54 protein-coding genes and 1 pseudogene (2 of these 55 cut by a window edge) are annotated in these 55716 nt (G+C 62.6%); 20 read left to right on the top strand and 35 right to left on the bottom strand.

Annotated elements, in window-relative coordinates:
• Together AC07SU_RS01605 and AC07SU_RS01600 are read right to left on the bottom strand one after the other, a co-directional pair.
• Positions 1 to 932, bottom strand: partial view of a GGDEF domain-containing protein gene (locus AC07SU_RS01605; RefSeq protein WP_494995997.1) — the 5' portion only. The gene continues 247 nt to the left of window position 1, outside the view; the window shows 932 of its 1179 coding nt (coding positions 1-932); its start codon is at positions 930 to 932; the stop codon falls past the left edge of the window.
• A 108-nt stretch (positions 933 to 1040) separates the two neighbouring features.
• Complete coding sequence (locus tag AC07SU_RS01600; RefSeq protein WP_176995847.1) at positions 1041 to 2252, bottom strand: MFS transporter; 1212 nt, start codon at positions 2250 to 2252, stop codon at positions 1041 to 1043.
• A 98-nt stretch (positions 2253 to 2350) separates the two neighbouring features.
• On the opposite strand from AC07SU_RS01600, the gene AC07SU_RS01595 reads away from it, so the two are divergent.
• A complete protein-coding gene (locus AC07SU_RS01595; protein ID WP_176995848.1) occupies positions 2351 to 3172 on the top strand; it encodes an AraC family transcriptional regulator in 822 nt (273 codons plus the stop codon).
• 3 nt (positions 3173 to 3175) lie between these two features.
• Here the strand turns inward: AC07SU_RS01595 and AC07SU_RS01590 are convergent, their stop codons facing one another.
• Positions 3176 to 3679 carry a GAF domain-containing protein gene (locus AC07SU_RS01590; RefSeq protein WP_494995996.1) on the bottom strand — a complete coding sequence of 168 codons (504 nt, stop codon included), beginning with the start codon at positions 3677 to 3679 and terminating at the stop codon, positions 3176 to 3178.
• 138 nt (positions 3680 to 3817) lie between these two features.
• Entirely contained in the window at positions 3818 to 5320 is a 1503-nt protein-coding gene (gene proP, locus AC07SU_RS01585; RefSeq protein WP_494995995.1) for a glycine betaine/L-proline transporter ProP, read from the bottom strand.
• Between the two features lie 277 nt (positions 5321 to 5597).
• Between proP and AC07SU_RS01580 the strand changes: the two genes are divergently transcribed.
• Positions 5598 to 6128 carry a GNAT family N-acetyltransferase gene (locus tag AC07SU_RS01580; RefSeq protein WP_494995994.1) on the top strand — a complete coding sequence of 177 codons (531 nt, stop codon included), beginning with the start codon at positions 5598 to 5600 and terminating at the stop codon, positions 6126 to 6128.
• 143 nt (positions 6129 to 6271) lie between these two features.
• Positions 6272 to 7675 carry an MFS transporter gene (locus tag AC07SU_RS01575; protein WP_176995852.1) on the top strand — a complete coding sequence of 468 codons (1404 nt, stop codon included), beginning with the start codon at positions 6272 to 6274 and terminating at the stop codon, positions 7673 to 7675.
• 37 nt (positions 7676 to 7712) lie between these two features.
• Here the strand turns inward: AC07SU_RS01575 and AC07SU_RS01570 are convergent, their stop codons facing one another.
• The 3 genes from AC07SU_RS01570 to AC07SU_RS01560 form a co-directional block, all read right to left on the bottom strand.
• Positions 7713 to 8633: a bifunctional helix-turn-helix transcriptional regulator/GNAT family N-acetyltransferase gene (locus tag AC07SU_RS01570; protein WP_494995993.1), complete on the bottom strand. Its 921-nt coding sequence runs from the start codon at positions 8631 to 8633 to the stop codon at positions 7713 to 7715.
• Positions 8634 to 8703: 70 nt separating this feature from the next.
• Positions 8704 to 9996 (bottom strand): PQQ-dependent sugar dehydrogenase, encoded by a 1293-nt coding sequence (locus tag AC07SU_RS01565; RefSeq protein WP_494995992.1) that lies wholly within the window; start codon positions 9994 to 9996, stop codon positions 8704 to 8706.
• Positions 9993 to 10412, bottom strand: coding sequence for a DUF2231 domain-containing protein (locus AC07SU_RS01560; RefSeq protein WP_494996019.1), 420 nt, complete (start codon positions 10410 to 10412; stop codon positions 9993 to 9995). The genes AC07SU_RS01565 and AC07SU_RS01560 overlap by 4 nt, the downstream gene beginning before the upstream one ends.
• A 167-nt stretch (positions 10413 to 10579) precedes the next feature.
• Here AC07SU_RS01560 and AC07SU_RS01555 point away from each other — a divergent pair, with 167 nt between their 5' ends.
• On the top strand, positions 10580 to 11608 hold the full coding sequence (locus AC07SU_RS01555; protein ID WP_494995991.1) for a UV damage endonuclease UvsE: 1029 nt from the start codon (positions 10580 to 10582) through the stop codon (positions 11606 to 11608).
• Positions 11609 to 11614: 6 nt separating this feature from the next.
• Here AC07SU_RS01555 and AC07SU_RS01550 read toward each other — a convergent pair whose 3' ends face one another.
• Complete coding sequence (locus tag AC07SU_RS01550) at positions 11615 to 12565, bottom strand: SphA family protein (protein WP_494995990.1); 951 nt, start codon at positions 12563 to 12565, stop codon at positions 11615 to 11617.
• Between the two features lie 146 nt (positions 12566 to 12711).
• Here AC07SU_RS01550 and AC07SU_RS01545 point away from each other — a divergent pair, with 146 nt between their 5' ends.
• The 5 genes from AC07SU_RS01545 to AC07SU_RS01525 all read left to right on the top strand — a co-directional run bounded on the left by AC07SU_RS01545 (position 12712) and on the right by AC07SU_RS01525 (position 17060).
• Complete coding sequence (locus tag AC07SU_RS01545) at positions 12712 to 13191, top strand: P-loop nucleotide/nucleoside kinase family protein (protein WP_494995989.1); 480 nt, start codon at positions 12712 to 12714, stop codon at positions 13189 to 13191.
• Positions 13188 to 13964: a nucleotidyltransferase domain-containing protein gene (locus AC07SU_RS01540; RefSeq protein ID WP_494995988.1), complete on the top strand. Its 777-nt coding sequence runs from the start codon at positions 13188 to 13190 to the stop codon at positions 13962 to 13964. The genes AC07SU_RS01545 and AC07SU_RS01540 overlap by 4 nt, the downstream gene beginning before the upstream one ends.
• 55 nt (positions 13965 to 14019) lie before the next feature.
• Complete coding sequence (locus AC07SU_RS01535) at positions 14020 to 14922, top strand: LysR family transcriptional regulator (RefSeq protein WP_494995987.1); 903 nt, start codon at positions 14020 to 14022, stop codon at positions 14920 to 14922.
• A 79-nt stretch (positions 14923 to 15001) separates the two neighbouring features.
• Positions 15002 to 15844, top strand: coding sequence for an alpha/beta fold hydrolase (locus AC07SU_RS01530; protein ID WP_494995986.1), 843 nt, complete (start codon positions 15002 to 15004; stop codon positions 15842 to 15844).
• Between the two features lie 28 nt (positions 15845 to 15872).
• Complete coding sequence (locus tag AC07SU_RS01525) at positions 15873 to 17060, top strand: sensor histidine kinase (protein ID WP_494995985.1); 1188 nt, start codon at positions 15873 to 15875, stop codon at positions 17058 to 17060.
• Between the two features lie 3 nt (positions 17061 to 17063).
• Here AC07SU_RS01525 and AC07SU_RS01520 read toward each other — a convergent pair whose 3' ends face one another.
• The 4 genes and pseudogenes from AC07SU_RS01520 to AC07SU_RS01505 all read right to left on the bottom strand — a co-directional run bounded on the left by AC07SU_RS01520 (position 17064) and on the right by AC07SU_RS01505 (position 20636).
• Positions 17064 to 17831, bottom strand: a complete 768-nt coding sequence (locus tag AC07SU_RS01520) for a methyl-accepting chemotaxis protein (RefSeq protein ID WP_371319343.1) — start codon at positions 17829 to 17831, stop codon at positions 17064 to 17066.
• Between the two features lie 87 nt (positions 17832 to 17918).
• A pseudogene (locus tag AC07SU_RS01515) lies at positions 17919 to 18923 on the bottom strand (cache domain-containing protein); the annotation flags it as partial.
• A 230-nt stretch (positions 18924 to 19153) separates the two neighbouring features.
• Positions 19154 to 20086, bottom strand: a complete 933-nt coding sequence (locus AC07SU_RS01510) for a DMT family transporter (protein WP_494995984.1) — start codon at positions 20084 to 20086, stop codon at positions 19154 to 19156.
• A 136-nt stretch (positions 20087 to 20222) separates the two neighbouring features.
• Positions 20223 to 20636, bottom strand: coding sequence for a MarR family winged helix-turn-helix transcriptional regulator (locus AC07SU_RS01505; protein WP_218172602.1), 414 nt, complete (start codon positions 20634 to 20636; stop codon positions 20223 to 20225).
• 133 nt (positions 20637 to 20769) lie between these two features.
• Here AC07SU_RS01505 and AC07SU_RS01500 point away from each other — a divergent pair, with 133 nt between their 5' ends.
• Positions 20770 to 22263, top strand: a complete 1494-nt coding sequence (locus AC07SU_RS01500) for an FAD-dependent oxidoreductase (RefSeq protein ID WP_494995983.1) — start codon at positions 20770 to 20772, stop codon at positions 22261 to 22263.
• Here AC07SU_RS01500 and AC07SU_RS01495 read toward each other — a convergent pair.
• From AC07SU_RS01495 to AC07SU_RS01440, 12 genes are all read right to left on the bottom strand, one after another.
• Positions 22254 to 22742, bottom strand: coding sequence for an Lrp/AsnC family transcriptional regulator (locus tag AC07SU_RS01495; protein ID WP_494995982.1), 489 nt, complete (start codon positions 22740 to 22742; stop codon positions 22254 to 22256). The genes AC07SU_RS01500 and AC07SU_RS01495 overlap by 10 nt on opposite strands.
• A gap of 160 nt (positions 22743 to 22902) precedes the next feature.
• Positions 22903 to 24288 (bottom strand): aspartate aminotransferase family protein, encoded by a 1386-nt coding sequence (locus AC07SU_RS01490; protein WP_494995981.1) that lies wholly within the window; start codon positions 24286 to 24288, stop codon positions 22903 to 22905.
• Complete coding sequence (locus tag AC07SU_RS01485; protein ID WP_494995980.1) at positions 24285 to 25772, bottom strand: NAD-dependent succinate-semialdehyde dehydrogenase; 1488 nt, start codon at positions 25770 to 25772, stop codon at positions 24285 to 24287. The genes AC07SU_RS01490 and AC07SU_RS01485 overlap by 4 nt, the downstream gene beginning before the upstream one ends.
• Before the next feature lie 234 nt (positions 25773 to 26006).
• A complete protein-coding gene (gene proX / locus AC07SU_RS01480) occupies positions 26007 to 27032 on the bottom strand; it encodes a glycine betaine/L-proline ABC transporter substrate-binding protein ProX (RefSeq protein WP_494995979.1) in 1026 nt (341 codons plus the stop codon).
• Positions 27033 to 27101: 69 nt separating this feature from the next.
• Positions 27102 to 27998 (bottom strand): ABC transporter permease, encoded by an 897-nt coding sequence (locus AC07SU_RS01475; RefSeq protein WP_176995868.1) that lies wholly within the window; start codon positions 27996 to 27998, stop codon positions 27102 to 27104.
• Positions 27991 to 29187 carry a quaternary amine ABC transporter ATP-binding protein gene (locus AC07SU_RS01470; RefSeq protein WP_494995978.1) on the bottom strand — a complete coding sequence of 399 codons (1197 nt, stop codon included), beginning with the start codon at positions 29185 to 29187 and terminating at the stop codon, positions 27991 to 27993. Before AC07SU_RS01470 ends, AC07SU_RS01475 begins: the two co-directional genes overlap by 8 nt.
• Before the next feature lie 176 nt (positions 29188 to 29363).
• A complete protein-coding gene (locus AC07SU_RS01465) occupies positions 29364 to 29759 on the bottom strand; it encodes a carboxymuconolactone decarboxylase family protein (protein WP_494995977.1) in 396 nt (131 codons plus the stop codon).
• Positions 29752 to 30564 carry an alpha/beta fold hydrolase gene (locus AC07SU_RS01460; RefSeq protein WP_494995976.1) on the bottom strand — a complete coding sequence of 271 codons (813 nt, stop codon included), beginning with the start codon at positions 30562 to 30564 and terminating at the stop codon, positions 29752 to 29754. Before AC07SU_RS01460 ends, AC07SU_RS01465 begins: the two co-directional genes overlap by 8 nt.
• A 3-nt stretch (positions 30565 to 30567) precedes the next feature.
• Positions 30568 to 31644, bottom strand: a complete 1077-nt coding sequence (locus AC07SU_RS01455; protein WP_494995975.1) for an LLM class flavin-dependent oxidoreductase — start codon at positions 31642 to 31644, stop codon at positions 30568 to 30570.
• Positions 31645 to 31662: 18 nt separating this feature from the next.
• Positions 31663 to 33174, bottom strand: a complete 1512-nt coding sequence (locus AC07SU_RS01450) for an aldehyde dehydrogenase (RefSeq protein WP_494995974.1) — start codon at positions 33172 to 33174, stop codon at positions 31663 to 31665.
• 22 nt (positions 33175 to 33196) lie between these two features.
• Complete coding sequence (locus AC07SU_RS01445) at positions 33197 to 34135, bottom strand: flavin reductase family protein (protein ID WP_494995973.1); 939 nt, start codon at positions 34133 to 34135, stop codon at positions 33197 to 33199.
• A gap of 113 nt (positions 34136 to 34248) precedes the next feature.
• Positions 34249 to 34848 carry an amino acid synthesis family protein gene (locus AC07SU_RS01440; protein ID WP_259171571.1) on the bottom strand — a complete coding sequence of 200 codons (600 nt, stop codon included), beginning with the start codon at positions 34846 to 34848 and terminating at the stop codon, positions 34249 to 34251.
• Positions 34849 to 35036: 188 nt separating this feature from the next.
• Between AC07SU_RS01440 and AC07SU_RS01435 the strand changes: the two genes are divergently transcribed.
• Positions 35037 to 36797 (top strand): helix-turn-helix domain-containing protein, encoded by a 1761-nt coding sequence (locus AC07SU_RS01435; protein WP_494995972.1) that lies wholly within the window; start codon positions 35037 to 35039, stop codon positions 36795 to 36797.
• On the opposite strand, the gene ggt is transcribed toward AC07SU_RS01435, so the two are convergent.
• Positions 36794 to 38455, bottom strand: a complete 1662-nt coding sequence (ggt, locus tag AC07SU_RS01430) for a gamma-glutamyltransferase (protein ID WP_494995971.1) — start codon at positions 38453 to 38455, stop codon at positions 36794 to 36796. The genes AC07SU_RS01435 and ggt overlap by 4 nt on opposite strands.
• A gap of 60 nt (positions 38456 to 38515) precedes the next feature.
• Entirely contained in the window at positions 38516 to 39418 is a 903-nt protein-coding gene (locus AC07SU_RS01425) for an NmrA family NAD(P)-binding protein (protein WP_494995970.1), read from the bottom strand.
• A gap of 108 nt (positions 39419 to 39526) precedes the next feature.
• On the opposite strand from AC07SU_RS01425, the gene AC07SU_RS01420 reads away from it, so the two are divergent.
• Complete coding sequence (locus AC07SU_RS01420; RefSeq protein WP_494995969.1) at positions 39527 to 40477, top strand: LysR family transcriptional regulator; 951 nt, start codon at positions 39527 to 39529, stop codon at positions 40475 to 40477.
• On the top strand, positions 40474 to 41265 hold the full coding sequence (locus AC07SU_RS01415) for an AraC family ligand binding domain-containing protein (RefSeq protein WP_494995968.1): 792 nt from the start codon (positions 40474 to 40476) through the stop codon (positions 41263 to 41265). Before AC07SU_RS01420 ends, AC07SU_RS01415 begins: the two co-directional genes overlap by 4 nt.
• Before the next feature lie 4 nt (positions 41266 to 41269).
• On the opposite strand, the gene AC07SU_RS01410 is transcribed toward AC07SU_RS01415, so the two are convergent.
• Positions 41270 to 41899: an aspartate/glutamate racemase family protein gene (locus tag AC07SU_RS01410; RefSeq protein WP_494995967.1), complete on the bottom strand. Its 630-nt coding sequence runs from the start codon at positions 41897 to 41899 to the stop codon at positions 41270 to 41272.
• A gap of 29 nt (positions 41900 to 41928) precedes the next feature.
• The gene (locus AC07SU_RS01405) at positions 41929 to 43281 is read right to left on the bottom strand and encodes a PBS lyase (protein WP_494995966.1); all 1353 of its coding nucleotides are present in this window, start codon (positions 43279 to 43281) and stop codon (positions 41929 to 41931) included.
• 122 nt (positions 43282 to 43403) lie between these two features.
• Here AC07SU_RS01405 and AC07SU_RS01400 point away from each other — a divergent pair, with 122 nt between their 5' ends.
• The gene (locus tag AC07SU_RS01400; protein ID WP_494995965.1) at positions 43404 to 43859 is read left to right on the top strand and encodes an HIT family protein; all 456 of its coding nucleotides are present in this window, start codon (positions 43404 to 43406) and stop codon (positions 43857 to 43859) included.
• The gene (locus tag AC07SU_RS01395; RefSeq protein WP_494995964.1) at positions 43856 to 44284 is read left to right on the top strand and encodes a bleomycin resistance protein; all 429 of its coding nucleotides are present in this window, start codon (positions 43856 to 43858) and stop codon (positions 44282 to 44284) included. Before AC07SU_RS01400 ends, AC07SU_RS01395 begins: the two co-directional genes overlap by 4 nt.
• 21 nt (positions 44285 to 44305) lie before the next feature.
• Here AC07SU_RS01395 and AC07SU_RS01390 read toward each other — a convergent pair whose 3' ends face one another.
• Together AC07SU_RS01390 and AC07SU_RS01385 are read right to left on the bottom strand one after the other, a co-directional pair.
• The gene (locus AC07SU_RS01390; protein WP_494995963.1) at positions 44306 to 45400 is read right to left on the bottom strand and encodes an NAD(P)/FAD-dependent oxidoreductase; all 1095 of its coding nucleotides are present in this window, start codon (positions 45398 to 45400) and stop codon (positions 44306 to 44308) included.
• Positions 45401 to 45414: 14 nt separating this feature from the next.
• The gene (locus AC07SU_RS01385; RefSeq protein WP_494995962.1) at positions 45415 to 45975 is read right to left on the bottom strand and encodes a cysteine hydrolase family protein; all 561 of its coding nucleotides are present in this window, start codon (positions 45973 to 45975) and stop codon (positions 45415 to 45417) included.
• Positions 45976 to 46103: 128 nt separating this feature from the next.
• Here AC07SU_RS01385 and AC07SU_RS01380 point away from each other — a divergent pair, with 128 nt between their 5' ends.
• Both AC07SU_RS01380 and AC07SU_RS01375 read left to right on the top strand, forming a co-directional pair.
• Entirely contained in the window at positions 46104 to 47498 is a 1395-nt protein-coding gene (locus tag AC07SU_RS01380; protein ID WP_494995961.1) for an XAC2610-related protein, read from the top strand.
• 11 nt (positions 47499 to 47509) lie between these two features.
• On the top strand, positions 47510 to 48046 hold the full coding sequence (locus tag AC07SU_RS01375; protein WP_494995960.1) for a GNAT family N-acetyltransferase: 537 nt from the start codon (positions 47510 to 47512) through the stop codon (positions 48044 to 48046).
• A gap of 23 nt (positions 48047 to 48069) precedes the next feature.
• Here AC07SU_RS01375 and AC07SU_RS01370 read toward each other — a convergent pair whose 3' ends face one another.
• The 4 genes from AC07SU_RS01370 to AC07SU_RS01355 form a co-directional block, all read right to left on the bottom strand.
• Complete coding sequence (locus AC07SU_RS01370) at positions 48070 to 48942, bottom strand: S1 family serine peptidase (protein ID WP_494995959.1); 873 nt, start codon at positions 48940 to 48942, stop codon at positions 48070 to 48072.
• A complete protein-coding gene (locus AC07SU_RS01365) occupies positions 48942 to 50387 on the bottom strand; it encodes a hypothetical protein (RefSeq protein ID WP_494995958.1) in 1446 nt (481 codons plus the stop codon). Before AC07SU_RS01365 ends, AC07SU_RS01370 begins: the two co-directional genes overlap by 1 nt.
• 129 nt (positions 50388 to 50516) lie before the next feature.
• Complete coding sequence (locus AC07SU_RS01360) at positions 50517 to 51818, bottom strand: NAD(P)/FAD-dependent oxidoreductase (RefSeq protein WP_494995957.1); 1302 nt, start codon at positions 51816 to 51818, stop codon at positions 50517 to 50519.
• A gap of 344 nt (positions 51819 to 52162) precedes the next feature.
• Positions 52163 to 52795, bottom strand: coding sequence for a TetR/AcrR family transcriptional regulator (locus AC07SU_RS01355; RefSeq protein WP_494995956.1), 633 nt, complete (start codon positions 52793 to 52795; stop codon positions 52163 to 52165).
• Between the two features lie 111 nt (positions 52796 to 52906).
• Here AC07SU_RS01355 and AC07SU_RS01350 point away from each other — a divergent pair, with 111 nt between their 5' ends.
• From AC07SU_RS01350 to AC07SU_RS01340, 3 genes are read left to right on the top strand one after another with little or no spacing between them, the layout of a single operon-like run.
• A complete protein-coding gene (locus AC07SU_RS01350) occupies positions 52907 to 53563 on the top strand; it encodes an O-methyltransferase (protein WP_494995955.1) in 657 nt (218 codons plus the stop codon).
• A gap of 15 nt (positions 53564 to 53578) precedes the next feature.
• Entirely contained in the window at positions 53579 to 54445 is an 867-nt protein-coding gene (locus AC07SU_RS01345) for an SDR family oxidoreductase (RefSeq protein ID WP_494995954.1), read from the top strand.
• Positions 54446 to 54458: 13 nt separating this feature from the next.
• On the top strand, positions 54459 to 55643 hold the full coding sequence (locus AC07SU_RS01340) for an arabinose transporter (protein ID WP_494995953.1): 1185 nt from the start codon (positions 54459 to 54461) through the stop codon (positions 55641 to 55643).
• On the opposite strand, the gene AC07SU_RS01335 is transcribed toward AC07SU_RS01340, so the two are convergent.
• Positions 55630 to 55716 carry the final stretch of a LysE family translocator gene (locus AC07SU_RS01335; RefSeq protein WP_494995952.1) on the bottom strand. Its footprint extends 534 nt past the window's final position, so 87 of the gene's 621 nt are visible here — the last part of the coding sequence; its start codon lies beyond the right edge, outside the window — the gene reads right to left on this strand; its stop codon occupies positions 55630 to 55632. The genes AC07SU_RS01340 and AC07SU_RS01335 overlap by 14 nt on opposite strands.

The following is a 55716-nucleotide window of genomic DNA, read 5'->3' as shown; positions in this document are numbered from 1 at the left end:
TGTGTCGACGCCTGGTGCAGCAGGATCACGAATTCATCGCCACCCAACCGGGCAGCCAATGAACCCTGAGGCACGACGGCGCGGATCATTTCGCTCAAGGCGATCAGCAGGCGGTCGCCGGCCACATGGCCGTAGAGGTCGTTGACCGACTTGAAGTTGTCGATATCGATCAACAGCAGCGCGCCCGGTTGTGCCGGCGCAACCTGGGCCAGCAGGGGCGGCGCATGCACGTCCAGGGCGCGACGGTTGTACAGCGCCGTGAGTGGGTCGCGGGCGGCGAGTTGAGCGATCTGCTGTTCGCGGCGGTAGCGTTCGGAGCCGGTCATCGACAGCGCGATCAGCATGATTGCCATCGCGCCTTCCACCAGGGAAATCTGGATGATCTCGCCCTTGAACGCGGCCAAATCAATCAAGGTGCCCGGGATCAGTACCGACAGCGCCTTGGCCACATAAAACGCGCCGTGAATCAGCAAGACGAAGCGCAACTGCACCGCGCCGATGCTCAGGGACTTGCCATGGGGGCGCAGCAGAAAACTGGCGCGCAGGGTGGGCAGCGCCACCAGCAGCGACTGCACCCCCAGCATGACCTTGGACCACGACGGGTCCGCCGGCAGCATCAGCATGCCCAGCCACACCGCCAGCATCAGCAGCCACAGGGGCGACAGGCGCGTCTGGGTAAAGCGCGCCACGCCAAGCAAGAACAGGAAGTGTGCGGTCACCAGCAAGCCGTTGGCGAACCAGATGCCAATCATCAGGTAGCCATTGAGGCGCAACAGGGCGAGGGTGGAGCCGATGGTGATGGTGGCGAACCCGGCGCTCCAGTAAAGCAACGAGGGTTCGCGCACGCTGCGCCATTCAACGGCCAGGTACAGCGCGGCCGCAGCGGCGAGGGCAACCGTAAGGGCCAAAATCGTAGGGGGGTCGAGCGTCATGTCTTGCCGGATCTGCCTGGTGTGCGTTTAAACCGGGATTGTAAGCGCACACGCAGGTTTTTCAGAGCAACTTTCGTGATGGCATACAGCCATCCGATAATCGGCCGGTCAGGCGCCCTTGGTCGAGGGCAGCAAGACCGTCAGGATGCCCACCAACGGCAGGAACGAGCACAGTTTATAGACGTACTCGATACCGTGGGTGTCGGCGAGCAAACCGAGCAGCGCGGCACCAATCCCGCTGAAGCCGAACATCAGGCCGAAGAAGATCCCGGCGATCATGCCCACGTTGCCCGGCACCAGTTCCTGGGCGTACACCACGATGGCCGAGAAGGCCGAGGCGATGATAAAGCCGATCACCACGCTCAATACGGCCGTCCAGAACAGGTCGACGTAGGGCAGGGCCAGGGTGAACGGCGCGGCGCCAAGGATCGAGAACCAGATGACTTTCTTGCGCCCGATCTTGTCGCCAATCGGGCCGCCCGCGAACGTGCCGACGGCCACGGCGCCGAGGAACAGGAACAGGTACATCTGCGAGCTGGCAACCGACAGCTGGAATTTCTCGATCAGGTAGAACGTGAAGTAGCTGGTGAGGCTGGTCATGTACCAGTACTTGGAGAACACCAGCACCGCCAGCACGATCAGGGCAAAGGTCACGCGGCCTTTGGACAGGCCGTGGGTCGCTTTACCGCCGGCCTTGAGCTTGAACAGGTTGAGGTGGTTGCGGTACCAGCGGCTCAGGCCGTACAGCACCAGGATCGCGAACACCGCAAACAAGCCGAACCAGGCGATGTGGCTTTGGCCGTAAGGGATGATGATCGCCGCTGCCAGCAACGGGCCAAAGGCACTGCCGGTGTTGCCGCCGACCTGGAACGTCGATTGCGCCAGGCCATAACGACCGCCAGACGCGAGGCGTGCGACACGCGAGGTTTCCGGGTGGAAGGTCGAGGAGCCGACGCCCACCAGGCCCGCTGCCAGCAAAATCGCCGGGAAGGTGCCGACAAACGCCAGCATCAGGATGCCAATCAGCGTGCAGACCATGCCCGCCGGCAACAGCCACGGCTTGGGATGGCGGTCGGTGTGGTAACCGATCCACGGTTGCAGCAGGGAGGCGGTCAGCTGGAAGGTCAGGGTGATCAGGCCCACCTGGGTGAATGTCAGGCCGTAGTTGGCCTTGAGCATCGGGTAGATCGACGGCAGCACCGCCTGGATCAGGTCATTGATCAAGTGCGCCAGGGCGCAGGCGCCGAGGATGCGCATGACCAAGGGGCTGGCTTGGGGTGTCGTGGTTGCGGCGGCGGGTGACGCAGTGAGGGTCGACATGCGGGCATTCCATACAAGGCAGCTAATCAAAGGCGGCGACTGCTTACGGTCGCCATCCGTTACAAAATGATTCGGCGTTCATGCTAGATTCGTCAGGAATGCCTGTCTCGCGTAATTCGGGCGACAACCATCGCAAAAAGGGCGAAATGATCAAACCACTCAACGAATTCCTCCAGGAAATCAACGAAGGCGATTGGGCTGTCATCAGTTCCGCCACGGACTACCCGGAAAACTGGGTGATCCCCGACCACAGCCATGAGAAGCACCAACTGCTCTACGCCATCGAAGGCGTGATGGTGGTGTACTCGGCGTTGAACCAGTGGACGGTGCCGCCCAACCGTGGCATCTGGATGCCGGCCGGGCAAGTGCATTCCCTGCGTTGCGTAGGCACGTTGAAGATGCGCAGCGTGTTTGTGCGCCCGGATCGCTTCCCGAATATGCCGGGCGAGCCGAAGACGGTAAGCATCTCGCCGCTGCTGAGCGAGCTGATCAAGGCCTCGGTGAGCTTGAAGCCGCCGTACGCCGAGGATTCGCGAGATGCACGGATCATGCACCTGATCCTCGACGAACTCGCCATGTTGCCGGCCTTGCCGCTGTCCTTGCCGCAACCGGCGGACCCGCGTCTGCAGCGTATCTGCGTGGCGTTGCAGGAAGAGCCGGGCGACGCCTCCACCGTGGCGCACTGGAGCGAGCGCCTGAACCTGGACCAGAAAACCATCCAGCGCCTGTTCCGCAAGGAAACCGGCATGACCTTTGGCCAATGGCGCCAACAGGCCAGGTTGCTGCTGGCACTGGAACGCATTGCGGTGGGGGAAAAGGTGATCGATATCGCCCTGGAGCTGGGCTACGAAAGCCCCAGCGCGTTTACCAGCATGTTCAAGAAACAGTTTGGCAAGACGCCGAGCCATTTCTTCCGCTAGCGCCTAGCGGCCGTCCGCCAGGTTGGCGAAGAAAATGCAGCCAACCAGCCGTGCGAACAGGCTCAGGGTTTCCGGCAGGTTGGGGTCGTCAAACAGCATCGCCCGCGAGTCCAGGGCGCACAGTGCGCCGTACAGTCGGCCATCGGGCAGGAAGATCGGCGCCCCGGCGTAGCTTTCGATTTCAAATTGCTTGACCACCGGGCGCGTGGCAAAGCGTCCGTTTTTGCTGATCTCGGGAATAAACAGCGCCTGGGGGTTGATGCAGAACTCACTGCACAGGGTGGTTTCCAGGTCGAGCACGTCGTGCACGTTGATGCCCATTTGCATCGGGTCGTAGACCGAGCACACCACCCATTCCAGGTCGGTGAACTTGGCGATCCCGGCAAAGCGCATCCCGGTCAGGCGGGTGACCAGGTGAAGAATATTGGTGGTGGCTTCGATTTCGGCGATGGCGGCGCGTTCGTCGGCGCTGAGTAACGCGTGTGCTGCGGTGACGCTTGGAACCATGCGGAATACTCCAGGGAGAACGGTCGGGCAACCTTTGTAATGAACGGGCTTGCCCCGCGCCGGCGTCAACGAGACCGTTAACTGCGGTGGCCGGGTTGGCGTGGGCGCGGGGCAAGCCCGCTCACTACAAGTTATGGGTCAGTTGATGCGGGGGTGCTGTTGCACCAGGTTTTGGCGCTTGGCTTCCAGCGCAGCAATTTCGGCATCGATGTCTTCGATCTTCTGCTCGATGTTGTCGTGGTGTTCCTGCAGCAACTCCTTGGCTTCTTCCATGTCCGAGGCGGCTGGTGCGGCGCCGCGCAGGGGGCGGTTGGCGGTTTCCTTCATGGTCAGGCCGGTGATCAGGCCGACCACCGCAAACACCATCAGGTAGTAGGCCGGCATGTACAGGTCATTGGTGCTTTCCACCAGCCAGGCCACGGCCGTGGGCGTCAGGCCGGCGATCAGCACCGAGACGTTGAACGCACTGGCCAGGGCGCTGTAGCGGATGTGGGTAGGGAACATCGCCGGCAGCGTCGAGGCCATCACGCCAATGAAGAAGTTCAACACCACGGCCAGGATCAGCAAACCTGCGAAGATCAGGCCGATCTTGCCACTGGTGATCAGCATGAACGCCGGAATGGACAGCACCAACAGGCCAATGCTGCCGCCGATGATGAAAGGCTTGCGGCCGATCTTGTCGCTGACAAACCCAATGAACGGCTGCACGAACAGCATGCCCACCATGATCGCGATGATGATCAGCACGCCGCTGTTTTCTTTGTAGTGCAGGTTGTGCGACAGGTAGCTCGGCATGTAGGTGAGCAGCATGTAGTACGTCACGTTGGTGGCCGCGACGATCCCGATGCAGGTCAGCAGGCTGCGCCAGTGCTTGGTGGCGACTTCCTTGAAGGACACTTTGGGGCCGTGAGTCAGGCCTTGGCGGTCGCCTGTTTCGAGCTTGTCCATGTGTTGCTGGAACGCCGGGGTTTCTTCCAGCGCGTGACGCAGGTACAGGCCGATGATGCCCAGGGGCAGGGCGAGGAAGAACGGCAGGCGCCAGCCCCAGGCTTCGAACTGCTGGTCGCCCAGCACGCTGGAGATCAACACCACCACGCCCGCGCCAAGCACGAAACCGGCGATGGAACCGAAGTCCAGCCAGCTGCCGAGGAAACCGCGCTTGCGGTCCGGGGCGTATTCGGCGACGAAGATCGACGCGCCGGTGTATTCGCCGCCCACCGAGAACCCCTGGGCCATTTTGCACAGCAGCAACAGGATCGGCGCCCAGATGCCGATGCTGTCATAGCCGGGGATCAGGCCGATGGCAAAGGTGCTCAGGGACATGATCACGATGGTGGCGGCGAGGACCTTTTGCCGCCCGTATTTATCGCCCAGGGCGCCGAAGAACAGGCCCCCCAGCGGGCGGATCAGGAAGGGCACGGAGAAGGTCGCCAGGGCGGCGATCATCTGTACGCTGGGCGATGCGTCCGGGAAGAACACCTTGCCCAGTACGTAGGCGACGAACCCGTAGACGCCGAAGTCGAACCATTCCATGGCGTTACCCAGCGCGGCGGCGGTGATCGCCTTGCGCACTTTGGTATCGTCGACAATCGTGATGTCTTTCAATCCGATGGGTTTGACGCTTTTCTTACGTAATTTCATGCGGGACACTCTAAAACAGAACAGGGGAGGTGCCATCGTGGCGATGGCACCGCTCTGTCAGTTCAGATACAAGCCGACACGAAAAAATTCACCGCTAATTTGTTTTTTTGCTTTCGGGCGCAAGGTTTGCCGCGGCTGGGGTGGATGGCCTACGAAGGTTTGTAGTGAGCGGGCTTGCCCCGCGCCAGCGTCAACCCGGCCACCGCAGTTAAGCGGGCAAATCGCGATTTCAGCGCCGCCGGCGCGGGGCAAGCCCGCTCACTACAGGAATATTCGTATGGCTACAGCTGTTGCACGACTGATCTACCGCCAGCCACAACCGAGTGACGTGCAGCGATTGTTCGCGATCTTCGGTGATCCGCGCACCAACCAGTTCAACCCCGCCGGACCGATGGCCAGCCTGGAAGTTGCACAACGCCTGCTCGATCACTGGCTCCAGCAGTGGGCCACCGAGGGCTATGGCTGGTGGGCGATTGCGCGCAGAGAAGCGCCGGATCACCTCATCGGCTTTGGGGGTGTCGCGCCACTCGATTACCTGACCGACCGACGTATCAACCTCGGGTACCGCTTTGCAGTGGAAGCCTGGGGGCAGGGCTACGCCACCGAGTTGGGCCGAGATGGGCTGGCGCTGGCATTTGAAACACTCGGCCTGCCTGAAGTCTTCGGCCTGGTGCGGCCAGACCACGCCGCGTCAATCCGCGTGCTGGAAAAGATCGGCATGCAGCCCTATGGCCTGCTCGACGACGTACCCGGCAAGGCGCCCAGCCGGGTTTTTCATATTTGTCGTCCTACAACTGATTTTGCCTGACATTTCACATCGCCGCGTAATACCTGAATAACAGCGATCTTTCAGATTGACAGCCTGTAGGAGGCCCGATATAAAAGTCACAGTTGTACGACGACATATGACGTTATGTATGTCTTACCTAACAAAAATAAAAAAGTGATGCCATGAACTTGAACGAGCCCATCAACGCCCAGCGCGTTGGCCAAGCTGTAGGCAACTATCGCTGGACCATCTGCGCGATGTTGTTCTTCGCGACCACCGTCAACTACCTCGACCGGCAGGTGCTCAGCCTGCTGGCACCGCAGTTGTCGACGCAATTTGGCTGGAGCAACACCGACTACGCCAACATCGCGGCGGTGTTCCAGTTTGTCTATGCCATCTCCATGCTGTTTGCCGGGCGCTTTGTCGACAAGATCGGCACCAAGGCGGCCTATATCGTGGCCATTGGTATCTGGTCCACGGGCGCCATCATGCATGCGTTCGCGGTGCCGATGGGCGAGGGCGTCGCGGCGATCAGCGGGGCCATCGGGCTGGCGGTGATTCCGGTGTCGATTGCCGGCTTCATGCTCTCCCGCGCGGTGCTGGCGATTGGCGAGGCGGGTAACTTCCCGATTGCGATCAAGGCCACCGCCGAATACTTCCCCAAGAAAGAACGCTCCCTGGCCACCGGCATTTTCAACTCCGGTGCCAACGTGGGCGCGATTCTGGCGCCGATCTGTGTGCCATTGATCGCCGGCCTGTGGGGCTGGGAAGCGGCATTTATCGTGATCGGCGCCCTGGGTTTTGTGTGGGTGGCGGTGTGGATCGGCCTTTATCAAAAGCCGGAAGAGCAAAAGCGCCTGTCGGCCGCCGAACTGGCCTACATCCGCAGTGACCAGACCGTACAGCCGTTCACCCCGGCGCCGGCGGGCGCGGTCGAGAAGAAAGTCTCGTGGTTCAAGCTGCTGACCTACCGCCAGACCTGGGCGTTTGCCTTTGGCAAGTTCATGACCGACGGCGTGTGGTGGTTCTTCCTGTTCTGGCTGCCCACCTACTTGTCGGCGCAGTACGGCATGAAAGGCGCCGACATCGTGATGCCCCTGGCCGTGCTGTACAGCATGACCATGGTCGGCAGTATCGGCGGCGGCTGGTTCCCCAGCTACTTCATGGCACGTGGCGATGCCCCGTATGACGGCCGCATGAAAGCCATGCTGGTGATCGCGCTGTTCCCGCTGGTGGTGTTGCTGGCGCAGCCGTTCGGTTACCTCAGCTTCTGGGTGCCGGTATTGCTGATCGGCGTGGGCGCTTCAGCGCACCAGGCGTGGTCGTGCAACATCTTCACCACCGTGTCCGACATGTTCCCGCAAAAAACCGTGGCCTCGGTGGTGGGTATCGGCGGCATGGCCGGTGGGCTGGGCGGGGTGGTGATGACCAAGATCGGCGGCTGGGTCTTCGATTACTACAAGTCCATCAACGACATTCACACCGGCTACATGATCATGTTCGCGATCTGCGCACTGGCGTACCTGGTGGCCTGGAGCGTGATGAAAGCGCTGGTGCCACGCCACAAGGAAATCACCGACCTATAAGGCGAGACGTCCCGCGCCGCAACGGCGCGGGACGGCTTCACAGGTCGCGGGCCCAGGTCTGGCTGACCAGGGATTTGCCGAAGGTGTCCAGCGTTTCTTCTTCGACCAACGCGAACCCGGCTTTCTGATAGAGCTTGCGGGCAGTGGCGAGGATGTCCACGGTCCACAACTGCATGCGCTGGTAACCCACCTGCTGGGCAAAACGCACACACTCATCCACCAGCCGTTGGCCGATCCCCATGCCTCGCGCACTGGCGTCCACGTAGAGCATGCGCAGCTGGGCGGTGTTGTCGTCGTGGCGAATCACAAACACCGACCCCACCACTTCACCGTCCTTTTCCGCGATCCAGCAACGCTCGCACGTCGGATCAAACGCCCTCAAGTACTTGGCGACAGTCTCCGCCACCAGCGCTTCGAACTCCCAATTCCAGCCATATTCACGGGCATACAGCGCGGTCTGTTGCTGCACCACTGTACCCATGTCGCCAGGTTGTGGATCGCGCAGCAGGTAGCCTGGCGCCGTACCTTGCAGCAGGGCCTGGATGCGTTTCATGGCCTCGGTGAGTTGCCGCTGTTGTGTCTCGGGCAGACTGTCGAGCAGGGCGATGACTTCGCGCTGGGTCTGCTGTTCCAGGGGCGCGAGCACCGCACGGCCGTGATCGCTGAGGTGCAGTTGCAGTGCGCGGGCGTCGGTGGTGGAGCGGACTTTCTCTATCAGGCCTTTCTTTTCGAGGCCGCTGGTTAACCGGCTCAGGTAACCCGCGTCGAGGCTGAGCATCTGGCACAGGTCTGCACTGGTCAGGTCGCCCCGGGTCGACAGCTCGTACATCACACGGATTTCAGTCAGGGAAAAGTCGCTTTGCAGCAGGTGTTCCTGCAGCACGCCGATCTGGTGGGTGTAGAAGCGGTTGAAACCGCGCACGATGCCGGCGCGTTCGACAAGCAGGGGGGTAGACATAGCGGGATGCTCGAATGGTTGCCTGAAGCAATTATATTGTTGCTTCAGGCAACCATGTCAAACACTTTGCTTATGGGATGCGGGTTACCCGCCAAAGGGTATTGGCCAGGTCATCGGCGATGATCAGCGCACCTTTCGGGTCTACCGTCACGCCAACCGGCCGCCCGCGGGTCTTGCCGTCTTCACCGCGAAAACCGGTGGCAAAGTCGATCGGCTCACCGGATGGCTTGCCATTGCTGAAGGGCACGAAAATCACTTTGTAGCCCACGGGGTTGTCACGGTTCCAGCTGCCGTGTTCACCGACGAACACGCCGTCGGCGAATTTCTCGCCCATTTGCGGGATGGAAAAGTCCACGCCCAGCGCCGCCACGTGGGAACCCAGGCTGTAATCCGGTTTGATCGCGGCGGCGACCTTGGCCGGGTTTTGTGGCTGGGCGCGCGGGTCGACGTTCTGGCCCCAGTAACTGTAGGGCCAGCCGTAGAACGCACCTTCACGCACCGAGGTCAGGTAGTCCGGCACCAGGTCCGGGCCCAGTTCGTCGCGTTCGTTGACCACCGTCCACAGTTGCCCGGTGTCCGGTTGAATGGTCAGCGCCGTCGGGTTGCGCAGGCCGGTGGCGTAAGGCTTGTGCGCGCCGGTGGTGGCGTCGATCTGCCAGACCATTGCACGGTCGATCTCCACCTCCATGCCACGCTCGGTGACGTTGCTGTTGGAGCCGATCCCCACATAAAGCTGGCTGCCGTCCGCGCTCACCGCCAGGGACTTGGTCCAGTGGTGGTTGATCTGCGCCGGCAGGTCGGTGACGGTGGTGGGAGGGCCTGCGGCCTTGGTCTGACCGTCGGCGTAATCGAAACTGACCAGGGCATCCTGGTTGGCCACGTAGAGTTTGCCGTTGGCATACGCCAGACCATAAGGCGCGTTGAGGTTGTCGGCGAAGACGGTCCTGAGTTCGTACTTACCATCACCGTCGGCATCGCGCAGCAGGGTCAGGCGGTTGCCGCCCTTGACCTTGGTGTTGCCCTCGGCCTTGATCACGCTGGCGATCACATCCTTGGGCTTGAGCTTTGCGGCACTGCCGCCACGGCCTTCGGCAACGAGGATATCGCCGTTGGGCAACACCAGGGTCTGGCGCGGGATGGCGAGGTCGGTGGCGATGGCGGTGACGCGGTAGCCTTCGGGCACGGTGGGCTTCTGCTCGCCCCAGGGCGCCGGTTGGGCAATCTTCATGCTGGGCAACAGGCTGCTTTGCTGTTCCGGCAACTTCGGGTCGGGGCCGCGGGCCTGGGTCTTGTCGCCTTCGCCGCCGCAAGCGCTCAACAACAGGGCGGCGCTCAACAGCGTCAGGGTGCTGGACGTCTTCATTTGACACCTCCCGAGCGCAAGCCGGTCCAGGTCGCTGCCAAGGCCAGCAACAAAACGATGGCCGACAGTATCAAGCCGCCCGGCATCGAGCCGTACGCGTCTTTGGCGTGCTGGAAGGCATTGACCAGCCCCAGTACCCAGGTGGCCAACAGCAGCAGGACGTAACGCGTGGGTTGCCCGGCCTTGGGCCTGGCACGAAGCAGGTTGACCAGCGCGAATAAAAACGCGAAGCCTGCGAACACCAACGCGCCGGCGATCAGCCAGGACGCGAAGTTGGCCCATTGAATCTGGTAGGTCTGGGTGTAGGCAATGTCGCTGAGCAAGGCGCCCAGAAACAGCGGCACGGTGCCGGCGAGTAAGGTCGCATGCAGCGGCCCGGGTGCGTATCGGTAGATGGGGAGGGTAGTCATGGTGATGGCGGCTCCTTGTTGTACAACGCCCCTGGACGGGGCAGCGCATAGGAAGTGAGCGCACCACGCGTGAGAAAGTTCAGCGCGAAACGTTTCGAAATAGTGTGAACCCTCTACGGTAGCCTCGGCCTAAGGCCGTATCATTGCGAACTTTTCTTCTGCCAGGCGCCTCCATGACCCATCCTCGCATCGGCTTTCCCTGCCAATACAAGCACCCCGAACGCCTGCTGTCGGCCAGTGCCTTGAAGTTGATTGAAGGGCCGTTCAACCCTCGCAGCACGACCTTGCGCTGGATAGACAGCGTCACGCCGCAAGTGGCCCGCGAAAAACTGGTCGAGGTGGTCACGCACAACCTGCAAGCCCAATTGCACCTGCTGGCTTACGTGGCCGGGTTGCCGCCGATGTTGCGCATGCTGCGCCTGAGCAGCGACCTGCTGCCATTCTACAGCCACCCGAAAGTGGCGGATGTGTATAAAGACCCGGCGATCGAGCGGCAACTGGTCGAAGGGTTCGCCGCCATCGGCGACCTGGCGCGCGCTTCGGATATCCGCTTGTCATTCCACCCCGGCCAATATTGCGTGCTGGGCTCGGAAAACCCCGGCGTGGTGGAAAACAGCCTGGCCGAATTCGAATACCACGCCGACATGATCCGCATGATGGGTTACGGCCGCCAGTTCCAGGACCTCAAGTGCAACGTGCACATTGCCGGCCGCCTGGGTGTGGAGGGCACCCGGGCGGTGTGGCCGCGTTTGTCCGAGGTGGCGCGCAACTGCATCACCTTCGAGAACGACGAGAAGACCTACGGCCTCGACCACTGCCTGCAAGTCGCCGACCTGGCGCCGGTGGTGCTGGACATCCACCATTGCTGGATCAATGAAAACGAGTACATCGACCCCCATTCGCCCCGGGTGGCCCAAGTGATCGACAGCTGGCGCGGCGTGCGCCCAACGATGCATTACTCCCAGCCCCAGGAGAGCCTGCAGGCACTGGGCTTTGATGCCGAGCACAAGCTGGAAATGGAGGCGCTGCTGAAGGTGGTCTCCAAGCGCGACCTGTACGGCCACAGCGACCAGATGTGGAACCGCTGGACCAACGATTACGCACTGCAGTTTCTCGACCGCTTCGACATCATGCTGGAGGCCAAGGACAAGAACGTGGCGGCGCTGGCGTTCTACGAACACTGGCAGCGCCGCACCGCGTAGAACCGGTTACTGTTTGCCATTCAAGGGAATCACCAGCGACACCCACATGTTCCAGCCCTCGGGGCGGTTCTTGGCGTCGAACTCGTAATAGCCCTTGATGTTGGCGTACCACAGTCCTTCGCCCACCTTGAAGAAGTGCCCGGCCTGGGGGCCGATCCCGGCGACCCGCGACTTGAAGTCCCCCAGCACCGCGCCGCTGCCGCTGTCCCCGGTGACTTGTTCGAAGTAGTAGCCCACCAGCCCGACCAGGGTTTGCGAGGTGAGGAAGTGCGAGGCGCTCAGGTCGATATGGGCGTCAATGCCGTTCTGGTAGTCGGTGTCGTTGTTCTTCCAGTTGTAGGTCATGCCGGCGACCGCAGAAAATTCGTTGGTCTTGTCGAAGTAGGTGTAGCCACCCCCGGCATCCAGGGCCGCGTGACCCAGGCCGATGTTCACCAGGCGGTTGGGGTCGTAGGCGCCAATGGGGATGTTGCCCATGGAGTAGGCCATGAAGTTGTGCACGCCGTGGTTCCACTTCAGGGTGCCGAGCAGGTAGAGGTCGCTGCCGCCCTTGAGGCTGTCATTCGTGCCACCGGAGAAAGACCGGCCACGCGGGCCGGTGAGGGTCGCATCCACGCTGGCTTCGGAGCGTGCCACCGCCGCTATCGCAGAAATGGCGGCCTGGGCGCCGCCGAGCACCGGCGTGGCGAAGGTGTAGGTGGGGCTGGCGAACAGCAGATCGGCCTTGGCATCCAGCCCGACCACCGTGCGCCCGCCACGCGGCACTACGGCATTTTTGTTGTCACTGGCGTTCACGTGGTAGTAGATCAGCGGCAGGCTCCAGCCCGGCGTGACGGGGGCGGCAGCCAGTGCGCCGAACTGCCCTGGTACCCAGAAACTCAGGCCGCCATCGTCGGCGTGTGCCAGGGCGATGGGTAGCAGGGCGAGTACGCCCAATACGCTCGTCTTTGTGGTCATAGGACTTCCTATCCAAAAGGCCATTTTGTGCGTGCGGTTGGGGCTGTGCTCCCCACGGCTGCTTGAGCATAGTCCAAGGATCGAAGGGCGTTGCGCCCGTGCGCGTTGGCGGGCATGCTCCCTGGCCAGATAGAAGGAGCCTCTCCATGCCCACCCTGCACCTGCTCTGCGGCAAGATCGCCTCGGGCAAATCCACCCTGGCCAAACACCTTGCCGCCGAGCACGCGGCGGTTGTGCTCAGCGAAGACCATTGGCTCGCCAAACTCTACCCAGGCGAAATCCTGTCGATTGCCGACTATCTCAACCGCGCCCAACGCATTCGCGGGGTGTTGGGGCCGCTGGTGATCAACCTGTTGCAATCGGGCGTCAATGTGGTGCTGGATTTTCCCGCCAACACCCTGGCCAATCGCGAATGGCTGCTGGGCCTGGCGCAAGCGGCCCAGGCGCCGCACTGCCTGCACTACCTTGAACTGGACGACGCCACCTGCCGCGCCCGGCTGCATGCGCGCAATGCCGGTGGTGAGCACGACTTTGCCGCCACCGACGCCGAGTTTGACCTGATTACCCGTCACTTTTGCGTGCCCACTGAGGCGCAAGGGTTGGTGATCGAGGTGCATCACCCATGAGTGCCATGCACCCTGCAGGTGTCGACGCGGACGGTTTTATCCTCACTGTGGGCGATGGCCCGGTCCAGCCTGAATTCGAACCGTTGATGGCGGACGTCTGCCAGAGCCTTTCCCAGCCCGAAGTAGGGCTGCACAGCCTCTATCTTTACGGTAGCGTCGCACGGGGCGAGGCCAGCCCTGGGGTGTCCGACCTGGACCTGACTCTGGTATTGAACGGGCCACCCGACGCCCACGCGTTGGAGCTACTGGAACGCATTCGACAGACGCTGGAACAACGGCACCCGGAAGTCATCAAGATCGACTTCGATATTGGCCACCGCACCGAGGTGCTGGCACCCGAGCAGAACAACCGCTGGGGCTACTGGCTCAAGCACGGTTGCCGCTGTGTCTGGGGCGATGACCTTGCGCCGCACTTTGAACTGTTCCGACCGTCGCGGGACATTGCGCAGGCGCTCAACGGGGACTTCCAACAGATCTTGGCGGCGTATCGCGAGCGCATTGATCTGGCCAGTGACGCACCGGAGCGTCTGCGCCTGCAGCGTGAGGCGTCGCGCAAGCTGATCCGCTCGACGCAAACACTGCGCGAGCATGACGCGCCAGGCTGGCCGCACACGCTGGAAGAGCACGTCGGTGGGTTCGTCCAGCAGTACCCCACGATGCGCGTTCAGGTGGCGTACTTTTTGTTCGAAGCCAGAAACCCCAGCGCCGAGCGCGACGCGTTCTTGAGTCGTCTGGATACCTTTGTAGCCTGGATGGTTTCACAACAGGGATAGATAGGTATATTGGCGTTCAACCCCGCGTTGCATACGCCAAGCCTATGGACCTTTGATGATCAACTTCCGCCTGATTCGCCACCTCTGGCTGTTCCTCGCCGTTGCCGAAGAACAGAACTTCGGCCGCGCCGCCAAGCGCCTGGGCATGTCCCAGCCACCGTTGAGCGAGCAGATCCAGGTGCTGGAGCAGGCGCTCAAGGTCACGCTGTTCGAGCGTTCGCGGCGCGGCGCCAAGCTCACACCGGTGGGCGCGGCGATCCTGCCCGCCGTGCGCAAATTCGCCGAACAGCTGGAACGCCTGGAACTGGCGGTGGAGGAGGCGGTGGCGGGGCAGTCGGGCATGCTGACCATCGGCGCGATCTCCACGGCGATGTTCGATGTGCTGCCGGGTCTGATCGACCGGCTAAAACAGCAATACCCGCACCTCACTGTCTCTGTGCGCGAGATCGACAGCGTCGAAGCGGTGCCGGCGCTGGAAGCCGGGGACATCGATCTGGCGTTCGCCCGCCTGGACGGTGACCTGGGGCCAGTCATCCAATCGTTGCCGTTGCTCGAAGACCGCCTGATGGTGGCGCTGCCCAGCGATCATCCGTTGGCCGCCCGCACGCGCATCAGCCTGTCGAGCCTGGCCTCCGAGCCACTGGTGATGTTCTCGCGCAAGGTCAGCCCGGTGTACTTCGACAACCTGATCGCCACCTGCCGCGCCAGCGGGTTTTCGCCTCGGGTGCTGCACGAAGTGCGCTCGGTGGCGTCGCAAATCGCGTTTGTCAGTTGCGGGCAAGGCATTGCGTTGGTGCCGGCGTCGTTGAAAAAACTCGCACCGGACAACGTGGTGCTGCGGGCGTTGACGCAAAAACTCCATGTGGTGACCACCGCCGTGGCCTGGAACAGCGAGCGGCCCAACCCGCTGGTGACGGAAGTGGTTGCGCAGTTCCAGGCTCATACGATTGGCGTATGAATACGTTCCGGAATCCGTTATTTACACCTCGATCAATTCCCCTGACAGTGGCGGCTTTTCTGTTCCGGGAACCCCTGTCATGTCGTTCGTCCACACCCACCTGCCGCTGACGGTAGACGGCGTCTCGCTGAACATTGCCGCGCTGCATCGCACCGGCGAACGTGCGCCCATCCTGTTTTTGCACGGCTTCGGGTCCACCAAGGAAGACTACGCCGATATCGTCCTGCACCCGGCCTTCGACGGGCATCCCTTCATCGCTTACGACGCGCCCGGCTGTGGCGAAAGCGAATGTGCTGATCTGTCGAAGATCTGCATTCCTTTCTTGCTGGAAACGGCAGTGCAGGTGCTGGAGCATTTTGCGATCGAGCGCTTCCACCTGGTGGGCCACTCCATGGGTGGCTTGACCGCGTTGATGTTGGCGCACCGCTTCCCCGGCCGGGTGCTGAGCTTTACCGATATCGAAGGCAACATCGCCCCCGAAGACTGCTTTCTCAGCCGCCAGATCGTCGACTTTCCCGCAGACGATCCCGAGGTGTTTTTCAACGCGTTTATCGAACGCACCCGCCAGGCGCCGGCCTATGCCAGCGCCCTCTACTCGGCGAGCCTGCGCCACAAGGTGCGGGCGGGCGCAGTGCGCGGGATCTTCCAGTCGATGGTCGAGCTGTCTGACCATGGCGACCTGATGGGCAAGTTCCTCGGGCTGCCTTGCCCGACGATGTTCATGTACGGCGAGCAGAACGCGTCGCTGTCCTACCTGCCGCACATCCAGGCCCACGGCGTGCGCTTGGCGCCGATTGCGCAGTGCGGGCATTTCCCGATGTATTCCAACCCGGTTGCCATGTGGCAGCAGATCGCGCAATTCCAGGGGCACGCGGATGCTGTTCATCAGGCCGCAGCCCGCGCTGAAGGGATCTCTGTATGATTCTGTGATCATTGAATGAGGACAGCCCATGGACACCACTTCGACGCGCCAGGGGCAATCTCCTCAGTGGTCACGCCTGCTGTCAGCCCAGCGCCAGGCGCTGGAAATGGCCATCGCACGCAAAGGCCTGGACGAGTTGCTGGGGTTCCTGGCACGCGCCGGCAGCGAACACCTGGGTGGGCGCTCCGCGGTATTTCTGGTCGACGACTCCCGTGAAACCCTGCTGTACAGCGCGTCTTCCGGACTGGACGCCGGCTACATCAACGCCATCCATGGCTTCGAGATTGGCCCTCACTCGCCGTCCTGCGGCACGGCGGCGTACAGCGGCGAGATGGTGGTGGTCGGTGATGTTGCGGCAGACCCGCTGTGGGCACCGTTTCTCGACCTGGCCCACGCGCATGGCATCGCCGCCTGCTGGTCCAAACCGCTCAAGGACGCCCAGGGTGTGGTGCTTGGCACCTATGCCATCTATCACACCCAACCGCGCCTGCCTGATGCAGAAGACCTGGAGGCCATCGACCTACTGGCTCACACCGCCGCGCTGATGGTCGAGCGCTCGGTGGCGGACGCCACGCTGCAAAATACCCTCAAGGCGTTGCAGCGCAGCGAACTGGCGACCCGTGAGCTGAGCCATCGCGTCATGAACACCTTCCATGTGTTCGAAGGCCTGCTCTCGGCCAAAGTGCGCTCCATGCTCCACCCCGAAGGCAAGGCCGCAACCGCCGAAGCGCTGGAGCGAATTCGCGCCATGTCGCTGGTGCATCAGAAACTGTTTTCCCTGACCCAGAACAGCGAGGTCGACCTGGACGCGTCCAGCTTCATGGACAGCCTGGTCAACGACTTGGGCCAGGCGTTCGCCAGTGACAAGAACCTGCGGTTGATCATGTCCAAGGAGGTCGGCATCACGTTGTCGGCCGAGCGTTGCGCCTCCCTGGGCTTGTTGGCGGTGGAGTTGGTACTCAATGCCATCAAGCATGCGTTTGAGGACGGGCAGGCCGGTACCATCACCGTGACCCTGCACCGTGACGAGGAGTCGGTGGTGTTTTCGGTACGCGACAACGGCAAAGGGTTGCCCGAGGCCGCGCTGGTGCCCAAGCAAAAACGCTTGGGCACGCGGTTGATCCATTCTTTTGTGGCAGACCTCAAGGCCGATTTCCACGTCCAGAACCTGGCGAAGGGCGCTGAGTTTTCGGTGCGCTTCCCCTGTTCGGCATGACCCCTAGGATTTGAAGCGGCCCACCAACCCATTCAGCTCCGCCGACAAGTCGGCCAGCCGCCCCGAATCGTCCTGGGCCGAGTTGGCCAGGCTTTCCACCAAACGGGCTTCGTCGTAGATCTGCTGGATATGCCGATTGATCTCTTCGGCCACGCTGTGCTGTTCCTCGGCGGCGGCAGAGATCTGCAGGTTCTGGTCGCGGATCTCATTGACCGACAGCTGGATGCCTTCAAAGCTGTCCCGTGCGTTTTCGATGGACGACACACTGGCGCGGGACAGGTCCAGGCAACTGCTCATCTTCTGGGTGACTTCCTCGGTTTTGCTGCCCAGGGTGCCGAGCAACTGCTCGATCTCGCCGGTGGAGTCGGAGGTGCGCTTGGCCAACGCACGCACCTCGTCGGCCACCACCGCAAACCCCCGGCCCTGGTCGCCGGCGCGCGCCGCTTCGATGGCCGCGTTGAGCGCCAACAGGTTGGTCTGTTCGGCGATGGCGCGGATGGTGCCGAGGATTTGGTTGATGCTGCGGCTGCCGGCTTCCAGCTCGACCATGGCCTGGGACGATTCGGTCAGGCGCCGGCCCAGGCGGTTGACGTTGTCGGTGGTCACTTCAATCTGCTGCTTGCCTTCGGCCACTCGGCGATGGCCGTTCTCGGCCGACTCCGCCGCGCCGCTGCACGAGCGCGCCACTTCGTTGGCAGTGGCCACCATCTCGTTGAACGCGGTGGACACCAGTTCCACCGCCTCACGCTGGCGCCCGGCCGCTTCGTTCATGTTGTGCGCCACTTCGCTGTTGACCTTGGACGCGTCCTGCAAGTTGGTCGACGCCGCGCCGATGTGCTGGATCAACTGGCGGATCGCCGCGAGGAACTTGTTGAACCAGCCCGCCAGCTCGGCGGTTTCGTCCTTGCCCTGCACGTGCAGTTCGTGGCGCAAGTCACCTTCGCCCTGGGCGATCGATTGCAAGCCGGTGCTCACCTGGCCGATGGGCTTGACGATCACCTTGGAAAACGCCGCCGCAATCAGCCCGAAGATCAGCACCAGCACGGCGACGATGACCGTGGTGATATAGGTCATGCGCGTGGCGGCGGCCATCACTTCGTTGTATTCGATCAGGCCCACATACCGCCAGCCCAGGCCCGGCGACGTCCAGACGTTGGCCATGTAACGCACCCCGTCGATCACCACTTCGGTGGAGCCCTGGGGCGTTTCGGCCAGGTGCGCATAGGGCGCGCCGAGGTCCTTGAGCGGCTTGAAGTTGTGGGCGGCATTGCGCGGGTCCACCAGCACCACGCCGTCTTCGATCAGCATCACGTAACCGCTTTCGCCCAGCTTGATGCTCTTGAGCAGCTCGGTGAGGTTTTTCAGCGACACGCTCACCACGAACACGCCCTTGGGTTTGCCGGCGTTGTCCAGCAAGGCGCGGGCGGTGCCCACCAGGGCCACGTCGTCCTTGTCGTAATAGTAAGCAGGGGTGCGCACGGTCTTGCCGGGGCTGGCCATGGCGGCCTTGTACCAGGGGCGGGTGCGTGGGTCGTATTTGGCCAGTTGTGGGTCATCCGGCCACTTGGCGTAGGTGCCGTCCTCCAGGCCGATGGACAAAATGGCGGCTGACGGGTGGGTGGCACCAAACCGTGCGAACTGGTCGATGACCTGCTGTGCCTGGGCTGGCATTGGCTGGCTGGCCGCGTTGGCCGGCTGGTAATCCTTTAACGTGTTCACGGAAGTGTATACAGGATCGGCTGACATTTGATCGACGTTCTGCAGCGTGCCATCAAAGAACTGCCGGATGTTGCCATCGATCTGGCGTATTTCACGGGTGCTGCCATCAATGAATTGTTCGACCGCCTGGGTCCGTGTGTTCATGACGGAGATCACCGCCACCAGGCTAACCGGGATAAAAGCGACAGATACGAAAGCAAGTACCAGCTTATTTTTTATTTTCATCGAGACGACCATCAACGGGGAGGGCGGCCAAATCGTCGACTCCGGGCGAGGGGCGGCGATTTGCTATCACTGTCTGTTTCGGCTCGATGCAGGGAAATCTTTAGCGATATTTTGTGTACAACAACAATACGTTTTGTCCTGAATATTTTTCAGGTCGATAACCGCACGACAGGTTTGTCCGCGCGCAACACATCATGTCCGCTGACCACCACGATGCCGACCAACACCAGGAGCGAGCCGAGCACAAACGTCGACTCCAGCGGCTCACTCAACAGCCATACACCGAACGCCACGCCAAACAACGGGGTGAGGAACGACAGCACACCCAGCCGTGACCCCAAGTAACGGCCCAGCAACCAGAACCACACCAGCAGGCTCAGGAACGAGAACACCACCGTCTGAAATGCCAGGCTGGCAAACGCGATGCCGGACAGGTGAAACCGAGTTTGCCCGGTGACCAGCGCCACCAGCCCGAGGATGATGCAAGCGCCGGCCAGTTGGTAGAACAGCGTCAGGGGGGCCGGCGCATCGGTCAGCCTGGAGCAGCGAATACTCAAGGTGGTCGCGCCCCAGGCGATGGCGCCGAGCACGCCCAGTGCATCCCCCATCCGCTGCGGCGTGACCCAGCCATCGCCCGGCTTGCCCGGCGTATAAAAGGCAATGGCGATACCGACAAAGGCGATCAGAATGCCCATCCATTGCAGACGGCTCAGGCGCTCACTGGCAAATCGAAAGTGCAGGCCGATGGCGGCGAATATAGGCGCGGTGTAGAGGAAAATCACCATGTGCGCAGCCGAGGTGTAGCCCAGTCCCACCGACACCGCGATGTATTCGACGGCGAACAAAACCCCGACCATCACGCCGCCTCGCCAGGTCTGCCAGTGGCACTGATCGCGGTAGCGGCGCAAGGTCAACATGAGGCCCACCATCACGGCGGCAACCCCGGAACGCAGGGCGATTTGCAGCATCGGCGAGACATCCTCGGCGGCCATTTTGATCGCCACTTGCTGAAGCCCCCAGATGGCACAAACGCCGATCATCATCACGGCGGCTTTTTTATCCAGCGTCTGGCGAATGTCCACGGTACGACTCCTCTGACTCAATGGCGTCAGTCTGGGGGTGTCGTAGTAGTGGGATATAGCGCAAATCCGACAAGCGATAGCGAGGAATCGTCATTCGTTCCGTGGCCCGAATCACCGTGCTGTCAGCTACATCGGATCAGCGCAGGTCCTGGGTGGCACGTACAGAGTCGTCCTTGATGTCCTCGGCGAACTTGCGCATCAAGCGCACCAGGTTGTCAAAGTCGCCTTCGTCCCAAGTGGAAAAGATCGACACGCCAATACGTTCGCGCGCGGCGTCAACGCGGTCGGTCATGACTTTGCCTTTTTCGGTAATCACCGACTCGCGCAGGCGGCGGTCGAGCGCGCTTGCCTGGCGCTGGATCAAGTCGAGGCTCTCCAGCTTGGTCACTTGCCGGCTGACCGTGGTGTAGTCGCGACCGACGCGGTCGGCCAGTTCGACCACGCCGATAGGGCCCAGCCGTTCCACCAGTACCAGCAGTGGAAACAGCGCGCGGTCCAGGGAAATGCCGGCCTCGCGCACCATCGCTTCATCGCGCTGGGGGCGGTTCATCACCCCCACGATCTCAACCAACGACCCATGCAAATCACGCAGCTGAGCGCTTATATGTGCGTTTTGCACGCTTTTTCTTGACACTGGTTTTCTCCGTCTTAATATGTGCGTATTGCACATATAGGTGGTCATTATGAACGAGCAATGCGCGGTCGATGTTCTGATTTGTGGTGCCGGTGCGGCCGGCTTGACCTTGGCGATAGACCTGGCCAGGCGCGGCATCCGCTTTCGCCTCATCGAGAAAAACCACCAGCCTTTCCACGGTTCCCGTGGCAAAGGCATTCAGCCCCGGTCGCAGGAAATCTTCGAAGACCTCGGCGTACTCGACCGCCTGTTCGCCATGGGTGGAGTCTATCCGACTGAGCGGCGCTACCGCGACGACGGCAGCCACATCGACGCCCATTCCATCGAACACAGCGCCGCGACGGCGGCTGAGCCTTATCAGCAACCGCTGATGGTGCCGCAATTCCTGACCGAACAGGTGCTGCGCGAGCGGTTGCTCGAACTGGGCCACCGGCCAGCGTTTGGCTGTGAATTGACAGGGTTTGAGCAAGACGCGGACGGCGTGACGCTGCAGCTCAAGGGCCGCGCAGGCCCGCAAACGCTGCGTGCGCGCTGGCTGGTGGGGGCCGACGGTGGGCGCAGCTTTGTGCGCCAGGCCTTGAATATCGGCTTCCCGGGCAAGACCCTCGGCGTGCGTGCGCTGGTGGCGGATGTGCAGTTGTCCGGCCTGTCGTCGGCGTATTGGCACCGTTTCGGCGAGGGAGATCTGCAACGTCAGGTTGCCATTTGCCCGCTGGCCGGTACGCAGCTGTTCCAGATTCAAGGGCCGATTGCGCTGGACGCCGAGGTGGACCTCAGTGCTGAAGGCTTGACGGCGCTGGTGGCCCAGCGCACCGGGCGCGATGATATTCAGGTGCACGCGGTGTCCTGGGCATCGGCCTACAGCATGAATGCGCGGCTGGCCGATCAGTACCGTGTCGGCCAGGTGTTTCTGGTCGGGGACGCCGCGCACATCCATCCGCCGACCGGCGGCCAGGGGCTCAACACCAGCGTGCAGGATGCCTACAACCTCGGCTGGAAACTGGCGGCGGTGGTCAACGGCGCACCTGAGGCGTTGCTCGACAGCTATGAAGAAGAACGCCGGCCGGTGGCGGCCTCGGTACTGGGCTTATCCACCCAACTGCTCGATAACCTGCAACGCGGCGACGTGCGCCGGGGCCGGGAAGTGCATCAACTGGACATTGGTTACCCCCATTCTTCGCTGGCGGCGGGTCGGGTGGACCGCGCCGGTGCGCGTGCGCCGGATGCACGGCTGCGCGGCGCGGCAGGCCAATCGCTACGCCTGTTTGACCTCTACGCCGGCCCGCATTGGACGCTGCTGTGTGTGGCCGGCACGCCCGCCGACGCGGCGCCAAGGCCAGGGCTGCGCATTCATCTTATCGGGCCGCAAGGTGAAGTGATCGATGACCACGGGCAGTTTCAACAGGCTTATGGGCTGGCCGCGGGGGATCGGGTGCTGGTGCGCCCGGATGGCTACATCGGTGCGATCTTCTCGTCCGATGAGGCGGCGCAGTTGGAGGGCTACTTGTTGCAAGTCGGCCTTCCGGCGTGTCCTCAGTCCTGAGGCGTCGCGTTGACGGCTTGAGCCGGCAGCGCCCCAGGCGTCTTGATGGTCTTGGTCACGATGTAGGTGAAGTAGCGCTCGATGGCCAGGTCTTCCAGCAGCAATTGGTCGATGAAACGCTGGTACGCGTCGATGTCGGCGGCGCGAATCATCGCGATGTAGTCCACGCCGCCGCCCGTGGCGTAGCAGAACTCCACCTCCGGTGCGTCGCCCATGCGGTGTTCGAAGCGGCGCATGTCCTGGGCGGTGTGACGGGCCAGGGTGATTTCCACCAGCAACTGCTGGCTCTTGAACACCTGGTTCCAATCGATCACCGCACGATAGCCTTTGACCAGGCCCGCGTTCTCCAGCTTGCGCACCCGCTCCCAGGCCGGCGTGACCGACAGGTTGATCGCCTCGGCCAGGCTGGACTTGGTGATGCGCCCATCCTCGGAAAGGATGCGCAGGATGTTCAGGTCATAACGGTCAAGCTTGTGCATCTAGGAAAAACTCCACAGGCCATAGAATGACGGCGCCCTCACGGCCATCGCCGGCAAGCCGGCTCCTACACGGATTCCGCATGTCGCCAGCCCCTGTAGGAGCTGGCTTGCCAGCGATGGCCGTCAACGATAGCGCATACCTGCCAGGTGTACGCCTTATTCAGCCGAGGATTTCCCCCGCCACGTGGTCAATCGCGCCCTTGGTAATGTCGACGATCAGGTCCGCGTCTTCCCGCGTCAGGATCAACGGTGGGGCAAAGCCAAGGATGTCGCCATGGGGCATGGCCCGCGCAATCATGCCGCGTTCCAGGCAGGCCGCCGAGACTTTCGGGCCGACTTTCAGCGCGGCATCGAACGGCGTGCGCTGTTCGCGATTGGCCATGAACTCCACGGCGGCGAGCATGCCGTCGCCGCGCACTTCGCCCACCAGCGGGTGGCCTTCGAGGGTTTCGCGCAGGCGGCGGTTGAGGTACGCGCCCACGTGCTCGGCATTTTCGGTGAGGTTTTCGCGCTCCAGGATATCGAGGTTGGCCAGCGCCGCCGCGGCGCAGATCGGATGCCCCGAATACGTCCAGCCGTGGCCCATGGCGCCGTCGGTGGTGGAGGCTTTTTCGATCACGTCCCACACTTTTTCGCCAATGATCACCGCCGACAACGGTGCATACGCGCTGGTCAGGCCCTTGGCTGTGGTGATCAGGTCCGGGCGCATGCCGTAGCGCTGGCTGCCCATCTTCGAGCCCAGGCGGCCAAACGCACAGACCACTTCATCGGCAATCAACAGCACGTCATATTTGTTCAGCACCGCCTGGATCGCCGCCCAGTAACCGGCCGGAGGCACCACGATGCCGCCGGTGCCCATCACCGGTTCACCGATGAAGGCCGCCACGGTGTCCGGGCCTTCGGCAAGGATCATCTTTTCCAGCTCATCGGCGCAGTAACGCACAAACGCGGTTTCATCCATGCCCGCCGGGGCCTTGCGGTACCAGTGCGGGCACACCGTGTGCTGGATGCCTTGCTCTGGCAAGTCAAAGTGCTGATGGAATGCGGCAAGGCCCGTGAGGCTGCCGGTCATGATGCCCGAGCCGTGGTAGCCACGGTCGCGGGAGATGATTTTCTTCTTCTGCGGACGGCCCAGCACGTTGTTGTAATAGCGCACCAGCTTGATCTGGGTCTCGTTGGCGTCGGAGCCCGACAGGCCGTAGTACACCTTCTTCATGCCCTCTGGCGCCCAGTCCATGATGCGGCTGGACAGCTCGATAATCGCCTCCGTCGAGTGGCCAACGTAGGTGTGGTAGTACGCCAGCTCCTTGGCCTGCTTATAGATCGCGTCCGCCACTTCGGTACGGCCATAGCCGATGTTCACGCAATACAGCCCGGCAAACGCGTCGATGAAGTCACGCCCTTCATGGTCACGGATGCGGATGCCCGACGCGCTCTGGATGATGCGGCCTTTGAGCGCGCCGCTGGCATGGTCATGGGCGTGGGTGGACGGGTGCATGAAATGCGCGCGGTCCTGTGCGAACAGGTGGTCGAGTTCGTGGTTCATAGCGAGTCTCCTTTGAATTGTCCTTGGTGGTGCAGGCAAAAGTATTTGGTTTCGACAAAGGCCTCGAAGCCCTCGGTGCCGCCTTCGCGGCCCAGGCCCGAGGCTTTCATGCCGCCGAACGGAATTGGGTGGCCAGTGAACTTCACGCCGTTGACCGCGACCATGGCGTGGTCGAGGCGACGGATCAGCGGGTAGATCAGGTCCAGGCGGTTGGAACAAATGTAGGCGGCCAGGCCGTACTCGGTGTCGTTGGCCAGGGCGATCGCCTGCTCCAGACTGTCGAAGGGCATTACCCCGGCAATCGGCGCAAAATTTTCTTCGCGGTAGATGCGCATCTCGGGCGTGACATCCGCCAACACCGTGGGCTGGTAGAACAAACCGCCCAGTGCATGGGCTTCACCGCCCACCAGGCGTTGCGCACCCCGTTGCAAGGCGTCTTCCACCCGTGCGGCGGTCACATCGAACGCGGCCTGATGCATCAACGGGCCAACGTCCACGGCGTGCTCTTCGCCGCCCACCATCGCAGGGCCCACGCGCAGTTCGCGCACGGCGGCGGCAAAGCGCTTGAGGAAAGCGGGGTAGATCGAACGGTCGACGAGGATCCGGTTGGCGGCGCAGCAGTCCTGGCCGGATGTCTGGAACTTGGCCTCGACGGCGACCTTCACCGCCAGGCCCAGGTCGGCGTCGGCACACGCAATGAACGGCGCATTACCGCCCAGTTCCAGGGCGACCTTCTTCACATCCTGGGCGGCCGCTTGCAGTACCAATTTGCCCACGCGGGTCGAGCCGGTGAAGCTCACCGAACGCACGCGGCTGTCTTGCACCAGGGTTTGCATGGCCATCTGCGGCTCGCCCAGTACCACGTTGAACACTCCGGCCGGTAAGCCGGCTTCCTCGGCGAGTTGCGCCAGGGCAAAGGCCGAGTAGGGCGTTTCATGGGCCGGCTTGACCACTACCGTGCAACCCGCTGCCAGGGCGGCAGCGGCTTTGCGCGTGATCATCGCCGAGGGGAAGTTCCACGGCGTCAGCAAGGCGCACACACCCACCGGTTCCTTGAGCGTGCCCAGGTGCGCACCGGGAATATGGCTGGGGATGTTTTGCCCGTACAGGCGCCGGGCTTCGTCGGCAAACCAGGGGATGAAGCTGGCGGCATAGGCGATTTCGCCCCGGGACTCGGCCAGGGATTTGCCTTGCTCCAGGCTCAGGATGCGGGCCAGGTCTTCCTGGTGTTCCAGGATCAAACTGGCCCAGCGCTTGAGGATAGCTGCGCGGGCGTCCAGGCTCTGTTCGCGCCAGGCCGGGAAGGCGCGATGCGCAGCCTCCACGGCGGCAGTTATCTGCGCTTGTTCAAGCATCGGCACATGGCCGATCACGTCCTGGGTCGCCGGGTTGTACACGGCGAGGGTGCTGGCGCTGTCACTGTGGACCCAATGGCCGTCGACATAGCACAGCGCCTTGAACAGCAGTGGGTGTTTGTAAGTCATGGTGGTGGCTCCCAATCGTCTGAGTGCAGTCATGCTAGGGCAGGGCGGAGCAAGAAAAGGCGGGTTTGGCGGGGGTGGGGCAGTGGGTTTTTTCTGATTGCAGGTGCCATTTCCGGTGATTTCTGTGGGAGCCGGGCTTGCCCGCGATGCAGGCGCCTCGGTGCAACTGCTATACCGAGGTGATGCCATCGCGGGCAAGCCCGGCTCCCACAGGAGAACGGGTTACATGCCGGGTTATTTGGCAGCTTTGGCCGTGGCGACCCAGCCGTCGAAGGTGGCTTTGTTTTCGCTCATCCAGTCATCCGCCAGCTTGCGAATGTTGCGTTCGCTGGAGCCGTCCTGGCTGATGGTTTTTTCCCAGTAGCTCCAGGTCGACTGCGGGAACGTCATCTGTTCCACCAGCGCTTTCACCGCCGGGTTGGCCGCGATGAATTGCTTGTTGCCGACGGCGTACCAGTTCCACGCGGCCATTGCCATGCGGCACGGGTCGGCGCCGCCTGCACACCCTTCCACGCCGGGGGTGAGGGCGCTGGTGGTGCTCGGCACGTTGCCGGGCAATGCATCAAACGGCGTCGGCAGCCACACCACGTCCTTGCCGGGGACCATGGTGTTGGTCATCCACGACGGCGCCCAGGCGTAGAAAAACACCGGCTCGCCGCGCTTGAGGCGCGCGACGTTTTCGAACATCAGCGCTTCGTACTTTCCGCGCACCGGGTTCACCGTGGCCTTGAGGCCGAACTTGTCGAGCTGATAATCCACCACGTCGCCACAGCCCCAACCCGGGTCGCAGCTGATCAGGTCAGCCTTGCCGTTCTTGCCGAACAGTGCGGCGATCTTCGGGTCTTTTAACTGCTCAAGGCTGGTGATGTGGTACGCGTCGGCGGTTTTCTTGTCGATCATGTAGCCGTTGTAGCCGGCGCCGGTGATGGAGCCGCCGCCGACCACTTCGGTGCGGTCCTTGACCTTGTCGAAACTGGGTTGCAGCTGCGGCAGGGTCACGTCCATCGACAGGTCCAGATCACCCTGGGCGGCGGCCGGGAAGAACAGCGTGGTGTTGACGGTACTCAGCTTGCTCCCATAGCCGAGGCGCTTGGCGGCCTCGATGGCGATCTTGGTGATGACGTAGTTGCCACCGGTACTTTCCGACTGCACGAAGCGGATGGTCTTGCCGTTGCCGGGCAGGTCTTCGGCCATGACCGAAGTGCTCCCCAGGTACAACACGGCTGCAAATCCAAGCAAGGCGTTGAATGGACGCATCATGATTTCCTCTTTGTTTTTCTCGTTATGGTTAAGGGATGGCAGTCAAAAAACGACATTCATGATTTCTTGTTATGCGCTGACCGCCCGCAGGGTGAACAGCCGCTTGAATAGCGATTTGCGCTTGCCTGGTGTGGGCTGCGCGAGGTTCTGGGTGATGCGGTCGAGCATCATCGCCAGCAGCACAATGGCGATTCCGCCGACCGCCGCGCGGCCTACGTCCATGCGTCCCAGGCCTTGCAGCACCACCAGGCCGAGGCCTTCGGCGCCGATCATGGCGACGACGACGGACATCACCATGGCGGTGAGCACCGTCTGGTTGAGGCCGCCCAGGATGGTCGGCACGGCCAGGGGCAACTGGATCTCCCAGAGCAACTGCTTGCGGTCGGCGCCAAAGGCCAGGCCGGCTTCCACCAGTTCGGTTTCGACCATGCGGATACCCAGGTAGGTAAAGCGGATCAGTGGCGGGCACGCCGAGATCACCACCGCCACTTCACCCGAGACGGTGCCCACGCCAAACAGCATCACCACCGGCACCAGGTACACGAAAGTCGGCGTGGTTTGCATGATGTCGAGGATCGGCCGCATCACCGCCCACACCCGCTCACTGCGCGCGCACCAGATCCCCACCGGGATACCCACCACCATGCAGATCACAATCGCGGTGGTGATCAACGACAGGGTGGTCATGGCTTCGTCCCACACGCCCAAGGCGGCGATCACCACCAGCGCGGCGGCACTGAAAATGGCCACGCCCAGGGTGGCGGCGCGGTAGGCGATGAGGAACATCAGCACCACCATCACCGGGAACGGAATGGCGTGGATCAGCGTGTCGCTGAAGCCCAGCAAGTGCTCTACCGGCCAGCGGATGGCCTGGAAGATCGGGCGCAGGTGGATGCCGATCCACTCCACGCCGCCGCTGATCCATTGGTCCACGGGAAAAACAGCGAGGTCTTCTGACTTAAGCATGATGTGCAACCTCCGAAACGGTAGGGCGAGGGGGCGGGACGCTGGCGATGCAATCGAGGATATGGGCGCTGTTCAAGGTGCCGACAAACAGCCCGTCGGCATCGGCGACCGCCACCGGGTAGCCCGGTTTGAGCAGGCGCGCCACTTCCACCAGCTTGGCGCTGGCCGGCACGCTGACGAACTGCGGCGACAGGCGCTGCAAGGCATCACCGCCTGCGCCTACCGCCAGCAACGCGCCGGCATCCAGAACGCCTACGGCCTTGCCGGCCGCATTGAGTACAAAGGCATGGGCGCTGTCATTGCCGACCACGCGGGTGTCGCCCTGTACCAGCAGGGTGCTGGCCGGCTGCATGATCGAGCGCGCATCGAACAGCCGCGAGCGGTCCACTTCCCGGGTAAACCCGGCCACATAATCGCTGCCCGGGTCGGCGACGATTTCCTGGGGGGTGCCTTCGCGCACCACTTGGCCGTCGGCCATGATCGCGATGCGCGTACCCAGCTTCAGGGCTTCCTGGAAGTCGTGGGTGATGAACAGGATGGTTTTCTTCAACGTGCGCTGCAGGCGCAGCAACTCGTCCTGCATCTCGGTGCGAATCAGCGGGTCGAGAGCGCTGAACGCCTCGTCCATGATCAACACGTCAGCGTCGGTGGTCAGCGCCCGGGCCAACCCTACGCGCTGGCGCATGCCGCCCGACAGCTCGTGAGGGTGGTGGTCGGCCCACTTGGCCAAGCCAACCACCCCGAGCACTTCCAGGGCACGCTTGCGCCGTTCGGCAAGGGGCACGCCGCGCAGCTTGAGGCCGAACTCGGTGTTCTCGATCACGGTCTTGTTCGGCAGCAGCGCGAAGTGCTGGAACACCATGGAAATCCGCGTGCGGCGCACGTCGCGCAACTCGTTTTCGTTGAGGGTGACCAGGTCCCGGCCGTCCAGCAGGATCTTGCCCGCCGTCGGCTCGTTGAGCCGGTTGATGCACCGCGCCAGGGTGGATTTGCCCGAGCCGGACAAGCCCATGATCATGTAGATCGCGCCGCTGGGGATCGACAGCGACACGTTGTTGAGGCCGACCACCGTGGCGGTCTCCGCCAGGATCCGGTCTTTGCTGGCGCCAGCGGTCAAGAGCTGCATGGCTCGGTCGGGCGCCGAAGAGAACACCTTATACAGGTTCTCGATCTTTAGTCGTTCGCTCACCAATTGCCTCCAATTGTTGTTTTGCTATCTGCGGAAATTTCATCAAGAGAAATTTTTGGGCTACTGGCAGTCAAAGGTCCGTCGGTGGTGCTGTCGCAAGGGTGCAACGCAAAAATTTCTTGTTGTTCGACAAAGCAGTTACAGCATGAGCGTGGGGCGGGTGCAAGGGGTGGGCGTCAGCCGGTAGGCGATTCCATCGGGGCCATGCCTTCCCGGGCCTTGCGCGCCACGCGGAAGGCTTCGACGCCCGCCGGAATGCCGCAATACACCGCGATTTGCACCAGGGCTGCGCGCAATTGCTCATCGGTCAAACCGTTGCGCAGGGCGCCGCAAAAGTGCACGCCAAACTCCTCCATGCGCCCCAGCGCCGCGAGCATGCCCAGGTTGAGCAGGCTGCGTTGCTTGAGGTCCAGGGCGTCGTCGGTCCAGACCATGCCCCAGCAATATTCATTCAACACGTCCTGGAACGGCCGCGAGAAATCGTCGGCCCGGCCCAGGGCCTGGTCGACGTAGGCGTCCCCCAGCACTTGGCGGCGTACGCGTTCGCCACCGGCCTGCAATGACTTATCCATGGTGAGTCTCCGAATCGGTTAAAAAGTCGCGCATCAGCGCCGCCACTTGCTGCGGTGCCTCTATCAGGATGCAGTGGCGCAGCCCCGGCAGAATCCGCAGGGTCGAGCCCTGGATTTGCGCGTGCATGTACGTCGCCATGCGCGGGTTGGAGCCGAGGTCATCGGCGCCGGTGGCAATGAGTGTCGGGCAGCGGATCAGCCCCAGTTGCTCGCCGAAATCCGATTCGGCGAGCACCCGGTACGCCGCGGCGTAACACCCCGGGTCATTGGCGGCATTCAATTGCCGCAAGCGCAGCACGGCATCCGGGTTCTGTGCCTGGAACGCCTCGGTCAACCAACGCGCCAACGAGGCTTCGTAATGCGCCACAGGCTCACCGGCTTGCAGCGCGACCAGGCGTGCTTTAACCCGCTCGCGTTCTTCGGCATTACGCCCGGCCACGGTCGACAACAGCACCAGCCGGCGTACCCGCTCAGGATGGGTCAGCACCAGCCGCTGGGCGATCAGGCCCCCCAGCGAAAACCCCGCCAGGTCGAATCGCCCAAAACCCACGTGTTCGGCCAGCGCCAGGGTTTCACCCACCAGATGGTCGATTTCATAACGCCCTGGCGTGCGCGACGACTGCCCATGGCCGCGCAGGTCGAAGGTCAGTACCGTGAAGTCGTCCTTCAACCCCTGCACCACCTCGGCCCAGGCGTCCAGGCTGGAACCCACGCCGTGGATGCACACCAGCGGCCGAGGCCCGTGCCCATCGAGTCGGTAGTTGAGCGTGACATTCGCCACGCTGAGTTGTTGTGCGTCGCCCATGGCTTACCCCGTAACCGTTTCGCGGCGTTTGGCGCGCTCGCGCTCGGCGAACACCGGCATCACCTCGTCGATGAACAGGCGCAGGGTCTGCTTCTGCAATTCGAACGGCAGGTTGAAGGTCAGGCCCAGGCAATATTGATCGACGCCGGCCGCTTCATAGTCGAGCAGCTTGGCGATGATTTCGTCCGGGGTGCCGAACATCAGGTTGCGGCGGATGTTGTCCGGGTTGTAGTTCTCCTTGCCGCGCACCGCCTCAAACGGCACTGGCTCGGGGAAACCGTTGTGCACGGTGCCGACGTTCTGCATCAGGTTTTCGAACGCACGGCCAAAGTCCATGCTGTGTTGCACCGGCACTTGCCAGTCTTCCGGGTTGGCGTAGACGCAGGTGCGCCGCTGCATCATGAAGCGCGGGCGCGGCACGTGCGGGTTGTCGGCCACGGCCTTGTTGAATTTTTCGCCCAGCACGGCAATTTCCGCCGCGGGCAAGGAGAGCGGGGTGGACAGAATGTTCGCGCCGATGCCCACCGCCCAGTCGAAGGTGCCCGGGTCACGTGCGGCCACCCAGATGCGCGGGTGGTCCTTTTGCAAGGGTTTGGGCACCGCAGCGGTCAGCGGGAATTTCCAGTAATGGCCGTCGTGGGCGTAGTCGCCGGCCCAGAGTTTCTGCACCGCCGGCACCAGTTCCTTCATGTAGCCGACGCCTTCCTGCTGTTGCAGGCCAGGGGTCATGCGGTCGAATTCGTACTGGTAGGAACCCCGGGCGATGCCGAACTCCAGGCGGCCTTTGGTCAAGTGATCGCACAGCGCCGCTTCACCGGCCAGGCGGATCGGGTGCCAGTAGGCGGCCGCGATGGTCGCGGTGCCCAGGCGGATGCGCTCGGTGTGCTGGCCGAGCCAGGTCAGGGTCTGGAACGGGTTGGGTGCGATGGTGCATTCCAGGGTGTGGTGCTCGGACGTCCACAGGGTTTCAAAGCCGCCTTCGTCGGCGATCTTCGCCAGCTCCAGCAGGTTGGCCATGACGGTCTGCATCGGCACGTCCGGGGAGAAACGTTCCATGCTCAGGGATACGGCAAATTTCATGTGTGGCTCCTTGAATAATCAGCGCAGGCGAATCACGAACGGGTCCTGCATCTCGCCGGAGTAGTCGATGATCACGTTCTTGGCGCGGGAGAACTCGCGCATCACATCAAAGCCGCCGCGTCGCCCGTAGCCGCTCTGTTTGAAGCCGCCGTTGGCCGACATGTAGGCCGAACTGCGGTAGGTGTTGATCCACACCGTGCCGGCGTCGATGCGGCTGGCAAAGCGCAGGGCGCGGTCGATGTTCTGGGTCCAGATGCCCGAGGCCAGGCCGTAGGCGGTGTCGTTGGCCAGGCTGATCATCTGTTCTTCGGAACTGAACGGCATCACGCCCACCACCGGCCCGAACAGCTCGTCGCGCATGAACGGCATGTCGTTGCGGGCGTTGGCCATCACCGTCGGTTCGAAGTACCAGCCTTCGCTCAGATGCGCCGCGCTCGGGCGTTTACCACCGATGGCGGCCTGGGCGCCTTGCTGCAGGCCGCTGGCGATATAGCCTTCGATTTTTTGCAGTTGGGCCTGCAGTGCAAGCGGGCCAATGTCGGTGTTCGCTTCCATGGGGTGGCCCACGGTGATTTTTTGCGTGCGCGCCACCAGTGCTTCTACAAATTGGTCATAGATCGAGGCTTCGACAAAACAACGTGAACCGGCCACGCAGCTTTGCCCGGCCGCGGCGAAAATCCCCGAGACCACGCCGTTGACGGCTTTCTCGATGTCGACGTCGGCGAACACCACGTGGGGCGACTTGCCGCCCAACTCCATCTGGCACGGCACCAGGTTGTTCGCGGCGTTGCCGGCAATGCGGCGGCCGGTGTCGGTGCTGCCGGTAAACACGTACTTGGCGATGTCCGGGTGGCGGGTCAAGGCATCGCCGGTGATCGCGCCGTTGCCGGTGACCACGTTGACCACGCCGGCCGGGAAGCCCGCCTGGATGATCAGTTCGGCCAGGGCCAGGGTGGAGGCGCTGGCATGTTCCGACGGTTTGATCACCACGGTATTGCCGATCGCCAGGCACGGCGCCAGGGTGCCGGTGAGCAGCATCAGTGGCGAGTTCCACGGGGTGATCATGCCGACCACGCCCAGGGGCTCGCGGCTGCTGTAGTTGAGCTGGTTGAGCTTGTTGACCGGGATCACTTCGCCTTGCAGCTTGTCGGCCATGCCGGCGAAGTAGGTGTAGGCGTCGGGCAGGGCGCTCATTTGCGCGCTCATCTCGCGCAGCAGCTTGCCGTTGTCGCGGGTTTCCAGCAGGGCCAGTTCCTCGGCGTGTTCGGCCACCAGTTGCGCCAGGCGATAGAGCAGCTTGCCCCGTGCGGTGGGCGTGATGTCGCGCCACTGCGGGTCGTGGAAGGCGCGCTTGGCCGATGCCACCGCGCGGGCGACATCGCTGGCGTCGCCCTGGGCGAACTGGTACCAGGCCTGGCCGGTGGTGGGGTCGAAGCTGTCGACATAGGTGCCGCTGGCCGGTTCGGCGAAGCGGCCGTCGATAAACAGGTTGAGACGATTGCCCTCAAGGGCGCTGACCGTGGTTTTCATGCAAGTGTCCTGTGTGTGCGGATCAAAGCGGGGCGTTTTCGAGCATCGCGATGCGCCCGCTGGCGGCGGAGCCGGTGTAGATACCGAATTGCTGGTTCTCGCGTTCGCGGGCATAACGACGTACCACCGAGCGCAGTTCGTTGACCGGCATAAGGTCGATGGGCAGGTCGTCCAGCGGGAAGAAGCGCAGGGTGTCGGGCAGTTCGGCCTCCAACGCGCCAAGTTGGGCGCGATAGATCAAAAAGCCCGGGTCGGTGTCATCAACATCGAACACCGAATACAAGAAGGTCGACTCCAGCTCCACCGGCAGGGCGCTGCTGTCGGCATCGATAAAGCCCTTGCGCTTGCCCGCCACGGGCAGGGTCCAGCCGCCCTTGCCGTCGGCGCGGAACAGAATCGCGCCGTCGGTTTCGATCAGGTAGCCGATGATCATCTTGTGCGAGTCCAGCCAGCTGGCCGGCAGTGGGTCCTGGATATTCGCGTAACGCCCACGGCAGAAACACAGGGGCAACTTGGGGCTGGTGCCGAAGGCGCGCACCTGGCCGATCAGCACCAGGTGGTCGCCGGCGTCGATGCGCTGGTGCACGGTGCAGTCGAACCAGGTCAGGCTGTCGGTGAGGATCGGCGCGCCGGTGTGCACGGTGTCGTGGTTGACGGTGTGGAACTTGTCTGGCGACTTGGAGGCAAAGGTGCCGGACACGTCGACTTGCCCTTCGTGCAGCAAGTTGACGGCAAAATGTTCGCTGGCCGCAAACGCGCCATGGCTGGCGGCGGATTTCCCGACGCACACCAGCAGCAGCGGCGGGTCGAGGGAAACCGAGGTAAACGAATTGGCAGTCATGCCCCGAGGGTTACCGTCGGCGTCATGGGTGGTGATCACGGTCACGCCGGTCACAAAGGTGCCGAAGGCCTGGCGCAAGGCGCCCGGGTCGACGGCTGCAACGTTGTCGGTACTCGGCATCGGAGTGCTCCTGTTGTTGGGGTGTCAAGCAAGCCTACGGGCGGTTCCAGCCCCAGGCTTGCGACGATCACGGGTAAATCCCTGGAAAGTTTTGCGCGGTTTCAGCGCAGGGCTCAGTCCTTGGGCTGCTCGGCTTCCATCTCCGCCATGTCCTGATAACGGTCGGCGATGCGTGGGTGGGCGCGAGAACCGTCCGAGGCACCAATGGCGATCAGCACCTCATCCGGCCCCGGGGCATCGGCCACCTGGAAGTTGGCGGTGAGGAAGTGCGAGCGTTTGCCGGTTTCGCTCTTGTGCACCATTGGCAAGGCGAGCAGGGCGCCCGGCGCGTTGCGGGTGTTGGTGAAGCTCAGGTAGGCGGTGCCTTCCACGGCTTCGCGGAACAGGTTGCCAAAGCGCAGGGTGTGGATCAGGCCCGAGGCGTGTTCGATCTCACCGTTGACGCCCACGGCGGCGGCCTTGCCAAAGGCCTCGACTTTGCCACCCGGCATCAGCGCAATCAGGCGGCGGGTCATTTCGTGGCCCAGGCCGGGGGCCAGGCGCAGGATCTCGGGGCGCAGGTTTTCGACGAAGCCTTGGCCGGCCCAGGGGTTTTTCAAGATGGCGGCTACCACGATCAGCGTGATGGGTTTGCCGGCGTCCTTGCCCCCTTCGATAAAGGTTTCTTCGATGAAGGTGCAGTATTTCCTGACGCCCAGATTGTCCAGATTCATGATGAGGTGTCGCCCTTGTGGCTGTTGGTTTGACCCAAGGCTATGGGCAAAGGCAAAACCCGTCTTCCGTCGTTTCGGCGCATAAAAGCAGTGGACATTGCTACGAAGTGGAGCAAGTATCAGGCGGGCCGGGCAGGCACCTTGGCTGCCATGTTCCACCCGTTCAGGTGAGCGCCTTGAATCGAGAAATGCAGATACTGTCGCTGCGCGACGTGGCCAGCCAGATCAACTCCGGCGGCGACTTGCAGTCGATGCTGCACCAGTTGGTGTACGCCAGCTGCCGCCATACCCACTGGACCATGAGTTCGATCATGGCCATCGACATGGAGGCGGGGTTCGGCCATGTGATCGCCCGTCACGACCCCACCCTGGTACAGCGCCCGCTGGTGGACAGTTGGGAGCTGTCCTCCAGCCCGGTGATGACCGCGTTGCAGCGCAACGAACCGGTGTTTATCCGCGACGTGCGTGATTGCGAGTACCCGGGCTATCGCCGCGAATCGGTGGAGCGCGACTACCGCACGGTGATGGTGATGCCGATGAACTGCACCGACTTTGACGGCCGGCCTATGGTGCTCAGCGTGATTTCCCGCACCTTGATGGACGTGTCCGAAGAAGACCGGGTGTTCCTCGGCATGATCATCCACCTGGGCGCCATCGCCGTGGAACGCCAGCGCCAGCTGGAAGCCGAACGCCGCGCTGCCGAACGCATGCAGCAGGCGCTGCATGTGCACACCTCGATGCTGGAGCACGTGCTGGGCGGCGGTTCGGTGGGGTCGCTGTCGCTGATGGTCGGCAACCAGTTGCCCAACCCGGTGATCGCCGTGGACTTTACCGCCAACCAGGTGGTGGCGGGGCGCTCACCGGACCCCGCGCTGTTCGACGACAGCAGTTGGCAGGCGGCTGCGGCCGGCGTGTTGAGCGTGCAGATCACCAAGACCGCCCAGGACAGCCTGCGCAGTGCCCTGCGGAACACCGTCAACCTGTTTCTCGACGACGGCCAGCGCCAGTTCACCCTGCGGGCGCAGATCGAACCGCTGATGGTCGACCATGAGCTGGTGGGTGCGCTGGTGTTGTTCCCGGTGGCGGCGCCGGTCAATGAACTGGATTTGCTGATGCTCGAAAGCGCCAAGTTCGCCCTCAGCGTGCAGATGATGCGCAGCTTTATCCGCTTCCGTTTCGAGACCCGCACCCAGACCGAACTGCTGTTCGAAGTGCTCGAAGGCCGCTGGCGCGATGCCGACGACATCCAGCAACGTGCCCAGCGCCTGGGTATCCAGTTCAACCAGGCGCAGCAGATGATCATCATCGACTACGGCGCAAAGGCCCGTGAAGCCAAGAACCTGCACCACAACGTAGCGCGCATCCTGGCTCGCGCGTCGATCCCGGCCACGGTCATCAGTGTCGATAACGGCCTGGTGTGCCTGGTGCCCGCCGAAGGCGAAAAGGGCCGCGAACGCCGCACCAAGGTCAAGCGCCAGATCGCCGAAGACCTGGCCCACTACCTGGGCGGCGAGCCGCTCCTGCTGGCCAGCGGCGTCTGCCACGCCCTCACCGATTACCCCGGCGCCTGGGAACGGTGCCGCCGCCTGATCGACATCGCCCGCTCGTTTGGCCGCAGCGGGCCGATCTCTGACCAGGACTTCGGGCCCATCCCGATCTTCGTGGCCGCGGTGGGCGGTGAAGACATCCGCACCTTCGTCAACGAGAGCGTCGGCGCCATGCTGGAGCACGACCGCAAGCACCAGACGCCGTACCTGGAAACCCTCACCGCCTACTTGCGCGAAAGCTGCCGCAGCCAGGCCTGCGCTGACGCGATGGGCGTGCACGTGACCACGCTGCGTTACCGCCTGGCGCGTATCCAGGAGTTGTTCGGTATTGACGTGGAGACGCCGGAGCGCCGGTTTGCCACGGAGCTGGCGATCCATTTGCAGCGGGTGATCGATAGTTAAGGCCGTACCACCAACCCCACGCCACGGCCCCGTGGGTCCGAAGCGGTCTGCACGGTGCGGCCGTTGACCTGGATTGCCTGGATATCGCCCATCAACCAGCCCTGGTCCTTGAGCACGTAGCCCATGCGCTGCAGTTGCTGGGCAACCTCGCCGGTCAGCGGCGCATACGCGTCATAGAAGAGCGTGTCCTTGGGCAGCAATTGGTGATGCACGCGCTGCGCGGCCACGGCTTTGTCCAGCGGCAGGTGGAAATCGTAGACGTTATTCAGCACCTGGAAGATCGACGTAAAGATGCGCGAACCGCCTGGCGTGCCCAGCACCAGGCTGACCTTGCCATCACGGGTAACGATGCTCGGGCTCATGGAGGAGAGCATGCGCTTGCCCGGGGCGATGGCGTTGGCATCGTTGCCGACCACGCCGAAGGCATTGGCGACGCCTGGTTTGGCGCTGAAGTCGTCCATCTCATCATTGAGCAGGAAGCCCGCACCCTTGACCACCACGCCACTGCCGAAGTCCCAGTTCAGGGTGTAGGTGTTGCTGACGGCGTTGCCCTCGGCATCGATGATCGAGAAGTGCGTGGTCTGGTGGGACTCAAGGCCGGGGCGCACCTGCTCGGTGGGCGAGAGGGCGTCCGGGTTGATCTGGGCCGCGCGCTGCGCGATGTAGGCAGGGTCAGTCAGTCGCTGTGCGGGCACCTCGGAAAAGTCCGGGTCGCCGAGGTAGTCGGCGCGGTCGGCAAACACGCGCTTTTCGATCTCTGCCAGCAGGTGCAGGTAACGCGCAGAGTTGAGTGGCACTCCTACAAAATCCGCTTTGCGCTGTTCCTTCATGCCCAGTAATTGGGCCAGGGCGATGCCGCCGGAACTGGGCAAGGGGGCGGTGTACAGGCGATTGCCTTGCCAGTCGATGTGCATGGGCTCGCGCCACACGGCGCGGTAGTCCGCCAGGTCTTGATGGGTGATCAGCCCACCGTCACGCTGCATCTGTGCCACCAACAGGTCAGCGGTCTGGCCTCTGTAAAACTCATCGGGGCCGTTGGCGGCGATGCGTTGCAGGGTGTTGGCCAGTTCCGGCTGCCGGAAGGTGGCCCCCGGTTTCATCGCGCCGAAATAGTCGCCAAAGTTGGTTTTGCCGTTGAACAGGGCAATCGCGTTCTGACGGTACTGGAACTGTTGTCCGGCCACCTTGAAGCCCTGGTTGGCGTAGCCGATGGCCGGTTTCACCAGTTCGCGCCAGGGCAGCTTGCCGAAGCGTCGATGGGCTTCCCACAACCCCATCACCGTGCCGGGCACGCCGGCGGCGCGGGCGCCGATCAGGCTGAGGTTTTCGATGACTTCGCCGTTGGCGTCCAGGTACAGGGTCTTGGTCGCGGCCTTGGGGGCCGTTTCCCGGTAGTCGAGGAAGTAGGGCTTGCCGTGCATGTAGAGGGTCATGAAACCGCCCCCGCCGATGTTGCCGGCCTCGGGGTAGGTGACGGCCAGGGTAAAGGCGGTGGCAATCGCTGCGTCCACCGCATTGCCTCCGGCCTTGAGCACCTGGGCGGCGACCTGTGCACCATATTCGTCGGGCGCCGCGACGGCGCCTCCTTCCAGTGGCGCGGCCAGAGCGTGGTTGAGTGTGAGGGCCAGGGTAAAGGTGGTTGAGGCAAGAAAGCGCATGGCGGGGTCCATTTTCTTATTGTTGGAAAAGCCGGCTCCCGCACCCGGGAGCCCGGGCGGTCAAGCGAACAGGTGTCTGTTGGCGAGCAGGTAGTCACGCAAAGTCGTGGTGGCACGGCCGGTCAGTTGCTGCACGGTGTCGGTCACCGGCACGTCCTTGTAGGCCTCGACTTCGTGACGGTAATAGGTCATGACCGGCTCGAAATAGTCGCCGAGGATTTCGCGCAAGGTGCTGTCACTGTCGACGTAGGTCACGGTCTCGCCGATCACTTCGCTGAGCAAGGCGCTGATTTGGCGGTAGTCGAGGCGCTCGGTGCCGGTGATCAGGTAGTCCTGGCCCACGTGCTCTGCGGCAGGGTCGGCGATGATGCGCGCAGCGACGGCGGCGATGTCCAGTTCCGACAGGTGCAGGCGTGGTGCATCGCTCACGGACGGCATGATGAACTGGCGTTTGGTTTTTACGTCGTTGGCCACGAACCACGGCAGGTTGAACATGATCCAGCACGCCGCGTTGATGTAGGTCACCGGCAAGCGGCTGGCGTCGAGCAATGGCTTGGCCAGGGTATGCAGGTTGGCGCCGCAGCGGGTCGCGAGAAACTCCGGCGCCAGGTCTTGCGCGGTGAGCCCGGGCGGAATCGCGATGAAGCGAATCACCTGGGACGTGCCGCCCGCGCGCTTGATGGCGTTGATGATGTTGGGGGTGACTTGCAGTTCATCGGTGACAAAATCCGGGGTCACGATAAACACCTTGTCGGTGCCTTCGACGGCTTTTAGCAGGCTGGCCGGGTCATACCAGTCGGCCTGCACGGCCTGCGCCGCGGGGAAGGCCGCTTGCAGTTTGGCCACGCCTGCGGGGCGGCTGCTGGCCAGGCGCAAGCGCATGTCAGGGAAGTGGTCGGTGAGTGCGCGCGCCGTCGCGGTGCCCAGGTTGCCTGTGGCGCCGAGTATCAATACGTGGGTCATGTGCTGGCCTTTGCTCCGTGAGGTTCTTCGAGGCGGGCCAATCTATCAGCGGCATTGACTCATGATTAGACGGTATGATGGGAATGGACCTATAACCCAGAGGTATCAATGGTGCTCGACGGCGTGAATGACCTGATAGCCTTCCTGACCGTCGCCCGCGAGCGCAGCTTTACCAAAGCGGCTGCGCAAATGGGCGTGTCGCAGCCGGCGCTCAGCCGTACCTTGCGCAAGCTGGAGGCGCGCCTGGGCGTGCAATTGCTCACGCGCAGCACCCGCAGTGTGGCGCCCACCGATGCGGGCGAACGCTTGCTCGAAAGCCTCGGTCCGCATTTCGATGGCATCGAAGCGGGCCTGGCCGAGCTGTCGGAACTGAGTGGCAAACCGGCCGGCAGCCTGCGTATTACCTCGCTGGAGCATGCTTCTGCCACACTGCTGACGCCCGCGGTGTGTGGGTTGATGCAGGACTACCCGCAGATCAGCGTGGAAATCAGCGACGACTACGCCATGGTGGACATCGTTGCCGAGCGCTTCGACGCCGGTGTTCGTTGGGGGGAATCAGTGGCCAAGGACATGATCAGCGTGCGTATCGGCCCGGACTTTCCCATGGCCGTGGTGGGCTCGCCGGCCTACTTCGAGCGCCGTCCCAAGCCCCTGACGCCCCATGACCTGGTAGCGCATACCGGGATCAACTTGCGCTTGCCGACCTCGGGTGGGTTGTGGAGTTGGCCGTTCAGGAAAGGCAAACGTGAACTCAAGGTACGCCCCGAAGGGCAGGTGGTGGGCAACAGCGTGGCGCTGATCCTGGATTTCGCCCTGGGCGGTATCGGCCTGGCGCATCTGCCTGAGGACGTCGTCGCCGAATCCGTTGCCCAGGGCAAGCTGGTGCGGGTGTTGGAGGATTGGTGCACGACGGTCACCGGCTATCATTTGTATTATCCCAGCCGCCGACAGCTGAAGCCGGCCTTTCGTTTGCTGCTCGAGCGCTTGCGTGACCAAGCTGCGCAAACGGGGATGGCCCATACTGAGCGCGTCAACGCCGCCCGGAAGCCTCGCCCATGAACTCGCCAGCCGAACACCTGATCCTCGCGCCGTTCACCGACGAGTTGCCCACGCCGATCTACTTCCGTGCAGCACGCATGCCCGCGTCGGCGGCGTACCCGTGGCATCGCCATCCGTGGGGTGAGTTCGTGTATTCGTTCAGTGGCGTCATGGAACTCAAGCTCGACGGCGTGCATTTCATCGCGCCGCCGCAATATGGCGTGTGGCTGCCACCGAACGTGGAGCACAACGCGATGAATCATCAGGAGGCCTGCCACTGCTCACTCTACATCGCGCCGGCCTTGTGCGAGCGCCTGCCCCAGGAGGCCTGCGCGCTGACCATCACCCCACTGATCCGCGAATTGCTCGAAGAGCTTCACGCGGCACCGCCCGGGCCGGTACAGACGGACGAGGAGGGCCGGTTGTTGACGGTGTTGCTCGACCGTTTGAACCGTACCTCGCGGGTGGGCAGCTACCTGCCAGGGTCCACCGACCCGGTGCTGGCGCCGATTCTCGAAGCCCTGGAGCAGAACCCGGCGGACGGTCGTTCGCTGGCGCAATGGGCGCAGCTGGTCAATGCCACCGAGCGCACGCTGTTGCGGCGTTGCCAGCGGGATTTGGGCATGTCGTTGGCGCAGTGGAAGCAGCGGTTGAAGGTCACGGCGTCGCTGGTCAGGCTCAAGGCGGGCGACTCGGTAGAGGCGGTGGCTTTCGATCTGGGCTACAGCAGCTCATCGGCGTTCATCAGTATGTTCCGCAAGCTCACCGGGGAAACGCCGGATGAGTATCGGCGTAAGCGGTTGAGCTGATGCCTCAACCTTCGATCGCTTTTAAAGCCGCCTTCAGACTGGTCATTGCGCTCGTCAGTGGTGGCGGGCCTGCGACGACACGGCTGGCGGCTTCACCCATTGACGCCTGCCCCAGCGCAACGACTGACGCCCCATCAACGTAGGCGCGGTCGGCCGCTTTTGCGATAGCCGACAGGTAACCTTCGTTATCACCCGCTTTGAACAATGCCCATGCCCCGGGGACGAGCCTTACGTCGATAGCTGCATTCGTTTGCAGTGCTGCTGTGTGGAACACGTTTGAGGTGGGCTCAAGGGTCGTGCTAACGGCGCATAGCACCACGACTTTTCCCGCTGTCTGAACCGCAGCGGTTGCCAAGGCCTCGTCCGTGCGCACAATCGGCACTCGTACGCTTGTGGGTACGTCATCAACGGCAGGGCCCAGCGTCGAGCAGGTCAGCAGCACGACGTCAGCGTTTTCAGAGAGCACCACCAGCGCTGCAACGGTTGACCGGCTGATGTCCTCGGTCAAGCCACCGGCCAATTCGGCGGCGGTTAACAAGTCGGCACGCACTTCGTGGCGCAGGCTATCGGGCGTAACGCCCAGCGCTTCGGCGGCTGCGGCAAAGACGGCGATGTTACTGGTGGCGGTGTGCATACACGCTATGCGCATAGGAATGGGACCCTTCAGGTAATACGGGCGAGGTGGTCACGGTTGATCAGGCCGTCCTTGGCCAAGGTATGTAGCGTGTTCACCAGCGCGCCGCGCTCGGCCTTGGAGGTGACCGGGTCGACTACTGCGTACTGGCGGTTAATCCACTCATTCACTTGGCGTAGCCAATAGGCCTGAACCACCGGTTCTGATTCCATTCGCTTGAGCAGGTAGGCCGCTTGCTGCCAGGTCGGGAACAGCTGAAGGATTGCTTCGCGCCGAGGCGTCGGTAAGGGGTGCCAGTCACTATCAAGTAGTGCGCTCAACTCGACGCTGATGCTGGCCCAAGGGCACGTGTTGAGTTGAGCAATCGACAGGTTGAATACCTTGGACGAAGGATCCTCAAGCGCCGCAAACAGGGCGGATAGCGAGCTGCCGCGCAGCAGGCGGATTGCGGCTTGTCGTACCGTGGCGTAGGGGGAGCCTAGCGCGTTCGTGCGCCAACTCTCGGGCATCTCGGCATCCAGCTCAAAGGCCAGCCCCATCAGGCCCAGCCAGTCGCGCTTTGTGTCCGGCATGTGTTCAGTCAATCGTAGATTCAACACCTCAAGGGCGTCGATACCGTGGCGAGGAGCTGCCCAACGCGCGAGGCTGCGAATCGCAGGGGAGGCGTCCAGCAGCGCACGACGCAGTACCGGTTGCGGGTCGGCAAGCACAGGCAGCAACGCGTTCAGCACACAGACACGAACTTTGGCACCCGGTCGGGACAGCGCCTCCAACAACAGCGGCGACGCTATTTCAGCGGGTAACGTCTTGCAGGCAGATAGGGCCTGCAATCGAACCGTCAATTCCCTATGGGCGAGAGCGGCCCTCAAGAGCGTCTCGGGTTCAGCGGTTTTCTCCAGTAGCAGCGCGAACAGATAACGCGCTGCCTTGCCCTGCCGCGAAAGAAAATGTGCGTAGACCTGAGCGTAGACATCAGGTGATTGCAGGACCCGACGAATTGCGCTGAGGGACGGGCCGTGATCAACCCGTTGGCGAGCGGCCAAGGCCATGATCGGTTCCAGCACGTACAGCAGAGCGGTGACCTGCGCCGAACACAGGTAGCGTTCCAGCCCGGCTGCGGCAAGGTCCCTGATCTGTGGAACCCAATCATTCAGTCGCTCAGTCAATGCCGCCAACGCTTGGGGAGAAGATTGAGTGCACAGTTCCCGTACTGCGACCTCTCGAATAAAGCCGTTGTGATGGCGGCTGAGTTCTACCCAATTCCCCATTTTTTCGGCGTTCGCGAGCACCTCCGATGCTTCGTTAAGCCGCTGACTTGCCCAGAAAGATGAAGGCACTTCGCGGTTCTTGAGCCTTGTCAGCCAGTCCTGAGGAGTACTCACGCTCAATCCTTTGTCGGTGGAGTGTGTCGGTACTTTACCTGATGATCGAACCGGCTACACGGGGCCTCTCGGGCTCAAATAGGGATAGTATGGCGTCGATACTTTTACCCTCAAGGACGACCATGCCCCTGATCACGGAACGTGTAGCACTGGCCCGCGACGGCGCCAACAATAAAGTCATCTGCCGCATGGCCTCCGGCTGGGCGGTGATGGGAGATGTGCAGTTCCTGCCGGGTTACTGCCTGCTGCTGCCAGACCCGGTAGTAACCAGCCTGAATGACCTGGATCCCGAAGCCCGTGCCGTCTACCTTCTCGACATGGCCCGCCTGGGCGACGCAGTGCTGCAAGCCACTGGCGCGCTGCGCATGAACTACGAGATTTTGGGCAACTCCGAGCCGGAGTTGCACTGCCACCTGTTTCCTCGCTACGCCGATGAGCCGGATGACAAACGCAAGATGCCCGTGTGGTTCTACGACTGGAAAACCGCCACGCCCTATGCCGAAGAACAGCACGGTGAGTTGCGCGAGAAGATCGCGCGGTTGTTGAACCTCACGGGTGGTGTTGGAGCAAACGCATGATGCAAAGAAACAGATTGGTGCCCGAGCTGATGGTGACCGACCTGGGTAAAAGCCTGGACTTCTGGGTGTCTTGCCTGGGTTTTACGGTGGCTTACCAGCGGCTGGAAGAGGGCTTTGCCTACCTCGACCTGGACGGTGCCCAAGTGATGCTCGAACAGGTCGATCCCCTCGCCAATCAGTGGCAGACCGGTGAGTTGCAACGCCCATTCGGACGCGGCTTGAACCTGCAGATTGATGTGACGACGGTAGAACCGGTGCTTCAACGCTTGGAGCAGGCGGCGTATCCGCTGTTCAAAGCGTGCGCAGATGTCTGGTACCGAGCGGGTGAGGTAGAGGTCGGGCAGCGCGAGTTTTTAGTGCAGGACCCGGATGGGTACCTGGTGCGGTTGGTGGAGCGGCTGGGCGAACGGCCGGCATCCACCTAGCACGCCACGCGGTGCTTACCTTCACCTTGCTTCACTGGCGCCAGGCGCTGGCTTGAATCGGCCGGGGCGGCAGGGCTCGAGAAGGCTGGACGGCGTGCCGTCGATGATCTCTTCGCAGGCCAGGCGCCCGACGGCGGCGGCCAACGTCACACCGGGGTGCATTGCACACACGTAGACGCCGCCGACGGTTGGCAAGTAGCCGATGACCGGCAGGCCATCCACCGCGACCGGCCGAAGTCCCACGCAGGCCGTTTGCAGGTCCAGCGGGCCGATACCGTCGAACGCCTTGTGGATCACCTCGCCGAGCTGCTGAGCGAGCACAGACGGCGCGTCCTGCAGCGCATCGCCCAGGTAGTCTTGCGCCGCCCACACCGCACCCTCCAGCGTTTGTCGCACCTCCATCTCCGTGTTGGAGACGAGCGTACGCACCACGCCAGGTTGTGCCGTGTAGCGAATGAAGATAGAAGGGGAAGCCTCGACCGGAAGTGGCATGCCGAGCAGGCCTGTCAGCGTTTTGAGGCCGGTGCCAGCGGCGATGACGACGACATCGGCCTCCAGCCTGCCCGTCGTGGTGTCCACGGCCACTACTTCACCGTGCCGGGTTGTGAAACCGAGCACTTGCGTGTGCGTGCGCACCTCAGCCCCCTGGGCCTTGGCGCCTGCGATCAGTGTATGGGTCGCTTGCGCGGGGTCGAGCGCGCCTTCTTCGGCTTTGTACAACGCCTGTTCAGGGGGATTTTTCAGGTGCGGCTCAAGCTCAAGAACACGTGAGCGTGCCACGCGAGAGGCGGGAGACTGGTGGCTTGAAGCGGGCAGCGCCTCGTCCGTGTCCGCGCCATAACACAGGGAACCGGCCCACTGTATCTTGAGGTCAGGCAGTTGTGCTTCGAGCCGGTGAAACTCACTGATGGCTGTGCTGCGCAACGCCGCGATCGGGTCCGGCGCGCGACGTGTGGTGTTGATCCAGCCGAACGAGGTGCCCGTCACACCGGACGCGATGTCTTGCGCTTCGACGACGGTGACTTTCGCGCCTTTCACTGCGAGGTGATACGCCAGGGAAGCGCCGACGATGCCGGCACCGATCACGACAATGTGTTTGCCTTCGGGGTGAGTCATCAGAGCGTCCTTGTTCAATGAGCCCTGAGGATTTCAGAAGTCCCGATGACCCTGGCGTAATCCATCGCCAGGTTGCTCAGCGACAACGCATGCACATCTTCCGCAGGCCAGACCCGCCCGGACAGATCAGTCTGATCAAACGTATAGCAAGCATCCGCCGCCACCGTCACCTCAAAGCCCAGGTTGCCGCCTGAACGTGCCGTCGACTCCACCGAGTTGTTGGTGATGACGCCCACGATCACCACCTTCTGGATCGAGCGCGTGCGCAACCAGCGTTCAAGGCCGCTGGCGGCGAACGCATCCGGGACGTTTTTTTCAACGACGTGCTCGTGGGCGACTGGCTGCAGCGCCGGCTGGAATTCGCAGCCGGGCTGGCCGGGCCAGAACACTGAGCCTGGGGTGCGCGAGATATGGCGGATATGCACGATCGGGCGCTGGGCCTGCCGCCAAGCAGCCAGCAAGGCCTGCATGTGTTGTTCGGCGTCGGGGTTATTGCGGCGACCGAGGCCAGGGCGGTTCATGCCTTGTTGCATGTCGATGATCAGCAATGCGGTGTTTGCGTCTAACGGTGCCATGGCCTGTCCTTGTGCGTGCGAGCTGCAAAACATATCAGCCATTGCGGGAGCCTACACAGTGATTTGTTCGAAACTCCAGCCCGTTTGCCTTTACACTGCGGCCCCGAATTTCAGCAAGGATGCTTTGGATGCGCGCGTTACTGCTCGGTATGTGGGTGTTGATGGCCGGTACCGCCCAGGTGTTGGCCGAACCCCGTTCGTTTTCGGTCATTGACCCCAGCGGTCACTACTTGGTTGAAGTGTTGTTTGCGGAGCTACCGCCAGAGCGCGAACAACTGGCACCGGCACTCATCACCGTGCGCGACAAAGCCAGCCTGGACATCTTGCAGCAATTGCGGACCCCGGCCGGCAGGGTGCCGCTGGATCGCAACGGCAAAACCGAGGATTGGCACTTAGTCGGCGAGTACGGCCTGTTGTACTTCGGCGACTTCAACTTCGACGGTCGCCAGGACGTCGCCATCAACAACGGCAGGGGCCCGGATGGCGAGTTGCAGCCCAATTACGATGTTTACCTGCAAGATCCTTCGGCACCGCACTGGGTACTCAATCGCCCGTTGACCGACCTCGCCAATGAAACCAGCGGCGGGATGTTCACAGTCAATCCCAAGGACGGCATTATCCATTCGCAAACCGACCGCGGCTGTTGCTGGACGCGCTCCAGCCAGTGGCAGATGCGCGACGGCCAGTTGCTCCGGCTGGGTTTTTACACTCAGGAAGAAGTCCCGCCCACCGAGTTCGGTGAAAATTCCAGTATGCCGCGCGGCTACATGCTGCGAACCACCGGGGAGTGGAAAGACGGCCAATGGCAAGAAACCCCACGGCTCGAAGGCCCGGTCAACGAAGATGCGCGCAGGCTGGTCGGCACGCTGGATGGCAAGATCCCCGTCGAACTCTGGTATCAGGACCAGGGCGCGGTGGTGATCGGGCAATTGCGCTACACGAAGAATGGCAACGGCCAGTCGATCCTGTTGATTGGTTCGCGTGAAGACTATGCCGATGAACCCTTCCTGAACCTGCACGAATACACCGATGAAGGTCGGCAGACCGGCATTTGGCGGATCTCCAAGGACTACGGCGGTACCTGGGTCAGCGGCACCAAAGGAGACACGCGGGAGTTGGCGATCTATTTGCACGACGAGTACCAGGAGCCCGATTACGACAAGTTCGACGAGGTCGCGCGTGACCAACGCAACGGCCATTACCAGATGCGCCAGGACTTCCTCGACCGTGACGGCGACCTCGACATCACTGTCCTGCCCGAGCGCAACGCCGAAGGCCGGGAAGTGGCTCAGATTACGCTGACGCTAAAAGACGCCGGCACGGAAAACGTCATCGTCACCACGCAGTACACCCAGGCGATGGAAACCGAAAACCTGATCATCGTGCCCGAACCTTTGGCGCCCCAGCGTAACGGCCCTTATCACATTCAACTGGTGAAAAATTTCGCGGTGATCGAGCATAACTCGGCGCCGGACAACCCGGCTTATTTCACCGGGATGTACCGCAAACAGCCTGCGCAGTAGAGGAGGACTTCATGCTTGCACACATTCGACCGGCTCAACGCGATGACGCGCCTTTCCTGCCGGGTGTGGAACATTCCGCTGCCCAGGTATTCCGTGAGATCGAAGGCTTGGCGTGGTTGGCAGATACCGTCACCCTGAGCGTAGAGCGCCATCAACAATTGATTGCCTTGTCGACATGCTGGGTGGTCGTCGATGCACAGGGCGCGCCGCAGGGTTTCCTGAGTGCAGAGCGCCAGGGTGACGCTTTGCATATCGTTGAAGTGTCGGTCGCACAGGCGGTGCAAGGTCAAGGATGGGGGCGCAAGCTGGTTGAAGTTGCGATGGAGCACGCGCGATCAAACGGGCTGGATTCGGTAACGCTGACGACATTCAAGCACGTGCCGTGGAACGCGCCGTTCTACTGCCGCCTGGGGTTTGAACCGGCAACGAACCCGCACCTGGCAGAGATGCTGACGGCCGAATATGCCCACGGTTTTGAGCGGGGCAGCCGCTGCGCCATGGCGTGGCGGGTCTGCCCCGGAGAACGGCCGTCAGCAACGCGGGCTTAATGCAGCGGTGAGGTCCTTGATCATCAACACAATCTGGCCTCTATATCATCGGCGGTGCATTTAAATACTGTCTGTGACGTTATCCAGTCTTTGTAGTCAGCGACCCGCGCATACACCCCGGGAAACTCCTTCTGCCCACAGCCTCGGCCAAAGCCGACGATGCCCAGCTGCGTGGCCTGGCCGTCTTTTGAGCGAATAAACAACGGCCCGCCACTGTCGCCTCTGCAGCTGTCGTGAACACCGTCGCCGGCACACACTGTTTTATCAGGAAGGGCTTCTTTGTAGGCTTTGCTGCAGGTAATGAAGTCGACGATCCGAATAGGTGCTTCCATCAAGTCCACTGAACGCGTACCGAATTCAGTAAAGCCCCACCCGGATATCAATGCGGGAGCGTTAGGTTTCAGGGGAATTTCAGATTCAGCCGCGTCAGCCAACTTCACTGTTTGCTGTGCGATCGACTGGTTCAGTTTGATGAGCGCCACATCCCCGCGTCTGGATTTGCAGTCCCAGTTTGGCGCGAATATCACCTTTTCAGCCGACTCCAGTTGAACACGCTTGCCCAGGGAGACGCTGCCATGGGCCACATAGAAATCGATTTTGCCAACAGCCCGGGTACAGGTGGTCGGATTAAAAAAACAATGGGCGGCGGTCAACACCCACTGCCCGCCAATCAATGTTCCGCCACAAAACAACCCCTCTACATGGGGCAGCGAGCGATACACCAAGGCCACCTGCCACAGGCTGTTGTTCGCTTGGGCTTCGGTTCCCTTGTAGACATCCGGTTTGGGTGTGGAGAGCGGGCTTGGCCCATTGGGCACGAGGGGGCCAGCCCAACTGGTGGAGCCCATCAAGAGTGTCAGCAGGATCAGGGTGGCCAACCCATTACGCCGGCTCATTACTGAAGCTCCGGATAGGGCAGTGGCAGGTTCGCCGTTCGATACGCATCGTTTGCGGCGATTTTGGCCTTGATCAGCGAGGCGCGTGATTGGGTGACAACCGATGGTGCAGGCGTGGGCTCTTCAGCAAGCAGCTCGGCAAGTTGCTGCTCGGATTGCGTGACCGTCAGGTCGGCGAGGATCACAGCGCGATGTGCGGTCCGCTTGGCTGCGTCGTCGGCGTCTTCTGCTGCTTGCCGCTGTGCCGGAATGATCTGCTGCGTGGCGGCTTTGGCAATGTCGCCTTTGGCCGCTCCTAACGCGTCGCCCAGAAATGCTGCGAACTTGTTGCCTTGTCTCGATTCGACAATCGAGGCATTCATCTGCATGTAGCCGAACCGGGCCTTCGCCTGTACGGGCCGTTCAACGTCATCGCCGCAGGTTGAGTGAGAAGGGCAAACTGAGTCTGCCCAGCCCTTCAACGCCTGGGGCGATTGTGTGGCGAGTATCGCCTTGTCGACTTCACTGCGTGCCAATGTGCTGGCGTAGGCACACTGAGGGTCGGAGATGGGGCTCTTCGGGTTGGCCTTGTTGTAGGCCTGCATGTCTTTGCACAGCTTATCGATCTTCGACTGGATGGCTTTTGAGGCCAATGGGTTTGACGGCAGATCGGGGCGTGGTTGGGGAGGGTTTGCCAAGCTGTCCTGCACGGATTTGGCCAGGACATACGGGGCCAGGAATGCCTCTTGCTTGGCCTGCGCTTTTTTACCGGATTCTGGCAATGGCGGCAGTGGCAATGGTGCGCTTGTCTTGCCCGCAAGCAGCCAGCTATTCGCACCTTCATTGAGCTTTTCCGTAATGTTCTCGAATGTGAAGAGCGTCGACGCGAATGGCTTGTCACCTCCGGGCGTGGCGAGGGATAGCGCGATGTTGAAATCGCGGTGCTTGGGCGACCAGAAGGATGACCCTTCGAAGGTGCCGACCTGAAGGCTGTAGGGGACCAGTTGGAAGTAGGGCTCGCCCTTGAGTGACTGGACCTTTGCCTGATAAATCAGTACGTAGTCCTTCAGTTCGCCAATGGCTTGGCTGCCTGGAGGGGACTTCTCTGCAAATGCGCCCCTGGCCACAATCAGGCAACCATGCTCTGGCGAGATACTTAGATCAGCATCTTTGCTGACAGCATAAGGCTGGCTCAATACCTGACCGCTTGAGCGTGCCAGCTCGGCGCGTTCACCCGCCTGTTTCAGCGCTGTGGCTGCCGAGTCAACGGCCCCTTCGACCAGCTTGGGGACAAGCGCCACCGCGATCGCCCCAAGGAAGAGGCTGCGGTTGTCCTCGGTGAGCGATGGGTTGGCAATACACGTGTCGCTCCACACCACTCGAGTCTCAAGCTGTCGATTCACGGCGCAGCCGCTGATCAGCAGCCCACAGAACAGTACGCTCGTCACTAACGTAAGTTTTTTCACAGTCGTTCACCTGATTTCAACGTTCCATTATTGAAATCCGCCCTGGCGAATCGGCGCATGAATCCGAACGGCTGCCCGCAGATCTGTGTTCAGCGTAGTGGCACTTTGGCAGAGTGCAAGCCAGCGCTGTCAGCGCAGCTTTTCAAGCATCTGGTAGTACCACATCCCCGCGGCCAGCATCGGGTTGCCGAACACATCCCCCAGCGGCACCTTGATGTGCTTGCACCCGGCAAAGGTGTCGAACTTGGCCAGGGTGCCGGTCAAGGCCTCGGCCATGATCTCGCCCATGATATGGCTGGTGGCGATGCCATGCCCCGAGTAACCCTGGCAGTACCAGACGTTGTCCGACAGCTTGCCCAATTGCGGGATGCGGTTCATCACGATGCCCATGGCGCAGCTCCATTTGAACTCGATGTCCACGTCTTTGAGGGCCGGGAAGGTGCGCTCGATGCAGGGCCGCAGTTCGGCGGCGATGTCCCGTGAGTCGCGTCCGGAATAGTTGGCGCCACCGCCGAAGAGCAATCGCCCGTCGCCGGTGAGCCGGTAGTAGTCGAGCACGAAGCGACAATCGTAGACCGCGAGGTCATAGGGGTTGAGGGTGCGTGCCAGCGCGCCCAACGGCGCGGTGGTGACGATGCCGCCCATGGCCGGGAAGATCTTGCCCTTGAGTTGGCCGGGTTCGAGCTTGTGATAGACGTCGCCGGCCAGCAGCACCTGGCGCGCATCAATACGACCTTGAGCGGTGATCACCGCAGGGCGCTCGCCGTGCACGATCTGCAGCACCTCGGAATTCTCGAAAATCAACGCCCCCAGGCTGTGGGCTGCACGGGCTTCACCGAGGCACAGGTTGAGCGGGTGCAGGTGCAGATTGCGGGTGTTTTTCAGTGCGCCGAGGTACAGCTGGCTGTCCAGGTGTTCGCGCACGCCGGCCCGGTCTAGCAGGCTGACCTGATCGCCCATGCCACGCCGCTGGGCTTCGTCATGAAACGCGCGCAGTTCGTGCAGGTGCGAGGGCTTCATGGCGGCGTGCAGGTGGCCGTGCTTGAGGTCGCAGGCAATTGCGTACTTGTTGACGCGTTGCTCGATGATTTGATGGCCGCGCCAGCGCAGGTGCCAGATGAAGTCGTCGACTTCATCGCCGAGGCGCTTGCGCATCTGTTGGCGCATGGCCTCGTCGCCCGACAGGCTGCCGGTGACTTGCCCGCCGTTGCGCCCGCTGGCGCCCCAGCCGATGCGATGGGTTTCCACAATCGCGACCTTGAGCCCGCGCTCGGCCAGTTCGACGGCGCTGGCCACGCCAGTGAAGCCGCCGCCGATGATCACCACGTCGACACTGAGCTGGCCTTGCAAGGTCGGATATTGGGTGGGGTCATTGAGGCTGGCGGTGTAATAGGAAGCGCTGCGCTCAGCACTACGTAGGGCTGCGGTCATGGGGTGATCCTTCTGATAAATGAATGCCGGTGGGGCCGGTTCGACTTGATCAGAGGAGGGTGTCGGGCGGACGTGCATGGCGGCAATGCCATAGCGCCCAGAAGGCCAGGATGATATGGAACAACGGGTTTTCGCAGGGACGCGCCTGCGCCTTCGGCAGCGAAGCGGACAGGTGGCAACGGAGGGGGCGCAAGAGCGAAATCATGGTCGCCGATGCTCCCAAAGCGCGCAGGCACGTTCAATCAGGGTTTGTGAACCTTCAGGTATGGTTTTGTTAAACAATCCCCACCGCTCAACTGAAACCCGTGACGGCATGCGGCGTGCAGTTGACCTACAAGCGCGCTTTATTGTGTGTTGAGCGCGGTCAGGTAGGCGCTGAACATGTCGGCCATGCCGCCGGCGTAAACCGCGATGGCCTCGGGTGTGCGCGGGGTTGAGGAGAAGTCCTTGCCCGCGCAACTGAGGGTCGACTGGATCAAATCGTGGGCCAGCTGGCGGGTCGCGTCTGATGCGTCGGGGAGCAGCTCCAGCATGAAATCGCGGAATATCTGACGCCCGGCCTCGCGAACTTCCAACGCTTCGGGGGCGTTGCGATACAGCGGCGCCGCGTCATCCAGCGCGCCGCGCATCAGCGCTTCCTCGCACTCAGAATGAATGAAGGCCTGCACCAGGGTGCGCAAGCGCTGCAACGGCGCGACCTGCCGGTCTTCCAGAATCTGGCGCAGCATGAGGGTGGTCTGCTGCCACTCATCGCTCTGCAAGCGAAACAGAATCGCGGCCTTGTTGGGGAAATACTGATACACCGAACCCACACTCACACCGGCCTTCTCGGCGACCCGCGCCGTGGTGAAGCGGGTGGCCCCTTCCTTGGCCAAAACCTGAATAGCCGCCTCCAGGATCGCCGCCACCAACTCGGTGGAACGAGCCTGCTGCGGCTGTTTGCGCGAGGAAATACGCGCGGTTTGGCGGGTGGTCATGGGCGGCTCCAAGGCGTGGGGGAACGCGAATAGCGAATGCGACGAATCACTCGCATACTTTTAATGCGACGAATTAGTCGCATCTTAGTCCAGGCCTCACGGAAATCAATGATGAATACCCTGACTACCGCGCCACTGGCGCCCCTGATCGAACGTCTCTACGACCAGGCAGAGGCCGCCACCAGCCCGGACCTGGCCAACGTGCCCGATGCGGAACGCAACCGCCTGATGCACAGCAAAACCGAATACCTGGCGCTTTACACCTTGCTCAAGGACTTGTGGCTGCCGGTCTCGCGGGACACCGGCACGCTGCTCTACATGCTTGCGCGCAGTACCCAGGCGCGGGCCATTGTGGAGTTCGGTACCTCGTTCGGCTTGTCTACGCTGTTCCTGGCCGCCGCCCTGCGTGACAACGGTGGCGGCGTATTGATCGGCAGCGAATTCGAGCCGTCGAAGATCGCCTTGGCGCGTGAGCATTTCACCGAAGGCGGTGTGAGCGACCTGATCGAAATCCGCGAAGGCGATGCACTGGTGAGCCTGGCCTCAGGCTTGCCGCCGTCGGTGGACTTGCTGCTGCTCGACGGCGCCAAGGCGCTGTACGGCGACGTGCTTGGCCTGGTGGAAAAACACCTGCGCCCGGGCGCCCTGGTGGTGGCCGACAACACCAACTATTGCCCGGAATACCTGGCGCACGTGCGCTCGCCGCACAACGGTTACCTGTCGGTGCCGTTTGCCGATGACATCGAGCTGTCCATTCGTTTGGCTTAATTGAGGAGTCACCCTATGCACGTATTTGTCACAGGCGCCACCGGCTGGGTCGGCTCCGAAGTGGTCAAGGACCTGATCGGAGCCGGCCATCTGGTTACCGGACTGGCCCGCAGCGATGACAAGGCCAAAACCCTTGCGGCAACCGGCGCGAAGGTACTGCGCGCGTCCCTGGATGACCTGGATGCAATTCGCCGCGCGGCCTGGACCGCGGATGCGGTGATCCATACCGCGTTCAATCACGATTTTTCGCGGTTTGTCGAAAATTGCGAGCAGGACCGTCGTGTGATCGAGTCCCTGGACAGTGTCTTGAGAGGGTCGGACACGCCGCTGCTGGTCACCTCGGGGTTGTCCGGGCTGACCCGTGGTGCCACCGAGGCGGACCTGCCCAACGGCGCGTCGCCGCGCAAATCCGAATTCGCTGCCAGGGCCTTGGCCGAGCGCGGTGTGCGTGCCGCCACAGTACGCTTGGCGCCGTCGGTGCATGGGCTGGGCGACCATGGGTTTCTGCCGATCCTGATTCGCCTGGCGCGGGAGACGGGCGTGTCGGCCTACCTCGATGAGGGGCTCAACTGTTGGTCTGGCGTGTATCGCACCGATGCGGCGCGGGTCTATCGCCTGGCGCTGGAGGAGGGCGTTACCCAGGCTGTGTATCACGCGGTGGCGGACGAGGCGGTGCCGTTCAAAGCCATTGCCGAGGTCATCGGGCGTCGCCTGGGCGTGCCGGTGGCGTCGCGGCCGCGTGAACATTTTGGCTGGTTCGCCAACATGGCCGGCGCCGAGATGGCGGTGTCCAGCGCGCAGACCCGGGATCGCCTGGGGTGGGCGCCGACAGGTCCGGACCTGCTGAGCGACTTGGATCAAGCGGGCTATTTCAGTCTCTGACAGGAGCGTTCCCATGTCACAACACGGTACGTCTTCGGTGCTGTTGAAACTGCTGCCGATCACCCTGGCGGTGTTCGTTACGTTCCTGATCATCGGCATGCAGTTGCCCGTGCTGCCGTTGCACCTGAACCACACCCTGGGCATGAGCACCTTGGTGGTGGGCGTGGTGGTCGGTGCGCAGTTTGCCGCCGCGCTGCTGTCGCGGGCCTGGGCCGGCAACTTTGCCGATATGCGCGGGCCCAAGCGCGCGATGCTGATCGGCATGCTGGTGGCGGCCGGCTCAGGGCTGTTGTACCTGGCGTCGCTGGGGTTCGTGGAAACCCCGGTGCTGTCGGTGTGGGTCTTGCTGGCCGGGCGTGTGGTGCTGGCCCTGGGTGAAAGCCTGATCATCACCGGCTCCATGGGGTGGGGCATGGGCCTGGTGGGGCCGCAGAACGCCGGCAAGGTTATGGCCTGGATCGGCATCGCCATCTACGCAGCGTTTGCGCTGGGGGCACCTTTGGGCGTGGCGCTCAACGCCCAATGGGGCTTCAGTGGCGTGTGTGTAGCCACGCTGATCTTGCCGCTGTTTGCGCTGGCCATCGTCGCCGGGGCCAAGGGCGTTGCGCCCACCAGCCAGCGGCGCACGTCGTTCTACACGGTGCTGGGTGCGGTCTGGCTACCCGGGTTGGGGCTGGCGTTTTCGAGTATCGGGTTTGGTGTGATCACCGCCTTTATCGCGCTGTTGTTTGCCGCCAAGGACTGGGGCAATGCCTCATTCGCCTTCACCGCCTTTGGCTTGGCGTTCATCGGTGCGCGGCTGTTTTTCGGGCACTTGCCGGACAAAGTGGGCGGCGCCAAGGTGGCGCTGGTCTGCGTGCTGATCGAAGCGGTTGGGCAATTGCTGATCTGGGGCGCTGGCTCGCCGGTGATGGCGTACGTGGGGGCGGCCTTGACCGGCTTCGGCTATTCGTTGGCCTTCCCCGGGTTTGGTGTGGAAGCGATCAAGCGAGCGCCACCGCAAACCCGTGGTCTGGCCATGGGCGCCTACGTGGCGTTCCTGGACATCGCACTGGGCATCAGCAGCCCATTGGCTGGCGCCCTGGCGGGGTCGGCGGGTGTGGCGTCGGTGTACCTCGCCGGCGCCGTGGCAGTGATGCTGGCGGTGGCGGTGGCAGGGTCGCTGCTGGTCAAGAAGCCTGCGCTCAGCGCTTGCTGAACGCCAGGCGCGCCGCGAACAGCACAAAGATCATTCCCGTGGTGCGGTCCATCCAGCGAATGACACTTTCACG

It is taken from the genome of Pseudomonas sp. GW821-FHT05H12 (genome assembly GCF_059419385.1).
Note: the sequence above shows the minus strand (reverse complement) of the source record. Positions and strands in the feature narration are given on the sequence as shown.

Bases quoted from the DNA above. Each gene is read 5' to 3' on its own strand.
- AC07SU_RS01600 (WP_176995847.1), bottom strand. From the start codon at position 2,252: ATGTCGACCCTCACTGCGTCACCCGCCGCCGCAACCACGACACCCCAA.
- AC07SU_RS01595 (WP_176995848.1), top strand. From the start codon at position 2,351: ATGCCTGTCTCGCGTAATTCGGGCGACAACCATCGCAAAAAGGGCGAA.
- AC07SU_RS01590 (WP_494995996.1), bottom strand. From the start codon at position 3,679: ATGGTTCCAAGCGTCACCGCAGCACACGCGTTACTCAGCGCCGACGAA.
- proP (WP_494995995.1), bottom strand. From the start codon at position 5,320: ATGAAATTACGTAAGAAAAGCGTCAAACCCATCGGATTGAAAGACATC.
- AC07SU_RS01580 (WP_494995994.1), top strand. From the start codon at position 5,598: ATGGCTACAGCTGTTGCACGACTGATCTACCGCCAGCCACAACCGAGT.
- AC07SU_RS01575 (WP_176995852.1), top strand. From the start codon at position 6,272: ATGAACTTGAACGAGCCCATCAACGCCCAGCGCGTTGGCCAAGCTGTA.
- AC07SU_RS01570 (WP_494995993.1), bottom strand. From the start codon at position 8,633: ATGTCTACCCCCCTGCTTGTCGAACGCGCCGGCATCGTGCGCGGTTTC.
- AC07SU_RS01565 (WP_494995992.1), bottom strand. From the start codon at position 9,996: ATGAAGACGTCCAGCACCCTGACGCTGTTGAGCGCCGCCCTGTTGTTG.
- AC07SU_RS01555 (WP_494995991.1), top strand. From the start codon at position 10,580: ATGACCCATCCTCGCATCGGCTTTCCCTGCCAATACAAGCACCCCGAA.
- AC07SU_RS01550 (WP_494995990.1), bottom strand. From the start codon at position 12,565: ATGACCACAAAGACGAGCGTATTGGGCGTACTCGCCCTGCTACCCATC.
- AC07SU_RS01545 (WP_494995989.1), top strand. From the start codon at position 12,712: ATGCCCACCCTGCACCTGCTCTGCGGCAAGATCGCCTCGGGCAAATCC.
- AC07SU_RS01540 (WP_494995988.1), top strand. From the start codon at position 13,188: ATGAGTGCCATGCACCCTGCAGGTGTCGACGCGGACGGTTTTATCCTC.
- AC07SU_RS01535 (WP_494995987.1), top strand. From the start codon at position 14,020: ATGATCAACTTCCGCCTGATTCGCCACCTCTGGCTGTTCCTCGCCGTT.
- AC07SU_RS01530 (WP_494995986.1), top strand. From the start codon at position 15,002: ATGTCGTTCGTCCACACCCACCTGCCGCTGACGGTAGACGGCGTCTCG.
- AC07SU_RS01525 (WP_494995985.1), top strand. From the start codon at position 15,873: ATGGACACCACTTCGACGCGCCAGGGGCAATCTCCTCAGTGGTCACGC.
- AC07SU_RS01520 (WP_371319343.1), bottom strand. From the start codon at position 17,831: ATGAACGAAGCGGCCGGGCGCCAGCGTGAGGCGGTGGAACTGGTGTCC.
- AC07SU_RS01505 (WP_218172602.1), bottom strand. From the start codon at position 20,636: ATGAACCGCCCCCAGCGCGATGAAGCGATGGTGCGCGAGGCCGGCATT.
- AC07SU_RS01500 (WP_494995983.1), top strand. From the start codon at position 20,770: ATGAACGAGCAATGCGCGGTCGATGTTCTGATTTGTGGTGCCGGTGCG.
- AC07SU_RS01495 (WP_494995982.1), bottom strand. From the start codon at position 22,742: ATGCACAAGCTTGACCGTTATGACCTGAACATCCTGCGCATCCTTTCC.
- AC07SU_RS01490 (WP_494995981.1), bottom strand. From the start codon at position 24,288: ATGAACCACGAACTCGACCACCTGTTCGCACAGGACCGCGCGCATTTC.
- AC07SU_RS01485 (WP_494995980.1), bottom strand. From the start codon at position 25,772: ATGACTTACAAACACCCACTGCTGTTCAAGGCGCTGTGCTATGTCGAC.
- proX (WP_494995979.1), bottom strand. From the start codon at position 27,032: ATGATGCGTCCATTCAACGCCTTGCTTGGATTTGCAGCCGTGTTGTAC.
- AC07SU_RS01475 (WP_176995868.1), bottom strand. From the start codon at position 27,998: ATGCTTAAGTCAGAAGACCTCGCTGTTTTTCCCGTGGACCAATGGATC.
- AC07SU_RS01465 (WP_494995977.1), bottom strand. From the start codon at position 29,759: ATGGATAAGTCATTGCAGGCCGGTGGCGAACGCGTACGCCGCCAAGTG.
- AC07SU_RS01460 (WP_494995976.1), bottom strand. From the start codon at position 30,564: ATGGGCGACGCACAACAACTCAGCGTGGCGAATGTCACGCTCAACTAC.
- AC07SU_RS01455 (WP_494995975.1), bottom strand. From the start codon at position 31,644: ATGAAATTTGCCGTATCCCTGAGCATGGAACGTTTCTCCCCGGACGTG.
- AC07SU_RS01450 (WP_494995974.1), bottom strand. From the start codon at position 33,174: ATGAAAACCACGGTCAGCGCCCTTGAGGGCAATCGTCTCAACCTGTTT.
- AC07SU_RS01445 (WP_494995973.1), bottom strand. From the start codon at position 34,135: ATGCCGAGTACCGACAACGTTGCAGCCGTCGACCCGGGCGCCTTGCGC.
- AC07SU_RS01440 (WP_259171571.1), bottom strand. From the start codon at position 34,848: ATGAATCTGGACAATCTGGGCGTCAGGAAATACTGCACCTTCATCGAA.
- AC07SU_RS01435 (WP_494995972.1), top strand. From the start codon at position 35,037: ATGCAGATACTGTCGCTGCGCGACGTGGCCAGCCAGATCAACTCCGGC.
- ggt (WP_494995971.1), bottom strand. From the start codon at position 38,455: ATGCGCTTTCTTGCCTCAACCACCTTTACCCTGGCCCTCACACTCAAC.
- AC07SU_RS01425 (WP_494995970.1), bottom strand. From the start codon at position 39,418: ATGACCCACGTATTGATACTCGGCGCCACAGGCAACCTGGGCACCGCG.
- AC07SU_RS01420 (WP_494995969.1), top strand. From the start codon at position 39,527: ATGGTGCTCGACGGCGTGAATGACCTGATAGCCTTCCTGACCGTCGCC.
- AC07SU_RS01415 (WP_494995968.1), top strand. From the start codon at position 40,474: ATGAACTCGCCAGCCGAACACCTGATCCTCGCGCCGTTCACCGACGAG.
- AC07SU_RS01410 (WP_494995967.1), bottom strand. From the start codon at position 41,899: ATGCACACCGCCACCAGTAACATCGCCGTCTTTGCCGCAGCCGCCGAA.
- AC07SU_RS01400 (WP_494995965.1), top strand. From the start codon at position 43,404: ATGCCCCTGATCACGGAACGTGTAGCACTGGCCCGCGACGGCGCCAAC.
- AC07SU_RS01395 (WP_494995964.1), top strand. From the start codon at position 43,856: ATGATGCAAAGAAACAGATTGGTGCCCGAGCTGATGGTGACCGACCTG.
- AC07SU_RS01390 (WP_494995963.1), bottom strand. From the start codon at position 45,400: ATGACTCACCCCGAAGGCAAACACATTGTCGTGATCGGTGCCGGCATC.
- AC07SU_RS01385 (WP_494995962.1), bottom strand. From the start codon at position 45,975: ATGGCACCGTTAGACGCAAACACCGCATTGCTGATCATCGACATGCAA.
- AC07SU_RS01380 (WP_494995961.1), top strand. From the start codon at position 46,104: ATGCGCGCGTTACTGCTCGGTATGTGGGTGTTGATGGCCGGTACCGCC.
- AC07SU_RS01375 (WP_494995960.1), top strand. From the start codon at position 47,510: ATGCTTGCACACATTCGACCGGCTCAACGCGATGACGCGCCTTTCCTG.
- AC07SU_RS01370 (WP_494995959.1), bottom strand. From the start codon at position 48,942: ATGAGCCGGCGTAATGGGTTGGCCACCCTGATCCTGCTGACACTCTTG.
- AC07SU_RS01360 (WP_494995957.1), bottom strand. From the start codon at position 51,818: ATGACCGCAGCCCTACGTAGTGCTGAGCGCAGCGCTTCCTATTACACC.
- AC07SU_RS01355 (WP_494995956.1), bottom strand. From the start codon at position 52,795: ATGACCACCCGCCAAACCGCGCGTATTTCCTCGCGCAAACAGCCGCAG.
- AC07SU_RS01350 (WP_494995955.1), top strand. From the start codon at position 52,907: ATGAATACCCTGACTACCGCGCCACTGGCGCCCCTGATCGAACGTCTC.
- AC07SU_RS01345 (WP_494995954.1), top strand. From the start codon at position 53,579: ATGCACGTATTTGTCACAGGCGCCACCGGCTGGGTCGGCTCCGAAGTG.
- AC07SU_RS01340 (WP_494995953.1), top strand. From the start codon at position 54,459: ATGTCACAACACGGTACGTCTTCGGTGCTGTTGAAACTGCTGCCGATC.